This window comes from Bradyrhizobium sp. BRP23, from assembly GCF_020194135.1.
GTDB classification, from domain to species: domain Bacteria; phylum Pseudomonadota; class Alphaproteobacteria; order Rhizobiales; family Xanthobacteraceae; genus Bradyrhizobium; species Bradyrhizobium yuanmingense.
In genome coordinates this window covers 661,472-719,142 of record NZ_JADYVW010000003.1, presented here as the reverse complement: position 1 = coordinate 719,142, position 57,671 = coordinate 661,472, and the positions used below count along the sequence as shown (strand labels likewise).

Below are 57,671 nucleotides of genomic sequence, written 5' to 3'. Positions count from 1 at the left end.
CTTACGAAAGCTGGCGCAGCTCTCGTGGACATTGGCAAGATAGTTCGTGCCAAAAGTAAATTCAAGGCTGGGTCCGAGGGATCCGGAATCGGCGCCGCGGTGCATCCGATTTACACTAAAATTCAGATCGACGCTGCGGCGAGGGGCGTGCCCTCCAGGGCCTTTGCAGAAGCGCCTTGACAAGGCACGCGTCGAGGAAATATTTTATACTTAAAATAATTGGGTGAGAGCTCGGCGCAACGCGCGCAAGCGAGGGATCATGCGCATAGTCTGTATCGGCGGCGGGCCGGCCGGCCTCTATCTGGGCCTCCTGATGAAGCGTCGACATCCGGAACATGTCGTCACGGTCGTCGAGCGCAACAAGCCCTACGATACGTTTGGCTGGGGGGTGGTATTCTCCGATGCCATGATGTCTGCGATGCGTCTTGCCGACCCCGAAAGCGCGGCCGAGATCGAGGACGCCTTCAATCATTGGGACGACATCGAGCTGGTCTTCAAGGGGACGCGGCAGCGCACGACCGGCCACGGCTTCATCGGCATTGGTCGCAAGCATCTGCTCAACATTCTCCAGAGGCGCTGCGAGGCTCTGGGTGTCGAGCTCGCCTTCGAGCGTGAGGTGGAGTCCGATCTTGAATTCCCCGACGCCGACCTGATCGTGGCCACCGACGGTGTGAATTCCAGGATTCGCGCCCGCTATGCCGAACAGTTCCAGCCGGACATGGTGATCCGGCCGAACCGCTACATCTGGCTCGGCACCAAGAAGGCGTTCGACGCCTTCACGTTCGATTTCCAGAGGACCGAGCACGGCTGGTTCCAGGCACACATTTACAAGTTCGACGCGGAGACCTCGACCTTCATCGTCGAGACCACGGAAGAGACCTACAATGCTCACGGGCTGGGCGAGCTCGATCAGCAAGGGTCGATCGACTTCTGCGAGAAGATCTTCGCCGAGACGCTCGACGGTGCGAAGCTCTTGACCAACGCCCGCCATCTGCGCGGCTCGGCCTGGCTCAATTTCAGCCGCCTGATCTGCGGCAAATGGAGCGTGTTCAACGGCCGCTCCCATGTCGTGCTGATGGGGGACGCCGCGCACACCGCGCATTTCGCCATCGGGTCGGGCACCAAGCTCGCGCTCGACGACGCCATCGAGCTCGCCAACCAGTTCGATCGCCATGGTCACGGGCGCGACCGCATCCAGACCGTGCTGGAGGCCTACGAGGAAGTACGCCGCGTCGACGTGGCGCGCATCCAGAACGCCGCGCGCAATGCGATGGAATGGTTCGAGGTGGTCGGCCGGCGCTATGCTGATACGCTCGAACCGCCGCAATTCTTCTATTCGATGCTGACGCGTTCCCAGCGCATCAGCCATGAAAACCTGCGCCTGCGCGACCGTGCCTGGTTGGAAGGATTCGAGCGATGGTTTGCCGCGCGCTCGGGCATCGCCGTCGAGGACGGCGAACGGGTACCGCCGCCGATGCTGACGCCGCACCGCGTGCGCGGCCTCACGCTGGCGAACCGCATCATGGTCTCGCCGATGGCGATGTATTCGGCGAAGGACGGGCTGATCAACGACTTCCACATCGCCCACCTCGGAGCGCGCGCCATGGGCGGCGCCGCGTTGATCTTTGCCGAGATGACCTGCGTCTCACCGGATGCCAGGATTACGCCGGGCTGTCTCGGGCTCTGGAATGATGAGCAAGCGGCACAATGGCGCCGGCTGGTCGATCTGGTCCATAGCCTCGGACATGCCAAGGTCGGCATCCAGCTCGGCCATGCCGGGCGGAAGGGATCGACCCGGCTCGCCTGGGAGGGGATTGACCAACCGCTGGCTTCAGGCAATTGGCCGCTGATCTCGGCTTCCGCGCTGCCCTATCTGCCGCACAGCCAGTTGCCGCGGGAGATGAACCGCAGCGACATGGACCGCGTCCGCGACGATTTCGTCGCCGCAACGCGCCGTGCTGCCGACGCCGGTGTCGATTGGCTCGAGCTTCATTGCGCCCATGGCTATTTGCTGTCGAGCTTCCTCTCGCCGCTGACCAACCGGCGGACTGACGAATATGGCGGCAACCACGAAAATCGTGCGCGCTTTCCGCTGGAGGTCTTCAGGGCGATGCGCGCGGCGTGGCCATCCGATCGGCCGATGTCGGTGCGGCTGTCCTGCCATGACTGGACCGAAGGCGGCAACACGCCGGCCGACGCCGCGATCTTCGCTGGGATGTTCAAGGAGGCGGGAGCAGACGTGATCGATTGCTCCTCGGGACAGGTCTGGAAGGAGGAACGGCCGATCTACGGCCGCCTGTTCCAGACGCCATTCGCCGATCTGATCCGCAACGAAGTCGGCATCGAGACGATAGCAGTCGGTGCGATCTCCGAGGCCGATCACGCCAACTCGATTCTCGCGGCTGGCCGCGCGGATCTCTGCGCGATTGCGCGGCCGCATCTCGCCGACCCGGCCTGGACGCTGCACGAAGCCGCGCGCATCGGCATCACAGCGGTCAACTGGCCGAAGCAGTATCTGTCCGCCAAGGGACAATACGAAGCCAATCTGGCGCGTGCCGCTGCCGTGGCCGCGCAGTGAGCGAAGGAGGGATCGGATGAACTCCGTGGTAAAGATGATCCGGCGCGAATGGCTGGACTGGCCGTTCTTCGAGCCCCGCCATCTTGCGATCGGCGAGGCGCTCGATCGCTTCGTGCAGTCGGGAGCCCTCGACAAGATCGATCACAATGATGTGGATGGTGCCTGTCGCAAGCTTGTGCGCGCGATGGGCGCGGCGGGGTTGCTCGATTGCGCGGTCGCGGCGCCCGATGGCGATGCGACGTCGATCGATTCCCGCTCGATCTGCCTGTCGCGCGAGTCGCTGGCCTATGCCGATGGCCTCGCCGATTTTGCTTTCGCCATGCAGGGGCTTGGCTCCGGAGCGATTGCACTGGGTGGCTCGGCGGAGTTGCGCAAGGCCGTGCTGCCGAAGGTGCGTTCCGGCGAATGGCTCGCGGCCTTCGCGCTCTCCGAGAAGGGGGCGGGGTCGGACGTCGCAGCGATGTCCTGCACGGCGCGGGCCGACGGCGACAACTACGTCATCGACGGCGAGAAGACCTGGATCTCGAACGGCGGCATTGCCGACGTCTATACGCTGTTTGCGCGAACGGGCGAGGCGCCGGGCGCCCGCGGCATTTCGGCCTTCGTCGTCTTTCCGGATGATCCCGGTTTTAGCATTGCCGAGCGCATCGACGTCATCGCGCCGCACCCGCTGGCGACGTTGCGCTTTACTAATTGCCGGATTCCCGCGAGCCGTAGGCTCGGCGCGCCCGGGGGCGGGTTCAAGCTCGCGATGCAGACGTTGGATATTTTCCGCGCATCGGTCGCCGCCGCAGCCCTCGGCTTTGCCCGTCGCGCGCTCGACGAGGCATTGTCGCATGCTCGCAGCCGAAACATGTTCGGTGCGACGCTGGGGGATCTTCAACTGACCCAGGCCGCGCTCGGCGACATGGCGACCGACACCGACGCGGCGGCGCTGCTGACCTACCGCGCGGCCTGGCGCCGCGATGTCCAGAAGCTTCCGACGACGCGCGAAGCCGCCATGGCGAAGCTGACCGCCACCGAGACCGCGCAGCGCGTCATCGACCGTGCCGTCCAGATGTTCGGCGGCCGCGGCGTGCGCAAGGGAGAGGTCGTCGAAAGTCTCTACCGCGAAATCCGCGCGCTGCGCATCTACGAGGGCGCGACCGAGGTCCAGAAATTGATTGTCGCCCGCGAGCTGTTGAAGCCGCGCTGAAGGGATTGAGAACTACGCATGAGCACGATCAGCAAGCCGGAAGTCCCCGCGACGCGTGGTCTGCAACTGCTTCAGCCCAGCGGCTGGCGGCAGCCGAAGGGGTATGCGAACGGCGTCATGGCCGAAGGACGACTCGTCATGACGGGTGGTGTGGTCGGCTGGGACGTCGCCGGGCGATTTGCGGACGGCTTCGTTGCGCAGGTCCGCCAGACGCTCGAAAACATCGTCGCGATCCTGGCAGAGGGCGGCGCGCGGCCGGACCATCTCGTGCGCCTGACCTGGTACGTCGTGGACATGGACGAATATGTGTCGAACCTGAAAGCGCTCGGCAAAGTCTATCGCGAGGTCATTGGCACCCATTACCCTAGCATGGCGCTGGTGCAGGTCGTGCGTCTCGTCGAGCCATCCTCGCGTGTCGAGATCGAGGCGACGGCCGTCGTCCCGCGCTGACGAAGGCGTCGGCCGCAGGCCCGCGGCGAGACCGCGACGATGGAAAGCTCTCTACGGCGCCCGTGATGGATTGGAGCGAGAGCTCAATATTTTCAATCGGCTAAGGGGCGGCGTGTGCACCATGTGTGCACCGGGAGATGCACAAAAATCTATCGACTGCAAATTTGAGCAGACGGTCTGAGGCGTGATACTGAGCTCGGCTTCCGCGCGATCGAATTGACGAGAGCAGTGCAGCGACTACAACAGGCGTTTCGCCGCCGGTCATGAGTGAGAAAGAAGCCCAATGTTCCTGACCGAGAACGATCTGAATGAATTGGTGACATGGCGACGCCATCTTCACGCCGTGCCGGAACTGTCGGGGCAAGAGGCAAAAACCGCGGAAGCCGTGCGGGCTCGTCTTCAGGCGGCGGGTGCCGACAGGATCGTTTCGGGCCTCGGTGGTCACGGCGTGCTTGGAATCTATGATGGACGTGAGTCTGGCCCGACGATCATGCTTCGGGCCGAACTGGATGCACTGCCGATTCAAGAAAAATCAGAACTCAAGCATCGATCGCTGATAGCAGGAAAGGCCCATCTCTGCGGTCATGATGGTCATATGGCAATTCTGGCGGCCGTAGCGCAAAATCTGAGCCAGCAACGTCCAAGCCGAGGTCGCGTAGCGCTCCTGTTTCAGCCGGCCGAGGAGGACGGGTCCGGTGCGGCCGCCGTTCTGGCTGACGCGAAGTTTGAGCAGGTGCGGCCCGACTTTGTCTTCGCGCTGCATAACCTTCCCGGCCTCGGTCTTGGACAGGTCTCTCTTGCCGAAGGTTTGGTGAATTGCGCCTCGCAAGGAATGCAGATCAGATTATCAGGACGAACGACGCACGCGTCGAATCCGGCGCTCGGTATCTCCCCGAAAGACGCGCTCGCCAGGCTTCTGCTGGAGATACCCGCGCTCGGGCGCGGGACGGAGCTAGACGACGACTTCTCAATGCTGACGGTCACCCACGCAAGACTTGGGGAGCCTGCGTTCGGTATCGCGCCGGGCTTCGGCGAATTGTGGGCGACACTGAGAACATGCACCGACATGATGATGGAACGGCTCCGCCTGGAGGCGGAAGACTTGGTTCGGCGCGTGACGGCCGGCGAGGGGCTGAGCACGGAAATCGCTTATCGCGACGTCTTCAATCATTGCGCAAACGACGTCGATGCTGTTGCCCAGCTTAGAAGCGCGCTGGACGCAGAGGGGGTGCGACATTCGGCGGAGGGCCTTCCACTGCGTGGCTCCGAGGACTTCGGACGTTTTGGCTCCCGTTCGAAGTCGGCGATGTTTTTCCTGGGAGCCGGCAAAGAGCATCCCGGGCTGCATGAGTCGAACTACGACTTTCCGGATCAGTTGATAGAAATTGGTGCAAGAATATTCGTGCGCACCATACGCAACCTGCTTGGCTAAATAGAGAATTCCGGACGGAGTGACAGCGTATCGCCTGCATGCCACATGTTGGATCGGCGCTTAGAACGATTTGAAACTAGAAGCTTTCGAAAATTTGCAGTGAAGTTCGAAGCAGGAAATCGCTTCTCCGATCACGACGGTTTCGTCGTGCAACCTTAGATAATTTCTAGGTCCCAATTCCTTCTCGCAGCACCGTCGTATGTTAGGAAGCGACGGGGACGTGCTTGCAAGTGGAATTGGGGCGCAGGAATGACGCGTGAACTCTCGGCCAGGAAAATCGTGCGTACACTATCGTTGGGCGCGGTGAGTTATCTCGCACTGTCGATGGAATTTTCGGGTGACCTTCAGCGTGCGGTTGCGCAATCCAATCTGCCGCCCGTGACCGTGGATGCCTCCAAGCCGAGAGCTCGTCAGCCGGTCCAGAGATCACAGTCGACGCGCGCCTCGCGTGGACAGCGATCCGTCGCCGCGGTGGCTCCGCGCCAGGCTGCACCCGTTCCCTATGTGGTGCCTTCGACCGGTACGGTCGGCACGGTGCCGCCCGCTTACGCAGGCGGCCAAGTCGCAACCGGCGGAAGCCTCGGTCTGCTCGGCAATCGCGGCGTGATGAACACGCCGTTCAACCAGACGAGCTATACGGCGGAGCTGATACAGAACCAGCAAGCGCGCACGATCCGTGATGTCCTGGCGAATGATCCCTCGGTCAGGGTCGTTCAGGCAGCCGGTGGCGGTGCGGACAGTCTCTTTATTCGTGGCTTTTACTACGACAGCGGCGACTATGGGCTGAACGGCCTCTATGGAATCGCACCATACTATTCTTCGGGCGCAAATTTCGTGGAGCGCGTTGAAGTGCTGAAGGGCCCGAGCGCATTGCTCAATGGGATGACTGCCGGCGGTACCGGCGTTTCGAGCGGAGGTGCGGTCGGCGGAAGCGTCAATCTGATCACCAAGCATGCGCCCGACTTCGATATTACCCAGCTCACAGCAACTTACGCTTCAAGATCGCAGTTTGGCGGGATCGTTGATGTCAGTCGCCGCTATGGGGAACACAAGGAGTGGGGTGTTCGGCTGAACAGCACGTACTCGAACGGAAATACCCCTTGGAATAGACAGACGGATGAATTTGGAAACGCGGTTCTGGGCCTCGATTACCGCGGAGAACGCGTACGCGCGGCGGTCGATATCGGTTATCAGGCTGACAACCTAAATCCGCCGTTACGCTTCTTCAATGTCCCTGCCACGACGACAGTTATTCCTCCGCCACCAAAAGCCGGACTGAATTTCCAGGTTCCGTGGGCCTATTATGCGCCGACCGACTTCTTTACCACCGCCCGAGGCGAGGTGGATGTCACCGACTGGATGACCGCCTACGGAGCGTTCGGCTATCACGATAGCAACATCAACTACGCCTATCCCTCGCCGAACATCTCCAATGTCGCGCCCGGCGCATTGACATCTCCACCCGGCGTCTCCCAGTTGGGAGGTCTGTGGTCGCGGCCGTTTGCGGGCAAGGAAACGTTCGAGACGCTCGCAGGTGAGGCTGGTATCCGAGCAACGTTTGACACTGGTCCCGTAAACCATGCGCTAAACGTCAACTACTCGATCAACGACCGGACTTACAATCAGAGGGTTTTGACGCGATCCAACAATGCTCTCGCGGATCTGATTTTCTGGAACCTGTACACAGAACCGACCAACATAGCGAAACCCAATTTCTCGATAGTATCTGCCAATCAGAAGACGGGCGTGACCCTTTCGAGCGTCGGCGCCTCCGACACCATGTCGATTCTGAACAATCGCGTTCAAGTCACGCTTGGCGTTCGTCGTCAGACCGCGGGCTCGGAAGTGGCGAACTTCCTCACGCCAGCCTCGAGCCGACCACAGCAGGACACGTCGGTCTGGAGCCCGGCATACGCAGTTCTGGTGAAGCCTGTCGAGAACGTCGCGCTCTACGCAAACTACATCGAAGGTCTCCAGACGCCGGTCGTCGTTTCCGGCAACTTTAGCAACGTCGGGACCGTATTCCCGCCGGCGCAGACGAAACAGGCTGAAGTGGGCATGAAGATCGATGCAGGGCGTTTCACGACGACACTGAGCGTGTTCGACATAAGCCAACCGAGCATTATCTCAGTGGCATCGGGCGTCTCAGCGTCTCAACAACTCAACGGCAGACAGAGAAACCGCGGCGTGGAACTAAACGTGTTCGGCGAAGTCACGCCCGACATCCGTGTTCTCGGTGGTGTCGCCTTGATCGACGGGGTGCAGGAGAGAACTCAAGGCGGGCTCACCGACGGAAGGACGGCAGTTGGCGTGCCGGTCGTCAACGTCAATATGGGCGCGGAATGGGATACGCCGTTTGTTCGTGGTCTCACGTTCACGAGCAAGGTCATCTATACCGGATCGCAGTACGTTAACGCCGCGAATACGCTGACTTTGCCGGAGTGGACGCGCGTCGATATCGGGGCGCGATATACATTCACGTCGCCCTGGAACGGAAAGCCGATCGTGGTGCGCGCAAATATCGAAAACGTCGGCAACAAGGCGTACTGGGCTTCGGCCTATAGTGGGGTCATCACGCTCGGCGCGCCTCGGACCTATCTGCTTTCTACCACCTTCAATTTCTAGACCGCTTTCATGGACGAACGGAGTTGATGCCGCCGCGGTTGGTCCGCGGCGGCATTGTCTTGTCATGACCTATTCAATGCAGCTGATGACAGTGCAATGAAATTGCGCACCATCATGCCACATCGGAAAAGTTCCTCCTTGCGCAGTTAGAATTGCAGCAATCTTCGTCGCGTCCTGAAATCCCAATAGTTTCCCGCGTATTGGCGCGCAAGCGCGGAGGTTGCATTGTGTTCTCCCGTCGCCAGTTTTGAGGTCTTACAAAAAGGCGCGTCGATATTGCTTTGACCCTCGTCGGCTTCTGACCTAGTCAAACGTCTCTGCTTTCGCTTTCCGAAAAGGGGATCGCGCCATGATGGTGTTCGACAGAGACGACGTCACCTTCACCGTCGTCGTCAATCACGAAGAGCAATACTCCATCTGGCCGACGTTCAAGGAGATTCCGGCCGGCTGGAAGGCGGTGGGCAAGTCAGGCAGCAAGAAGGAATGTCTCGACCATATCGAGCAGGTGTGGACCGACATGCGCCCGCTCAGCTTGCGCAAGTTCATGGACGGCGCGCCGCCTCAGCAGACGACGTAGTCAGCGAAGTCTGGTCGTCCGATGCGGCTTCTTTGTCTGCCTTATTCCGGCGGCAGTGCCATGTTCTATGCGCGGTGGCGCAGGCTGCTGCCGTCATGGATCGACGTTCGGCCGGTCGAATGGCCCGGGCGTGGTGCGCGCATGGACGAGCCGCTGGCGACCGATCCGGGCGTGCTGGCGGCGCAGCTGGCTGGTGAACTCGCGGCGCAGCTCGACGGGCCCTATGCGTTGTTCGGGCACAGCCTCGGTGCCGTGATCGCGTTCGAGCTCGCACATGGCCTGCTCGATAGCGGAGTGCCTGCGCCGGCCATTCTCTTCGCCTCGGGTGCGGAAGCGCCGGCGGTTCGGGACGGCAGCAAGTGGCGCCATCCCCTGAGCGACCAGGCGCTGATGCAGGAGCTGCGTGATCTTCAGGGCACACCCGACGAGGCGCTGTCGAATGCCGAGTTGATGCGATCCGCGCTGCCGGTACTGCGCGCAGATTTTCTGATGTGCGGAGCCTATGCCTACCGGCCGCGGCGTCCATTGCCGTGCCCCGTACACGTTTTTGGCGGAGCGGACGACGAGACCAGCCGCGAAGCACTCGAGGCTTGGCGGCTGGAGACCTCGGCGGCATTCACGCTCGATATTCTGCCCGGGCATCACTTCTTCATTCACACACAGCAGGCCGAACTGATCGACCGGATCGGCTGGGCGCTGGTCCGGCAATCGGGGCGATCGACCGGTTTGCATCGGAGCGAGGATCATGAGCGCGTTCTCCGTCCAGCCACTCATTGAGGGCAAGGCTCTTCCCATGCTGCTTAGGGCAGGTGAGGCCGGGCAGCCGCTCGGCGAATCCCTTCCCATGCTGCGTGCAACGATCGACCGGTACCTCACCGACAGCGGCGGCATCGTGTTTCGCGATTTCGCGCTCGATGGTCCCGATGCGTTTCGAGCCTTCGCGGCCGATTTCGGCCACCCGCTGCTGACCTACGAGTTCGGGTCGACGCCGCGTTCGCAGGTGACCTCAGGCGTCTACACGTCCACGGAGTATCCGCCGCACCAGCATATCCCGCTGCACAACGAGCAGGCCTATACCCGCGATTGGCCGATGAAGATCTGGTTCTACTGCATGCAGCCGGCGCTGGAAGGCGGCGAGACGCCGATCGCCGACAGCCGCGCCATCTATCGCGACATGCCGCCGGCCATTCGCGAGCGGTTCGCCGAGAAGGGCGTGATGTATGTGCGGAACTACGGCAACGGGCTCGACGTCGATTGGCAGCAGGTGTTCGGCACCGACTCCAGATCGGAGGTGGAAGCTTACTGCGCTCGCCACGACATCGAATGCGAGTGGAAGGAAGATGGCGAACTCCGTACGCGCCAGGTCTGTCAGGGCACGGCGCAGCACCCGGTCACGAAGGAGTGGGTCTGGTTCAACCAGGCGCATCTGTTCCATGTCTCCAATCTCGAGCCGGAGGTGCGCGAGAGTCTGCTCGACGTGGTCGAGGACGAAGCCGATCTACCGCGCAACGTCTTCTATGGCGACGGTTCGACGATCGAGGACGAAACATTGTCAACGGTCCGGACCGTTCTGGAGAGGCACAAGATCAGCTTTCCCTGGCAGGCTGGGGACGTCGTGATGCTCGACAACATGCTCACCGCGCACGCGCGGGCCCCGTTCAGGGGTCCGCGCAAGGTGATCGTCGCCATGGCGGAAGCTCATCGGCAGGGGTGATCGGCAAGGGTGATCAGCGGCACGTCTCATTCGGGCGGCGGGGATTTCCGGCGCGCGGCCGGACAGGAATTTGAGAACATGGACAGATCCGACCTCGTCGAACGCTTGCGAGAGCATGCCGCCTTGCGACCGGAGAAGGTGGCGTTGCGATTCCTGGAGGGCGACGACGTTGCCGATGAGCTGACGTTTGCCGCGCTGGACGCTCGGATCAGGGCGCTTGCGGCATGGTTTCAGCAGATGGGCGGTGCGGGCGAACGGGCGGTGATTCTGCTTCCGAGCGGGATCAACTATGCCGTCGCATTCTATGCCTGCCTGTATTCGGGCGTAGTCGCCGTGCCGGCGTATCCGCCTGAGGGCGGTCCCGAGCGCTATGCAGGACGACTGAACGGTATCCTGCGGGATGCCGCGCCTCGCTTCATCCTGGTGGAGACGGGGCTGCGCGGTCTCATCGAGGCGGCATTGCCCGAGCTCGCCGACGTGGAGATCGTTGCGGTGGACACGATTTCGCCCGATCTCGCCGCGGACTGGTGCGAGACGAGGCCTGCCACCGATGGGATCGCGTTCCTCCAATACACATCCGGCTCGACCTCGCAGCCGAAGGGCGTTTGCGTCTCCCATGGCAATCTAGCGGCCAACGAGCGTGCGATCGAAGCGGTTTGTAGTGGAACGCCGGACGATGTGTTTGTGAGCTGGCTGCCGCTCTATCACGACATGGGGCTGATCGGCGGACTTCTGAACCCGCTGTTCACGGGCTTTACCGGCGTCCTGATGTCGCCACGGAACTTCCTGGAGCGGCCACGGCGCTGGCTCGAGGCCATCGACCGTCACGGCGGCACGTTGAGCGGTGGCCCCGACTTCGCGTACTCACTCTGCACCGACCGCATCTCGGAAGAGACCATCCGTCGGCTCGACCTCAGCCGGTGGAGGTTTGCGTTCTCGGGCTCGGAGTTCGTCCGCCGCACCACCTTCGAGAAATTTGGCGACCGGTTTGCGCGGGCCGGGTTCGATCGACGGGCGTTGACGGCTTGCTATGGACTTGCGGAGGCGACGCTGCTGGTCACGGCCGGCGACATCACCGCCGAGACCGTCAGCTACACGCTCGACACCGCGGAACTTGCCGCCGGCCGCATCGCGAGCGCCAGCGAAGGCACGGACCTCGTGGCATGCGGTCGAACCGCCGCTGGTCACGCCATGCGCATCATGCGTATCGACGGCTCCGCCGAGGCCGAGGCGAATGAGGTCGGCGAGATCTGGGCCTCGGGTCCCAGCGTCGCGCATGGATATTGGAACAATGCCCAGGCCACACATCAGGCCTTCGTCGAGCGGGATGGCGTGCATTGGCTGCGGACCGGCGACATCGGCTTCCTTCGCGACGGCGCACTCGTGGTGGCCGGTCGTCTCAAGGACCTGCTGATCGTTCGCGGGCAGAACGTCTATCCGACGGACGTGGAGCAGGCGGTCGAAGCCGAGGTCGAATCCGTCCGCAGCGGACGGGTTGCCGCCTTTCCCGTCGAGGTCGATGGGCGTGAGGCCATCGGAGTGGCGGCGGAGTTCAGCCGCGCCGTGCTCAAGCGCAGCAACCCGGAAGCGCTCGCACATGCGATCGGCGAAGCCGTCCTCCGGCAGGCGCAGGAATATCCGGCGGTGATCGTTCTGCTGAACCCGCAAGCGATGCCGTTGACAACGAGCGGCAAGCTGCAGCGGTCGGCCTGCGCAACGCGTCTCGCCGACAACACGCTCGACAGCTTCGCGGTGTTCGAGAGAGGGCGTCGCCGCGGCACTGCATCCCTGACGGTGCCGGCGACTGATACCGAGCGCGCCGTCGCTGCGATGTGGTGCGAGGCGCTTGGCGTCGCGGCGGTGCATCGCGAGGACGATTTCTTTGTGCTGGGCGGAAACTCGATCGCGGCTGGCCAAGTAGCCGCGGCGATCCGCGACCGCCTGAACGTGGAAGTGGAGCTGCGCACCTTCTTCGACGCGCCGGCGCTTGCGGCCTTCGCTGGCCGGATCGATGTTTTGGCGGGCACCGGCGCTGGCCGGGCGCTCCCGCCGATCCCATGGGCCGTCGCGGCCGATCGCACGATGCTGTCGCACGCACAGGAGCGGCTCTGGTTCCTCTGGAACATGGATCCTGCTGGGACAGCCTATACCGTTGCGAGCACAATCGGTCTGAAGGGACGGCTCGACCGTGCAGTGCTTTCGCGTGCTTTCGGCGAGATCGTCCGTCGTCACGAGATATTGCGCACCAGGTTCATCGCCAGAGACGGTCGTGGAACGCAGCTCATCCACGATGTCGTGAGCATCGGCGTCCGGCACGAGGATCTCCGCGCCTATTCTGTGCGGGAGCGCTCCGAGCGCGCGGAGACGGTCAGGCGATCAGAGCTCGGCAAGCCGTTCGATCTCGTGAACGGGCCATTGTTGCGCGTCGTGCTGCTTCAATTCGCGGACGATGCGTATGAACTGCTGCTGCTGGCCCATCACATCATCGTCGATGGCAGGTCGCTTGATGTGTTGCTCGAAGAGCTGGCCGCTCTCTATCGGGCCGGTACTGGTCAAGGCGCAGGCGTGCCGCCGGTTCCGGCAATTCAATATGCTGATTTTGCGGCCTGGCAGCGAAGCTGGCTTGCGGACGGCGAGGGCGATCGGCAGCTCGCCTATTGGCGCGCCAAGCTCGGCGATGTTCACCCGGTGCTGGCGCTGCCGCATGATCGGCCGCGCCCGACGATCCAGAGCCATGCCGGCGATACGATCGGTCTGGCCATCGACGCCGTGCTTGCGTCCCGGCTCCGGGAGATCGCCGGCAAGCAGCGCGTCAGCGTCTTCATGCTGCTGCTCGGCGCATATTACGCGCTGCTCCAGCGCTACACCGGGCAGAGTGATTTGCGTGTCGGCGTGCCGGTCGCCGGGCGCCGGCATACGCAGCTCGAACGACTGATCGGATGTTTCGTCAACACGCTGGTGCTGCGGGCCGAGATGACCGCCGAAGCGAGCTTCACGAGCCTGTTGCGTCAGGTCAGGGAATCGGTGGTCCAGGCACTGGCGCACCAGGATCTTCCGTTCGAAATGCTGGTCGACAGCCTCAAGCCCGAACGCAGCGGTGGGCAAAATCCCCTGTTCCAGGCGAAGTTCAACTACATGACGGCGCCGGGCGGTTTCTCCGGCGTCGAGGGGCTCACTGCCGACATCGACATTGTCGATCTCGCTGGTTCGCATTTCGATGTCGCCCTCGACGTCATCGATGGCGTCGGCATGAAGGTCACGTTCAACTACGCCACCGATCTGTTCGAGCGTCCGACTATCGCGCGATTGGCGACGCAATTCGGTTCGATGCTGCGCCAGATTGCCGACAACGCCGAGCGGCGGATATCGGACTTCGTCATCGACGACGGACACCGGCAGACCGTGCCGAGTGAGGCTGCGGCGTTCGGCTTCGCCGATGTGGTGAGCCTTCATCGCGCGGCGACAGTAGATCGACAGACCGCCATCGCCATTCGATGCGGCCGGGGGCAACTGACCTTTGCGGAGCTCGAGCAGTGGTCAAATCGTATCGCACACGCCCTCATCGCGAAGGGCGTGGCACGCGAGACACCGGTTGCGCTGTGGATCGAGCGCTCTCCGGCCTTTGTCGTCGCCTTGCTCGGTGTGCTGAAGGCGGGCGGCTCTTATGTCCCGCTCGATCCGAAATGGCCGTTGGAGCGCGTCCGCCGTATCCTGACCGACGGCGGCATCGACATCATGCTTGCGGCGGGCGACAAATTGGCGGATGCGCGCGAGCTGGGCTGCCTGGTGCTCGACGCGGAGGCGGAAGCGGCGCGCGCCGAGGTATCGAGCCTGCCGCTCGACACGACCATTCATCCAACGCAGACCGCTTACGTCATCTATACCTCCGGATCGACCGGCGCGCCTAAGGGCGTCAGCGTCTCGCACGGGGCCTTGGCCAATTATGTCCAGGCTCTGCTGCAACGTCTGAAGCCGCGCCCGTCGGCGAGCATGGCGATGGTTTCGACGGTGGCGGCCGACCTCGGCCACACTGTCCTGTTCGGTGCGCTCGCATCCGGCGGCACGCTGCATCTGCTGTCACCGGAGGCCGTATTCGACGCGGATGCGTTTGCACAAGCGATGCGCGAGGGCGAGGTCGACATTCTCAAGATCGTGCCGAGCCATCTGCGAGGGCTGCTTCAGGCCTCGCACTCGGCCGATCCGCTCCCCCGCGACGCGCTCGTCCTGGGCGGCGAGGCGTGCGATGGCGCGCTGCTGGACGACGTCCGGCGTTTGCGGCCGGAATGCCGGATCCTGAATCATTACGGGCCCACGGAAACGACCGTCGGCGCGGTGACGCATGAGTGCGCGGCAGGCCGCGGGGACGGTTCGGTTCCGATCGGTCTGCCTCTTGCCAATCTGCGCGTCCATGTCCTCGATGACGCCTTGAACGAGGTGCCGATCGGAGTCGTTGGCGAGCTCTATGTCGGCGGCGCTGGGCTGGCGCGGGGCTATCGCGGCGCGGCGGGCCTGACCGCGGAACGCTTCGTGCCGGATCCGTTCGGCGCCGCGGGCGGGCGCCTCTACCGAACCGGGGATCGTGTCCGCTGCGACCGCGAGGGCCGGCTGATATTCCTGGGTCGTTCTGATGACCAGATCAAGTTGCGCGGCTATCGCATCGAGTTGGGCGAGGTCGCGCGCGTTATCAAGGCGCTGCAGGGGATCGGTGACGCGGTGGTCGTTTCACGCGCCATCGGTGAAAGTGAGCGCCAGGAGCTGATCGCCTATTGCGTGGCTGAGAGCGGCGCCGCTCCACAGGCCGATGCGATCAAGCAACAGCTGGCTGCAATCGTGCCGGACTATATGGTTCCGTCACACATCGTCATGTTGGCGCAATTGCCGCTGACGCCCAATGGAAAGGTCGATCGTCGCGCCTTGCCCGAACCGGCCGAAGAGGGGGCGTCGGCCGGCTATGCCGCGCCTGCGGGGGATATTGAAATTGCCATCGCGGCGGTCTGGTGCGAGGTGCTCGTTCGCGAGCGCGTCGGCCGTAATGACAATTTCTTCGAACTCGGCGGCGATTCGATTCTGAGCCTGCAGATCATCGCCCGCTTGCGCAAGCGCGGCATCCGGCTCACTCCGAAGCAGATCTTCAGCCAGCAGACGATTGCCGGGTTGGCGACGGTCGCCGTGATATCGGCGGGGACGACCAAGAAGGAGAGACCGGCGGCGAAGGCGTCAGTCGGCGACACCGCATCTGGCATGCCCCATCTGATGCCGATTCAGACGCGCTTCTTCGCCGAGGACATTGCCAACCGGGATCACTGGAACCAGGCGGTTCTGCTGCTGCCCCGTATGCAGGTCGATTGGGAGACGCTGCGGCGCGCGCTTGCGGCCATCTCGGACCATCACGATGCGTTACGTTTGCGGTTCAAGCAGGTGGATGGTGCTTGGCGGGGGGAGCAGGGACCGGCGCCGGGTTCAACCGAACTGTTATGGCTTCATGCGGGCGTCGGCGGCGCGATGGAGGTCACGGCGCTCGCCCGCGCTGCGCAGGAAAGCCTCTCACTGTCTTCGGGACCGCTGCTGCGCGCGGTCGGCATGGACCTGGCGGACGGTAGCCAACGCTTGCTGCTTGCGATCCATCATCTCGTCGTCGATGGCGTGTCCTGGCGTATCCTGCTGGAAGACCTGGCGTTGGCCTATGACCAGCTGCAGCGTGGCAGTCCCGTCGCGCTGCCGCCGAAGAGCGACTCCTTTGCCTCGTGGAGCGAGCGGCTGCATGCCTATGCGGGAACGGCGGAGATCGCGGCCGAATTGCCGTATTGGCTGGATCGTGGCGCCGGCGCACGCCTGCCATGCAACGACGACCATGGCGATGTCGATCGCGTCGGTGATGGCGGCGAGGTGTCCTTGGTGTTGGATGCCGATCTGACGTCGCAGCTCCTCGAACAGGCGCCGGCTGCCTATCGGACCGGGGCCAACGATCTCCTGCTCGCCGGTCTCGTGCGCGCGGTGTCGCGCTGGAGCCAGCACGACGAGATCACCGTGGAGCTCGAAGGCCACGGCCGCGAGGAGATCTTCCCAGATGCGGATGTGTCCCGCACCGTCGGCTGGTTCACGACGGCCTTCCCGGTCCGGCTGAAAGATGCAGGCGACGAGGCGTCGCTGATCAAGGCGGTCAAGGAGACGCTTCGCGCCATTCCGAATCGCGGGATCGGCTATGGCGTGTTGCGCCATCTCGGCTCTGAACAGCAGCGCCATGCTCTGGCGCAATTGGCGGAGCCGCAGATCGTCTTCAACTATCTAGGACGCTTCGACGCCAACATAGGGACCAACCAGCACTTCTCCTTCGCAGCGGAGAGTGCAGGTCCCTCGCGTAGCGCCACGGCACCCATGCGCGGCTGGCTAAACATCACTGGCCTCGTGCGTGAAGGCCGACTGGAATTATCTATCGGATACGGACGCAAGCGCTACCGGCGCGCGACGGTCGAGCGGTTCGCCGCACATTACAAGGACGCACTGCGCGAACTGATCGCCCATTGCTGCAACGGAGCGTTCGGCCTCACGCCATCGGATGTCCCGTTGTCTGGGCTCGCTCAGGTTGATCTCGATCGGTTGGCTGCGGCCTTGGATCTTCGCGGCATTGAGGACATCTATCCGCTCTCGCCGATGCAGCAGGGCATGCTTTTTCATGCGCTGCGCGACGGTGCCAACGACGCCTATGTGAATCAGGTCGGGCTCGAACTGTTCGGCGTCGATGCGGGCAAGCTGAAAGCCGCGTGGCAGATAGTCAGCGACCGGCATGCGGCCCTGCGGACCGGGTTTGTCTGGCAGAACCTGTCGGGCGCAGCGCAGCAGATGGTGCATCGTCATGTGACGGTGCCGTTCGTCGAGGAGGACTGGCGCGGCAGCGCGCCTCCGGATCTGCAAGCCGCGCTGGCGGAGATATCCCGGCGTGAGCGCGAGATGGGCTTCGACATTTCGCAGCCGCCGCTTCAGCGTATCCGTCTGATCCGTCTCGACTACGACAGGCATTGGCTGATCTGGACCCATCATCACATCTTCGTCGATGGTTGGAGCTCGGCCCGGCTCGTGGCCGAGGTGTTGCAGCAGGCGAGCGGCCGCCCGCTGCCGGCCGTGCAGGGCGGCTATCGCGACTACATTGCATGGTTGCAGGGCCGCGATCGCGAGAGCGCCGAGAGGTTCTGGCGCGAGGCTCTGGCAGGGCTTGAGGCGCCCACATTGCTCGCGAACACACTGACGCCCCCCAAAACATCCCTCGCCGAAGGCCATGCCAGCGTCGGGCTTGCGGTGGACGCAGCGTTGACCGAGCGATTGAAGTCCTTTGCAAAGCATGAACGGGTGACGCTCAATACGCTCATCCAGGGCGCGTGGGCACAGCTGCTGCGGCGTCATTCAGGGCAGTCCGCGGTCTCTTTCGGCGTGACCATCTCGGGCCGTCCGGCCGAATTGCCCGGTTCAGAGGAGATGGTGGGCCTCTTCATCAACACGCTTCCCATCGTCGATGCGACCAGCCCGCAAGCTATCGTGGGCGATTGGCTGCGCCAGTTGCAGGAACAGAATTTGGCGCTGCGCGAGCACGGTTGGACGCCGCTCTACGACATTCAGCGCCTCGCCGGCCGTGCCGGGCAGCCGCTGTTCGACAGTATCCTGGTGTTCGAAAACTATCCGATCGACGAGGGGGTGCTACGAGGCGGGGAAGGTGGTCCGCGGCTGGGACGTGTGGCGCATGTGACGCCGACGAACTATGCGCTGGCGGTCGCGGTGTTCGCCGCCGGCGATCGGCTGAACATTGAATTCAACTATGACCGGAGCCGGTTCGACGAGGCGGCGATCCTGCGCCTTCGCGACATTCTCCACGCCCTGCTGGAACGGATTGCGGCGAATTCGGAACGTGCGCTCGGTGATCTCTCTGCGGCAGGCGAGCAGGACGCGCGACGAGCTCTCGAATGGAGTGGCGCAGCGCGGCTGACCTCCGCATCATCCTGCGCCGACGTCGTGATGCATATCGAAGCACAGGCCGCGCAGGCGCGGTCTGCCATTGCCATCGTCTGCGGCGACCAGCGCATCTCCTATGGCGAGTTGAACGCGCGTGCGAACGCGCTCGCACGACGCCTTCGCCTCTGGAACGTCGGTCCGGATCGGCTGGTCGGCATTGCCTTGAGCCGAAGCCCGGACATGATCATCGCGTTGCTCGCGGTTCTGAAGGCCGGAGGCGCCTATCTGCCGCTCGATCCGGATTATCCGGCCGAGCGGCTTGCCTACATGCTGCGTGACGGCGGCGCGGCGCTGGTCCTGACGCAAGGCGCGCTGCTCGAGCCGCTTGCACCGGTGCTGCGCGAAGCCGGGGTCGAGGCGCTCTGCATCGACCAGCCATCGCCGCGCGCCGGCGAGGACGGCGGGAACCTCGACATCGAAATCCATCCGGACAGCCTGGCCTATGTCATCTACACGTCCGGGTCGACCGGCGCGCCGAAAGGCGTGGCGGTTGCGCGCGGACCGCTGGCGATGCATTGCGAAGCCATCGGCCGGCTGTACCGCATGACCTCGCGTGACCGCGAGTTCCAGACGGCATCGATCAATTTCGACATCGCCCACGAGCGATGGCTGGTGCCGCTGATGACGGGCGGTTCGCTCGTCCTGCCTTCGAAGCCCGGTCTCCTGATTGACGATCTCGTCAGCGAGATGACCCGCAATGCGGTGACCTCGATCTTCCTGCCGCCGGCCTATGCGGATCAATTGAGCGCGGCATTGCGGCAGGGTGGGCGCAGGCTGGCGATCAGGGCCTGTATCGTCGGCGGCGAAGCCTGGTCCGATACCGGGGTCAGGGCATTTCGCGAGGCCGTCGATATCCATCTTCTGGTCAATGCCTACGGCCCGACAGAGACGGTGATCGCACCGACGGCGTGGATCGTCGACGCCGCGGCGCTGACACCTCGCCAGCCCGCACCGATCGGGCGGCCCGTCGGTGCGAGGTCGGCGCACATTCTCGATTCCGACCTCAATATCGTTCCCGTCGGTGTCACCGGCGAGCTGTTCATCGGTGGTGTTGGCCAGGCCCGCGGCTATCTGAACCGGGCTGCACTGACCGCGGAGCGGTTCGTCCCCGATCCGTTCAGCGTCGATGGCACGCGCCTCTATCGCACCGGCGATCTCGCGCGCTGGCGCGACGACGGCGTGATTGAATATGTCGGCCGCGCCGACCAGCAGGTGAAGATCCGCGGCTTCCGTATCGAGCTCGGAGAGATCGAGGCGCGTCTGCTCGAGCAGCGTGGCGTGCGTGCGGCGGCCGTTGTGGCGGGCGAAGGCCGGACCGGGCGCCAATTGTTCGCCTATGCGAGTGGCGGGCCGTCGCTCGAGGGCCGCGCCTTGCGCGATGCACTGTCCGCCGTTCTGCCTGACTACATGGTGCCGTCGTCGGTGACGGTGCTGGAGCAGTTGCCGCTCACCGCTAACGGTAAGATCGATCGCCGTGCACTGCCGGCGCCGGGCGAGGATGCGTTGATGCGTCGCACCTACGAGGCACCCGAGGACGAGATCGAGCTTGCGCTGGCTGGGATCTGGGCGGAGCTGCTCGACGTCGATCAGGTCGGACGCAACGATCACTTCTTCGAGCTCGGCGGACATTCCTTGCTCGCAGTGCGGGTGCTGAGCCGGGTGTCGCAGGAGATCGGCGTGTCAATCGCGGTCTCGGATCTGTTCGCTCATCCCGATCTTGCCTCATTTGCCCGGGTCGTGTCGATCAGGCTCATCGAGCAAGAATTCGATGCCGAAGAGCTCCAGGAACTGGTGGGAACGGAGCAGTGAGCATGGCTGACACGGCAAAGCCGAGCTTACGCGATCTGGATCCCCAGCAGATGAGAAAGCTCGTCGCGCTGGCCAGGGATCGCGGCCGGAGTGCCGACAGGAGTGGCGCCAGTGCCATTCCGGTGGTGGCGCGGAGCGGATCGTTGGAAATGTCCTTTGCGCAGCAGCGGCTCTGGCTGCTGACGCAGCTCGATGGTACGAATTCCAGCTATCACATTCGCGGAGCATTGCGGCTTACGGGCGAGCTCGATCTCGAAGCCTTGCGTCGCAGCATCGACCGTGTGTTCGCGCGCCACGAAGCCCTGCGCAGCGTCTTTCGCGTAGTGGACGAACAGCCGCGCGTGGTGCTGCTGCCCACGGATGCGCGTGTGCCGCTGCTCGAGCATGATCTGAGTAGCCGGGACGATCGCGAGCAGGAGCTGGCGCGCCTCTGCCGCGAGGAGGCCGCGACGCCGTTCGATCTCGCCGCAGGACCGTTGGTCCGCGGTCGCCTGATCCGGATGGCGGAGGGAGAGCATCTCTTCTTGCTCACCCAGCATCACATCGTCTCCGATGGCTGGTCGATCGGCGTGCTCATGCGCGAGCTCGGCGCTCTCTACCGGGCATTCGCCGCCGGCAAGGACGATCCTCTGCCGCCATTGGCAATCCAGTATCCGGACTATGCCGTCTGGCAGCGGCAATGGCTGTCGGGCGAACGCTTGCAGCGGCAGGTCGACTATTGGCGAGAAGCACTCGCGGACGCTCCTGCCGTGCTTGAATTGCCGACGGATCGGCCGCGTCCGCCAATCAGGTCGCTCGCCGGGGCGTCCCTGCCGATCGAGATCGATGTGGAGCTGGCCTCCGGCATCAGGCGACTGAGTCAGTCGCATGGCGCCAGTGCTTTCATGACGGTGCTGGCGGCCTGGGCAGTGGTGTTGTCGAGACTCTCCTCGCAGACCGATATCGTCATCGGGACTCCGACGGCCAACCGAAATAGGCCGGAGATCGAGGGCCTGATCGGATTCTTCGTCAACATGCTGGCTCTCCGCGTTGATCTCTCGGCGGAGCCCAGCGTGGCCGAACTGCTCCGCCGCGTGCGCGCGGCGGCGCTCGCGGCGCAGGATCATCAGGACCTACCGTTCGAGCAGGTCGTCGAGATCGTCCAACCGCTGCGACGGCCGGAGCAGACACCGGTCTTCCAGGCCGTGTTCGCCTGGCAAAACAACGAGAGGGGGCCTCTCGAGTTGCCCGGCCTCAAAGCCGAGGTCGCTGATATTCCGCTGCAACAGGTCAAGTTCGATCTCGAGCTCAATCTCGGCGAGATGGACGGGCGCATTGTCGGCTCCCTGAATTATGCGACGTCGCTATTCGACGAAGCGACGATCACGCGCCATCGGGGCTATCTGTTGACCGTGCTGCGGGCGATGATCTCCGATGCGGACCAGGAGGTCGACCGGATCGATATCATTGGTGCCGATGAGCGCAGGCGCGTTCTCGACACTTGGAACGAGACGGCCACGCCGTTTCCCTCCGAAAGCTGCATTCAAGATCTGTTTGCGGAGCAGGTGAGAAGGGCGCCGGACGCCATTGCGCTGGCATACGAGGACGTTCGTCTGAGCTATAGCGAGCTCGATGCGCGGGCGAACAGGCTTGCGCGGCACTTGATCACGTTGGGAGTGGTGCCGGATCAGCCCGTTGCGATCTGCCTGCCGCGGGGCATCGCAATGGTGGTGAGCCTGCTGGCCGTGCTGAAGGCGGGCGGCGCCTATCTGCCGCTCGATCCCGCTTATCCTGCGGAGCGGCTACGTCAGATTGTCGACGATGCCAGGCCGCGCCTGCTGATCGCAGACGCCACAGGACGCGCGATCATTCCAGATGGGACCTGCGAGATGGTCGACCCCGACGTAGACGCAGGGCTGGCGACGTCGGATCCGAGTGTTCTCCTCGAAGGCCTGACTGCGCGAAGCCTCGCCTACATCATCTACACGTCCGGCTCGACCGGTCGGCCGAAGGGGGTGATGGTCGAGCACCGTGGCCTGGTGAATTTGGCGTTGGCGCAGCGGGCATTGTTCAACATCAATTCGAGCAGTCGCGTCGTGCAGTTTGCCTCGCTCAGTTTCGATGCCAGCATCTGGGAAATCGTCATGGCCCTGTGCTCGGGCGCCGCGCTGTTTCTGGCCGGCACGCGCGAGCATCAGGACACCGCGGCATTGTTCGGCTATCTCGCGGACAATGCGATCACGCATGCGACCTTGCCGCCGGCGATGCTGCACGGGCGGACCGATCTCGAACGGCTCGCCTCGTTGCGGGTTCTCGTTCTTGCCGGTGAATTGCCCAGGGCCGAGCTGGTCAAGGGATTGCCTCCTGATATGGCCGTCTTCAACGGTTATGGGCCGACGGAAGCAACGGTCTGCGCCACGAGCTGGTTGCGGCATCGGGGCTTTGATGGCGACGCGGCTCCGATCGGTCGACCGCTGCCGAATGCGCGGATCTATCTCCTGGACCGGTTCGGTGCGCCCGTTCCGCTCGGTGCGGTCGGTGAAATCCATATCGGAGGGGTCGGCATCGCGCGCGGTTATCTCAATCGCGCCGATCTGACGGCGGAACGCTTCGTGCGCGATCCCTTCTGCGGCGATGCGGATGCACGCATGTACCGCACCGGCGATCTCGGCCGCTATCTCCCGGACGGCAATATTGCGTTTCTCGGCCGCAACGACCACCAGGTCAAGATCCGTGGCTTTCGTATCGAGCTCGCTGAAATCGAGTTTCGGCTCAACGAGCACGCCGACGTTGCCGATTCAATCGTGCTGGTGCAGCGCAATCATGGCGGCGACATGCGGCTGGTCGCCTATGTGGCCGCTAGGGGGGGCGTAAGGCGCGATGGCGGAGAGCTTGCCAGCGCGTTGCGCGATCACCTGCGTGCGTGTCTGCCGGACTACATGGTGCCGTCAGCGTTCGTAAGTCTCGATGCACTCCCGCTCACGCCGAATGGCAAGGTGGACCGCAAGGCGCTGCCGGCGCCGGAGAACGATGCATATGCGCGGCGCCGTTTCGAACCGCCGCGAGGCGAGGTCGAGCAGATTGTCGCAAATATCTGGGCCGAGCTCTTGGGCGTCGATCGGATCGGACGCAGTGACCACTTCTTCGAGCTCGGCGGCCACTCGCTGCTCGCAGTGCGCATGCTGGAGCGATTGCAGCGGCATGCGCTGAGGGCGGATGCGCGCATGCTGTTCGCGAAGCCGGTGCTGGCGGAATTTGCCGCCAGCCTCGATGGCGGCGTAGAGGCCGACGTTCCGGTCAATCAGATCACCCGGCAGACGACGGCGATCACACCGGAATTGTTGCCGCTGATCACGTTGACGCAATCCGACATCGACAGCATCGTGGCCGACGTTCCTGGCGGCGTCGCCAACATCCAGGATGTCTACGGCCTCTCGCCACTTCAGGATGGCATTCTCTTCCACCACCTGCTGTCGAAGGAAGGCGATCCCTATCTGCTGGTCGGCCGAATGGCATTTGCCAGCCGCAACCTGCTCGATCGCTATCTCGACGCGGTCCGGCAGGTGGTCGCCCGTCACGACATTCTGCGAACGTCTATCGTGTGGAGCGGACTGTCCACGCCGGCACAGGTGGTTTGGCGGCAGGCGTCCTTGGTCGTCGACGAGGTCGTGCTGGATGGCGAAGGCCCTGGGGATGAGCAGCTCGCGCGACGATTCGATCCGCGTTTGCATCGGATCGATCTCGGACGGCCGCCGCTTTTGCGATTTGCGGTCGCGGCCGATCCGGGTGGAGAGCGCTGGCTGCTTTTGGTCCTGCTGCATCATTTGATTGGCGACCACTCCACGCTCGAAGTGATGCACGACGAGGTCGGGAAGATCCTGTCCGGGCGGAGCCACGAATTGCCGCCGCCTTATCCGTTCCGGAATCTGGTGGCACAGGCGCGCGGATCGGCGGCGACCAAGGAGCATGAGCGCTTCTTCCGCGGCATGCTCGCCGACATCGACGAGCCCTCCACGCCGTTCGGCCTGGATCGGGTGCACGGCGATGGTGCCGGTATTGCCGAAACCCGGCTGATGCTGCCCGAGAGCTTGAACGCAAGGCTTCGTGTGCAGGCGCGGCGGTTGGGCGTCAGCCTGGCCAGCCTTTGCCATCTCGCCTGGGGGCAGGTGGTGGGGCGAACCAGTGGGCGCGAGCAGGTGGTGTTCGGGACCGTCCTGTTCGGCCGCATGCACGCCGGCGCGGGCGGCGATCGCACCATGGGCTTGTTCATCAACACCTTGCCGTTGCGGCTGGATCTTGGTGACGCTGCGGTCGAGGACAGCGTTCGTGATGCGCATCGCCGGCTGACCGAACTGATGGCACACGAGCACGCCTCCCTGGCGCTCGCGCAGCGATGCAGCGGCGTCACGGCACCTGCGCCTCTGTTCAGCGCGGTCCTGAACTATCGGCACAATGCAATGCCGGCGGATCTGGCTGCCAACAGGGAGAGCACCGGCATCGAATGGCTCGGGGGCGAGGAACGCACCAATTATCCCCTGATGCTGGCGGTCGAGGATTATGGCCAGGCGCTTGGCCTGACCGCCCAGATCGTCCATCCGTTCTCGGCCGATCGCATTTGCGCCATGATGCAGCAGGCACTCGATCAACTGGCCGATGCGCTGGATCGCGCGCCGCGTGCGCCGGTCCGGCAGCTCGACATTTTGCCCCCCGACGAGCGGCAGCTGTTGCTGGAGACGTGGAACCGGACGCAGGCGCATGATCGGCGACAGTCGTTGATCGAGCAATTTGAGGCACAGGTCCGGAAGTCACCTGAGGCGATCGCGCTGGTGTTCGGCGAGGCGGAGCTGAGCTATGCTGCGCTGAATGCACGCGCCAACCGGCTGGCGCGGCGCTTGCGCGATCGCGGCGTCGGGACCGAGATCGTGATCGCGCTGGCGCTCGAGCGCAGCGTCGAGATGCTGGTCGCGCTGTTGGCGGTGCTGAAGGCCGGCGGGGCCTATTTGCCGCTCGATCCGGATTACCCGCCGGAGCGGCTGGCGCACATGCTGGGCGACAGCGGCGCGGCGCTGGTGCTGACGCAGACGGAGTTGCGCGATCCGTTCGCCGCCGTGCTGGCGGAGACCGGCGCCGAGGCCTGGATGCTCGACGCTGCGGACGGCGAGGGCGGCGATGCCGCCAATCTCGATGTCACCGTTCACGCCGAGAGCCTCGCCTATGTGATCTACACCTCGGGCTCGACCGGCCTGCCCAAGGGCGTGATGGTCCGTCATGACGCGGTGACGAACTTCCTGGCGACCATGGCGGAGCAGCCCGGCATGACGGCCGCCGACCGGGTGCTTGGCCTGACCTCGCTGTCCTTTGACATCGCAGTGCTTGAGCTCTGGCTGCCGCTGACGATCGGCGCCTGCGTCGTGCTGGCAGATCGCGCGGCCGCGCATGATCCTGCCAAGCTCAAGGCGATCGTGGAGCGGCATGGCGTGTCCCTGATCCAGGCAACGCCGTCGACCTGGCGGATGCTGCTCGATCATGACGGCCCTGCGCTGCCGGCGAGCTGCCGGGTGCTGTGCGGCGGCGAGGCGCTGCCGCCGGATCTGGCGCGGCGGCTGGTGGCCCAGGCCGGCGAGGCCTGGAACCTGTACGGCCCGACCGAGACCACGGTGTGGTCGGCGCGCCATCGGCTCGATGCGATGGACGATCGTCCGCTGCTGGGCCGCCCGATCGGCAACACCACGCTTTACGTTCTCGACGGTGACCTCAACCTCGCGCCGGTCGGCGTCGCCGGCGAGCTCTATATCGGCGGGAGCGGGCTCGCCCGCGGCTATTGGCAGCGCGGCGGCCTGACGGCGGAGCGCTTCATCCCTGATCCGTTCGGTCCGCCGGGGGCGCGGCTGTACCGCACCGGCGACGTCGCGCGGTGGCGATCCGACGGCGTGCTCGATTATGTCGGCCGTGCCGATTACCAGGTGAAGATCCGCGGCTTCCGCATCGAGCTCGGCGAGATCGAGGCGCGGCTGCAGGCGCAGCCGGGCGTCCGCGCGGCCGTGGTCGTGGCGCGCGAGGCCGGCACCGGCCGCCAGCTGGTCGGCTATGTCAGTGGCGAAGCGCTGGATGGCGCGGCGCTCAAAACAGCGCTGTCCCCGGTGCTGCCCGACTACATGGTCCCGGCGCGGATCGTGGTGCTGGAGCGTCTGCCGCTGACGCCGAACGGCAAGATCGACCGCAAGGCCTTGCCGGCGCCGGATCAGCTCGCGGCGTCCGCCCAGCATGTGGCGCCGCGCACGCCGGCGGAGGCTGCATTGGCCGCGATCTGGGCCGATCTGCTGCGCCAGCCCAATATCGGTGTCACCGACAATTTCTTCGAGCTCGGCGGCGATTCCTTGATCGCGGTCCAGCTCGTCAGCCGCATCAAGCGCGATCTCGGCCACGACCTGCCGCTCAATCGTCTGTTTGAATTGACGACCGTTGAAACCATGGCTGCTGCGCTGGGCCTGGAGAGCGAGATCGACAAGCGAAGCGACGACATCGTAGCGATGCTCGACCTGTTGAAGGAAGTCGAACTGTCCCATGAGTGACACGGCAACCACGCAAAAGCAGCAGCTGCGCGACATTTCACGGCGCTTGATGCGTCTCGATTCCGGCAAGCAGCACGCGTTCGTGTCGCAGCTCGCGGCGAAGGGCGTCAACCTCGCCATGCTGCCGATCGTGCGCCAGGGGCGAAAGCGGGCGCCGCTGTCCTTTGCGCAAGCGCGCCTCTGGTTCCTGTGGCGGATGGATCCGTCCAGCGCGGCCTACAACATATCAGCGACGGTGCGCGCGCGCGGCCAGCTGCAACCACGCGCATTGCAACAGGCGTTCGATATGCTTGTCGCCCGCCACAGCGCGCTTCGCACCGTCTTTCGGCAGGAAGGGGAGCAGGCCGAACAAGTCATCCAGGTTCCGCAGCCGGCCGCATTGCGGCACCTGGCCCTCGATGGCGACGACCGCGAACGGCAGGCGCGCGAGCTTGCGCGGCAGGAGGCTTCGCTGCCGTTCGATCTCGAGGCCGGCCCGCTTATGCGCGCGACGCTGCTGACGCTGGACGAGGGCGATCACTTCCTCGTCGTCAGCCTGCACCATATCGTGGCCGACGGCTGGTCGATGGGCGTGCTGGTTGACGAGTTCTGGAAACTGTACGCGGCATTCGCTTGCGGTGAAGAACCGGCGCTGCCGGAGCCGGAGATTGACTATGCCGACTACGCCGAATGGCAGCGGCTCTGGATGAGTGCGGTCGATGGCGAACGGCAGGTCGGCTACTGGACCAGGCGTCTCGCCGATCCGGCGGTGCTCCAGCTGCCGATCGACCGGCCGCGCCCGGCGGTCCCGGATCTGGCGGGATCGGCACATCGCATCCCGCTCGACCCGGCGCTAGCCGATGGCTTGCGCGGGCTCGCGCGGCGGCATCGCACGACCCTGTTCGCCGTCCTGCTGGCGAGCTTCAAGCTGCTGCTCTATCGCTACACCGGGCAGTCCGACATCAACATCGGCGTGCCCGTCGCCAACAGGCATCGCGGCGAAGCGCGCGGCGTGATCGGTCTGTTCGTCAATACCCAGGTGCTTCGCACGCAGATCGACGGCCGCGCGGCGATCGCGGACTTCATTGCGGCGGTTCATGCGGCCACTGTCGAGGCACAGGAAAACCAGGACCTGCCGTTCGAACGTCTGCTCGAAATCCTTCGGCCCACGCGCAGCCTGAGTCAGAATCCACTGTTCCAGGTCCTCTACAATCACCAGCGCCGTCGGGCGTCGGCTAGTCCATCGGATCGGACCGGTCTCCAGATCGAGACGATCGATACGGAGGTCGATGCCGTCAAGTTCGACCTCGCGCTCGATACCGAGGAGGGGCTATCAGGCGAAATCCGCGCCGTCTTTACCTATGCGGCGGCGCTGTTCGAGGCGGCGACGATCGAGCGTCTTGCCGCGCATTGGACCACGACCCTGAAGGCCATGGTCGCCGACGACGCGCAAGGGATCGCCGATGTGGCGTTGCTGTCCGAACAGGAACTGGGGCAGTTGCGGCAATGGAATCGCGCCGACGAAACGGCAAGCTCATCGTTCACACCGGTGCATCGGACGGTTGCACGGCTGGCCGCCGAAACGCCCGACGCGCCGGCGCTGGTCTTCGGTGACGATGAAATCAGCTATGCCGAGCTCAACCGCCGCGCCAATCGGCTCGCGCACCACCTGATCCGCCTCGGTGTCGGGCGCGACGACCTTGTCGGTGTCTCGGCACGGCGTTCGCCAGGCCTCATTACAGCGCTGCTCGCCATCTTGAAGACGGGTGCAGCCTATCTGCCGCTCGATCCCGAACATCCGGCGAGACGCCAGATCGGCACCCTGCGCGATGCCGGCGCGCGTGTCGTGCTGGTCGACGCAGATAGTTCGGCGTTAACGCCGCCGCCAGCTGGCGTTGTGGTCGTTCCGCTCGGTGCGATCGATCTCGCCAAGGAGAGCGAAAGCGATCCCGAGATCGCGGTGGTGCCAACCAGCCTTGCCTATGTGATCTACACCTCCGGCTCCACCGGCATCCCCAAGGGCGTCGCGGTCGAACACGGTCCGTTCGCCATGCACTGCGAGGTGACGGCCGGGCTCTACGACATGGATCGGCACTCGCGCGAGCTGCACTTCCTGTCCTTCACCTTCGATGGCGCCCATGAGCGGCTCTGGACCGCACTGACCTGCGGCGCGGCGCTCGTGATGCGGGATGCGGACCTGTGGTCCGCCGAACAGACTATCGAGGTTCTGCGCCGGCAGCGCGTCACCAATGCCGGATTCCCGCCCGCCTACCTGCAACAGCTCGCTGAGTTCGCGATGTGGCGTGGCGATCCGCCGCCAGTCGAGCTGTACTCGTTCGGCGGCGAGGCGATGCCAAAGGCCGGCTTCGACAAGGTCAAGCGCGCGCTCAAGCCGCGGGCATTGATCAACGGCTACGGGCCGACCGAAACCGTGGTCACGCCGCTGGTCTGGAAGGTCGATGCGAGCGAGGAGATCGACGGCAATTATGCCCCGATCGGTCGCCCGGTGGGCCGCCGCTCGGCCTACATCCTGGACAATGATTTCAACATCGTCCCGGTCGGCGTGACCGGTGAACTGTTCATCGGCGGCGAGGGCTTGGCGCGCGGTTACTGGCAGCGCGCCGAGCTGACGGCCGACCGCTTCGTCCCTGATCCGTTTGGCGCGCCGGGCGCGCGGCTGTATCGCACCGGCGATCTGGCGCGGTGGCGCGCCGATGGCGTCATCGAATATGTGGGCCGGACCGATCATCAGGTGAAGATCCGCGGCTTCCGGATCGAGCTCGGCGAGATCGAGGCATGGCTGATGCGGCAGGCCGGCGTGCGGTCGGCCGTGGTCGTTGCCCTTGAAGCCAGCGTCAGCCGTCAGCTGGTCGGCTATGTCGCCGGCGATGGGCCGTTCGACGAAGCGGCGATGCGTGCGGCGCTCTCGGATGAGCTGCCCGACTACATGGTGCCGGCCCGCATCGTGCGATTGGACCGGCTGCCGCTCACCGCGCACGGCAAGGTCGATCGCGACGCCCTGCCGGCGCCCGAGATGCCGGCCGCAACCACCGCGCATGTCGCGCCGCGCTCCGCGGCCGAGACGGTGCTCGCTGCGATCTGGGCCGAGCTGCTCGGCCAGCCCGCCATCGGCGCCACCGACAATTTCTTCGAGCTCGGCGGCGATTCCATCATCTCGCTGCAGCTGGTCGGTCGCGCGCGCCAGGCGGGCCTGCTGATCGAGCCGCGTGACGTCTTCCGGCATCAGACCTTGCAGGATCTGGCGCGCGTGGCGCGGAGTGAAGACAAAGCGGAGATCGTCGCCGCTGAGATCGATCTCGACGGCCGCGAGCACCTGCTGCTGCCGATCCAGTTGCGGTTCCTCAGTGAGGATGCAGGGGACCGTCATCACTGGAATCAGGCCGTCCTGCTGATGCCGAAGTCGCGGCTCGACTGGAAGCTCGTCGAGCTCACGCTTGCCGCTCTTGTCGCGCATCATGCGGCCCTGCGCCTGCGCTTCGAGGAGATTGATGGCGGTTGGCGCGCGACCTACGGCGCTACACCGCCAACGTCCGAGCTGCTGTGGATTCTTGGTGACCTCCAGGATGCCGCCGCAGTCACGAAGGTCGCCTCACAAGCTCAGGCCAGCCTGTCGCTGGCCGGGCCGCTGTTGCGTGTGGTCGGCATGGATCTCGCGGACGGCAGTCAGCGGCTTCTGGTGGTGGTGCATCATCTCGTCATCGACGGCGTGTCATGGCGTGTGCTGCTCGAAGACTTTGCGACGGCGTACGATCAGCTCCGTCAGGGCGCGGCTTCAGTCGCGCTGGCGAGGAGCGACTCTTATGCATCCTGGGGCGCGCGATTGCAGACCTATGCTGCGACCGACGAGCTGGCAGCCGAGCTCGACTATTGGCTGGAGCGGGGATCGCATGCGGCGTTTCCCTGCGATGACGATCATGGCGGGGTCGACCGGGTTGCAGACGGCGAGGAGGTCCTGCTGGCGTTCGACGCCGGATTGACCACGCGGCTGCTGAAGGAAGCCCCGTCCGCCTACCGCACCCAGGTCAATGATCTCCTGCTGGCGGCACTTGCGCGAGCCGTGTCGCGCTGGGGCGGGATCGAGGACGTCGTCGTCGAGCTCGAAGGCCATGGCCGCGAGGACGTCTTTGCGGGCGCCGATGTGTCCCGCACCATCGGCTGGTTCACCACTGCTTTTCCGGTGCGGCTGTCGGGTAGCTCCGAGGAAGATGCCTCTCTCATCAAATCCATCAAGGAGGAGCTTCGGGCCGTTCCCAACCGCGGGCTGGGGTACGGCATCCTGCGCCATCTCGGCACCGAGGCGCAGCGGAGCGCCCTGGCGACACGCCCTGAGCCGCGCATCGTCTTCAACTATCTCGGCCAGTTCGATTCCAGCATGGGAGAGAGTGCCCCGTTCCGCCTCGCGCCCGAGAGCTCGGGGCCGATGCGCAGCGAAAGCGCGCCACTCGGCCGCTGGGTCAGCATCAACGGTCAGGTCGGCGAAGGACAGTTGCGCCTGTCGTTCAGCTATGGCCGCAGACGTTACCGGCGCGCAACGATCGAACGTCTCGCCGAGCATTACGCGGCTTCCTTGCGCGAACTCGTCGCGCATTGCACGGGCGGCGCCCGCGGCATCACGCCGTCGGACTTCGCCTTGTCGAACCTCAAGCAGGCTGATCTCGACGCGCTGGTCGCGACGATCGACTGCCGCGAGATCGAGGACATCTATCCGCTGTCGCCCATGCAGCAGGGCATGCTGTTCCATGCCCTTCGTGATGGCGAGAGCGGCAATTACGTCAACCAGATCGGCCTGGAGGTCCGTGGTCTCGAGGCCGGCAGGCTGCGCGCAGCCTGGCACGAGATCAGCTCGCGCCACGCCGTGTTGCGAACCGGATTTGCGTGGCGCGAGCTGTCGGGGGCCGCGCAGCAGGTGGTCTATCGCTCTGCGCCTTTGCCATTCGAGGAAGAAGACTGGCGCTCGCGGGCGGCCGCCATGGAAGAGGAGGAGCTCCGGGTTGCGCTCGCGGGTATTGCGCAAGCCGAACGCGCCAGGGCATTCGACCTGTCGCAAGCGCCATTGCAGCGGGTCCGGCTGATCCGGCTCGACGAGGCACGCCACTGGCTGATCTGGACCCACCACCATATCCTGCTCGACGGCTGGAGCGCCGCGCGTCTCATGGCTGAGATCCTGCAGCACGAACGCGGTGCGCGACTATCGGCCGTGAAGGGCCGCTACCGCGACTACATCGCGTGGCTGCAAAGGCAGGACCGCGACGCGTCCGCGTCGTTCTGGCGATCGGCCTTGGCCGAATTGGACGAGCCCAGCTTCCTAGCGGACACGCTGGGAGGACCTGCGGCCAACGGTGCTTCCGGCCATGGCTCGTCGGACCTGCTGCTCACGGCCGACCTGACGGCAAGCCTGCAAGCCTTTGCGCGGCGCGAGCGCGTCACGCTGAACACGCTGGTGCAAGGCGCTTGGGCGCAGCTGTTGCGCCGCCACACCGGTCAGCGCGCGGTCTGTTTCGGTGCGACGGTCTCGGGCCGGCCGGCGGAGATCAGCGGGGCCGAGGAGATGGTCGGCCTGTTCATCAACACGCTGCCCGTCGTCGATCAGGCAAGCCCGCAAACCGAGATCGGAGCGTGGCTGCGCGATCTCCAGGCGCGCAACACGGATCTGCGCGATCACGGCTGGATGCCGCTGTACGAAATCCAGCGTCTTGCCGGCCGTTCCGGACGCGCGTTGTTCGACAACATCCTCGTGTTCGAGAACTATCCGGTCGATCAGGCGCTGCGGGGCGAGAGCGAAAGCGGACGCCGGTTCGGCCGGGTCGAGCAGGTCTCGATCACCAACTATGCGCTGACGGTGGCGGTCTTCGCCAAGCCCGACGGCATCAATCTGGGCTTTCGCTACGATCGCAGCCGCCTCGACCACGATCATATCAGATATCTGCAAGCCTCGCTGTCGCAACTGCTGGCCAGGATCGTGGCGGACGCCTCGCGGCCGCTGGGCGCGCTGGACAGCCTCGATGCCGATGAGGAGCAGAGATTGCTCGGCTGGGGCGGCAGCGCCGAGCGGGCACCGAAGCTTGGCGACACTATCGTCGCGCAGATCGAAGCCCGGGCCGCGGCTTCGCCATCGTCGATCGCGTTGATCTTCAGTGAACGGCAGATCAGCTATGGCGAGCTGAACGCGCGTGCCAATCGCCTGGCATGGCGGTTGCGGGAGCACGGGATCAGTCGCGACCGGCTGGCCGGCTTGGCGCTCGAGCGCAGCATCGAGCTGATCGTCGGCGTCCTGGCCGTGCTGAAGGCCGGAGGCGCCTATCTGCCGCTCGATCCCGACTACCCGTCCGATCGCCTGCTCCACATGCTGCGTGATAGCGGAACGGCGCTGGTGCTGACCCAGGAGCGGCTGCTTCCGCATCTGGCGTCTGTGATCACGGATGCGGACGTCGAGGCCTGGACAATCGACGGCGAGGCTGAAGCTCGGATCGAAGCCCATGCCGGCAATCCCGGTGCGGCGCTTCATCCGGACAGCCTGGCTTATGTGATGCACACATCAGGCTCGACCGGCGTGCCCAAGGGCGTGGCCTGCTCGCATCGCGCGCTGGCGGCGCGGCTTGACTGGATGCAGGCGGAGTATCGTCTCGATCCTGCCGAGACCTTGCTGCACAAGACCCCGTTCAGCTTCGACGTCTCGGTTTGGGAGATATTGTGGCCGCTCGCAACCGGCGCGCGGCTCGTGATCGCGGCTCCAGGCGCGCATCGCGAGCCGCGACTCCTGGTGGACGCCGTCATCGCCCATGACGTGACGACGCTGCACTTCGTGCCGCAGATGCTCGAGCATTTCGTGGCCGAGCCCGGCGCGGCGCGCTGCACCTCGATCAAGCGCCTGTTTGCTGGCGGCGAGGCGCTGTCGCTCGATCTCATGACGCGTGTACGTGCGGCGTTCCCCCACGTGCGATTCGACAATCGCTACGGTCCGACCGAGGCTCTCATCAACGCCACGTATTGGACTTGTCGCGACGAGGATGGGACGAGCGTGCCGATCGGCCAGCCCATTCCCGGCGTGACGATCCGCATCCTCGACGCCGATCTGAACATGGTTCCGGCAGGCGTGACTGGCGAGTTGTTCATCGGCGGGGCCGGTTTGGCGAGGGGCTATTGGCGGCGCGAGAAGCTGACGGCGGAGCGCTTCATTCCCGATCCCTTCGGGGAGCAAGGCGAGCGGCTCTATCGGTCGGGAGACCTGGCGCGCTGGCGCGCCGATGGCGCGATCGACTATGTCGGACGCGCGGATCACCAGGTCAAGATCCGCGGCTTCCGCATCGAGCTCGGCGAGATCGAGGCGCGGCTGCTCGAGCAGCCCGGCGTTCGCTCCGCCGTGGTGGTGGCGCGAGAGGTCGGCGCCGGCCGGCAGCTCGTTGGCTACGTTAGCGGCACGGCGGAGTTGGAAGAGGCTGCGCTGCGGACAGCGCTGTCGGCCGTCCTGCCGGATTACATGGTGCCGCCGAGAATTGCCGTGCTGGAGCGGCTGCCCTTGATGCCGAGCGGCAAGGTTGATCGCCAGGCGCTGCCGGCGCCCGACATGGCCCATGGCCATGCGGATCATCAGGCGCCACGCACGCCTGCGGAGATGGCTTTTGCGGCGATCTGGGCCGAGCTGCTCGGCCGGCCGGCCGTCGGCCTCACCGACAATTTCTTCGAGCTCGGGGGCGATTCCATCATCTCGCTCCAGATGGTGAGCCGCGCCCGGCGCGCCGGATACCTGATCGAACCGCGTGACGTGTTTCAGCACCAGACCTTGGAGGCTTTGGCGCTTGCAGCGCGTTCGCAACAGCGCGCGGGCACGCTCGCCGACCAAGGGCAGGTCACCGGCCCGCATCCGCTCTTGCCGATTCAATCCCGCTTCTTTGCGGAGGACATGGAGAACCGGGATCATTGGAACCAGGCGGTGCTGTTGCAGCCGAGAGAGCGTCTCGACTGGAACGTGATGCGGCGCGCACTCGCCGCCGTGGTCGATCATCATGATGCACTGCGCCTCCACTTCGAGGAGAGGCAAGGGAACTGGTGTGCCGAGCACGGCGCTGCTGTGGGCGCGGAGGACCTGCTCTGGGTCCGGCAGGCGGCCGGCCGCGATGCCGTGACGGCGCTGGCATCGTCGGCGCAGGCGAGCCTGTCCATCTCCGAGGGCAGGCTTTTGCGAGCGATCGGCATCGATGTCGCCGACGGCAGCCAGCGTTTCCTGATCGTGATCCACCATCTCGTGGTCGACGGGATGTCATGGCGCATTCTGCTGGAGGACGTCGCGTCCGCTTACAGGCAGCTTGCGAAGGGTGACGCCGCGGCCGCGCTTCCGCCCAAGACTCATGCTCACGCGCTGTGGGGTCAGCGCTTGCGGGCTTACGCGACCTCGCCAGAACTGGCGACGGAGTTACCCTACTGGACCAGCCGCTGTGCAAATGCGGACGTTCCCTGCGACGAGGACCACGCGGGCAACGATCGCATCGCCGATGCCGATGAGGTCCTGCTGTCATTCGAAAGTGAATGGACGCGGCGCCTGCTGACGGATGCGCCGTCGGCTTATCGTACGCAGATCAATGATCTCCTTCTTGCCGGCCTTGCACGCGCCGTCTGGCAGTGGAGTGGGCAGGACGACGTTCTCGTCGAGCTGGAGGGGCATGGCCGCGAGCCTCTCGCTGGCGATCTCGATCTCTCGCGCACGGTCGGCTGGTTTACGACGGCCTTTCCCGTGCGGTTGGCCGGTGGCTCGGAAGTTCCTTCGTCATTGATCAAGACCGTGAAGGAGGAGCTTCGCGGCGTTCCCGGCCGCGGACTGGGCTACGGCGTATTGCGCTATCTTGGCTCCGAAGAACAACGTTTGGCGCTATCGCATGCCGGCGAGCCGAAGATTGCGTTCAACTATCTCGGCCAGATCGACGGAGGCGATGAGGCGGCGCTGTTCAAGATGGCAGCGGAAAGCGCGGGCCGATCGCGGGATGCATCGAGCCCGCTGCGACGCTGGCTGACCGTGAACGGCACGGTGCGCGATGGTCGGTTGTTTCTATCGTTCGGGTTCGGCCGCAAGCGCTATCGGCGCGAGACGGTCGAGCGGTTGGCTGCGTTGTACGAGGCTGCGTTGCGCGAGCTGGTCGATCACTGCACCGGCGGCGCTTGCGGTCTGACACCATCGGACGTGGCGTTGTCGGGGCTGGGTCAGACCGAACTCGACAGGCTTGCGCTTGATTGGCGCGAGATCGAGGACATCTATCCATTGTCGCCGATGCAGCAAGGCATGTTGTTCCATGCGATGCATGACGGCGAGAGCGGGCTCTACGTCAACCAGGTCGCGGCGGAGATCCGTGGGCTGGACGCCGGAAAGCTGCGCCGCGCCTGGCAGGCAGCCAGCGATCGTCACGCGGTGCTGCGGACGGGATTTATTTGGCGTGACCTGTCCGGCGCGCCGCAACAGGTCGTCTATCGACGGGCCGAAGTGCCCTTTATCGAGGATGACTGGCGAGCACGGAGTGCGACCTGGGACCAGGCGCAACTGGATGCGGCGCTGGCCGACGTTTCGCGGCAGGAGCAGGCCGCCGGCTTTGACCTGTCGCGGCCGCCCTTGCAGCGCGTTCGGTTGATCCGGCTCGGCAACGACAGGCATTGGCTGATCTGGACGCATCACCACATCCTGCTCGACGGATGGAGCTCGGCGCGTCTGATCGCCGAGGTGATGCAGCATAATGGCGAGGGACGTCTGCCGGCGCTGCATCACCGTTATCGCGACTACATCGCGTGGCTGAAGGCTCGCGACAGCCACGCCTCGGCGGCGTTCTGGCGCAATGCGACGGCAGAACTTGACGAGCCGGGTTTCCTGGCTGACCGGTCGGGCGCGCAATCGTCAGGCCACGGCACCCTCGCGCTGGAGCTGGATGCGGCTCTGACCGGACGCTTGCAGGAATTCGCGGCGCGCGAGCGGATCACGATGAACACGCTGGTGCAGGCGGCATGGGCGCAGTTGCTGCGACAGCATACCGGGCAGGGCACGGTCTGCTTCGGTGTCACCGTGTCGGGCAGACCGCCGGAGCTCGCCGGCGCCGAAGAGATGGTCGGCCTGTTCATCAACACATTGCCGGTCATCGACGGTGTCAGCCCGCAGCAGACCGTTGGATCATGGCTGCACGAGTTGCAGGATCGCAATCTGGCCCTGCGCGAATTCGGCGCGACGCCGCTCTATGAAATCCAGCGGCTGGCAGGGCGCCCCGGACGGCCGCTATTCGACAGCATCCTGGTGTTCGAGAATTACCCGGTCGACCGCGCGCTAATCGGACAGAACCGGCAGATCCAGGTCGGCGAAACCCGGATCGTCGAGACCAGCAATTATCCTTTGTTCGCCAGCATCGGCGTCGATGAGCGCCTGCGCCTCGTCTTCAACTATCAGCGCAAATATTTCGACGAGGCCCAGATCGCACGGCTGCAGCGAACCTTTGTGCGGCTGATCGAGGCGCTGGCCATCGATGCCGATCGACCGGTCGGCATGATCGCAGCCCGCGACGCCGCGGATGACGTCCTGCTTGCACGGGCGAACGATACGCGCCGGGATGAACCGCGCGAGGGGATCATTGCGCAGTTCGAGGCACAGGTCCGGAAGTCGCCGCAGGCGATCGCGCTGGTGTTCGGCGAGGCGGAGCTGAGCTATGCCGCGCTGAATGCACGCGCCAACCGGCTGGCGCGGCGATTGCGCGATCGCGGCGTCGGGACCGAGATCGTGGTCGGGCTGGCGCTCGAGCGCAGCGTCGAGATGCTGGTCGCGCTGTTGGCGGTGCTGAAGGCCGGCGGGGCCTATTTGCCGCTCGATCCGGATTACCCACCGGAGCGGCTGGCGCACATGCTGGGCGACAGCGGCGCGGCGCTGGTGCTGACGCAACAGGGATTGCACGATCAGTTCGCAGACATACTGGCGGAGACCGGCGCAGAAGCCTGGCTCGTTGATGGACAGGACGGCGAGGGCAGCGATGCCGCCAATCTCGATGTCGCCGTTCACGGTGAGAGCCTCGCCTATGTGATCTACACTTCGGGCTCGACCGGTCTGCCCAAGGGCGTGATGGTTCGCCATGATGCCGTGACCAATTTCCTGGCGACCATGGCGGAGCAGCCCGGCATGACGGCCGCCGACCGGGTGCTTGGCCTGACCTCGCTGTCCTTTGACATCGCAGTGCTTGAGCTCTGGCTGCCGCTGACGATCGGCGCCTGCGTGGTGCTGGCGGATCGCGCGGCCGCGCATGATCCTGCCAAGCTCAAGGCGATCGTGGAGCGGCATGGCGTCTCCCTGATCCAGGCAACGCCGTCGACCTGGCGCATGCTGCTCGATCATGATGGCCCTGCGCTGCCGGCGAGCTGCCGGGTGCTGTGCGGCGGCGAGGCGCTGCCGCCGGATCTGGCGCGGCGGCTGGTGGCGCAAGCCGGCGAAGTCTGGAACCTGTACGGTCCGACCGAGACCACGGTGTGGTCGGCGCGCCATCGGCTCGATGCGATGGACGCTCGTCCGCTGCTCGGCCGCCCGATCGGCAACACCACGCTTTACGTTCTCGACGGTGACCTCAACCTCGCGCCAGTCGGCGTCGCCGGCGAGCTCTATATCGGCGGGAGCGGGCTCGCCCGCGGCTATTGGCAGCGCGGCGGCCTGACGGCGGAGCGCTTCATCCCCGATCCGTTCGGTCCGCCGGGCGCACGGCTGTACCGCACCGGCGACGTGGCGCGGTGGCGGTCCGACGGCGTGCTCGATTATGTCGGCCGTGCCGATTACCAGGTGAAGATCCGCGGCTTCCGCATCGAGCTCGGCGAGATCGAGGCACGGCTGCAGGCGCAGCCGGGCGTTCGCGCCGCCGTCGTGGTGGCGCGCGAGGCCGGCACCGGCCGCCAGCTGGTCGGCTATGTCAGCGGCGAAGCGCTGGATGGGGCGGCGCTCAAAACGGCGCTGTCCCCGGTGCTGCCCGACTACATGGTCCCGGCGCGGATCGTGGTGCTGGAGCGTCTGCCGCTGACGCCGAACGGCAAGATCGACCGCAAGGCATTGCCGGCGCCGGATCAGCTCGCGCCGTCCGCCCAGCATGTGGCGCCGCGCTCGCCGGTGGAGGTCACATTGGCCGCGATCTGGGCCGATCTGCTGCGCCAGCCCAACATCGGCGTCACTGATAATTTTTTCGAGCTCGGTGGTGATTCCATCATCTCGCTGCAGATGGTGAGCCGCGCGCGGCGCGAAGGCGTGCTCATCGAGCCGCGCGACGTGTTCCGGCATCAAACCATCGAGGCGCTGATTGCGTCGTCCCGAGATGTCGAGCCCGATAAGGAAGACCCCGCATCGGAGCGTGGCTCGCTGGCGGGACTCTCCAGTGAGCAGCTCGAACGGCTCGGTCTGGACTGGAGCCGCGTCGAGGACGTCTATCCGCTGTCGCCGATGCAGCAGGGCATGCTGTTTCACAGCCTGCGCGATGCCGGCAGCGGCGTTTATGTCAACCAGGTCAGTGTCGAGATCCGGGGCCTCGACCCGGAACGGCTTGGCACAGCGTGGCGTGAGGTGAGCGCGCGTCATCAGATGCTGCGGACCGGTTTTCTCTGGCGCGAGCTCTCCGGCTCTCCGCTGCAAGCCGTCTATCGCGACGCCATCGTGCCGTTCGCACAGGAGGACTGGCGAGGGCAGGCGATCAGTGAAGAAAGAATTGCGGCGGCCCTTGCCGATGAGCGCGCCGCCGAGTTCGATCTCCAGAGGCCGCCGCTCCAGCGGGTGCGGCTGTTGCGCCTCCAGGACGACCTGTATCGGCTGATCTGGACCTATCATCACATCCTGATGGACGGCTGGAGCTCGGCAAGGTTCGTCGGAGAAGTCCTGGAGTGTTACTACGGCGGCAGGCCTGCGGCGAATGCGACGCGCTACCGCGACTATATCGCCTGGCTGCAGGCGCAGGACGCCAAGGCTGCCGAAGCCTTCTGGCGCGAGCAACTCCGGAGTTTCGATCAGCCGACGCAGCTCGCCGATGCCTTCGGCGCGCGCCGCCATCAGGCGTCCGGCCACGATCGTTGTTACACGCGTCTCGGAGAGGCCGCGACCGCCGAGCTGAAGGCGTTCGCGCGCCGCGAACGGATCACGCTGAACACGATCGTCCAGGGCGTGTGGGCGCTGCTGCTGCAACGCTATACGGGCCAGAACACCGTGACGTTCGGCGTAACGGTGGCCGGTCGTCCGGCCGGTCTCGACGGATCGCAGCAGATGCTCGGGCTCTTCATCAACACGCTGCCCGTGATTGAAACGCTTCCGCCTGCTGGCGCCATCGGAGAATGGCTCCGCGCACTGCAGGACCGCAATTCGGCGATCCGGGACTTCGAGCACACGCCGCTCTATGACATCCAGGGCTGGGCCGGCCGCGCCGGTCAGACCATGTTCGACAGCATCATCGTCTTCGAGAACTATCCGATCGAACGCAGCATGCACCACGGTGCAGGCGCGTTGCAGTTTAGCGGTCTGAAGAATGTCGACGTGACGAACTATCCGATGGACCTCTCGGTGCTGGTCGAAGACACGCTCCAGGTCGAATACACCTATATGCCGAGTCATTTCACCGCAGGGCAGGCGGCGCAGATCAAGGTGCAGTTCGAGCACTTGCTGGCGGAGCTGACGCGGGATGCCACGGTTCCGCTCGGCAGCATCGATCCCATGACGGAGCTCGACACCGTCCTTGCGGATCGTTGCAATCGGCATGCGACGCCGAGCGCTCCTTTGCCGCTGGTGCATGAGGCGATCAGCAGCCATGCGCGGCGTCATCCGGAGCGCACGGCGCTGACCATCGGCGGCTCGGTGCTCACGTTCGGAGACCTCGAGCGCAGGGCCAACCGTCTGGCGCATCACCTGATCGCCCGGGGGCTCAAGCCCGAGCAGCGCGTCGGCGTGGTGGTCGAGCGAACCGGCGTCACGATGATCGCGCTGCTGGCCGTGCTCAAAGCGGGCGGAGCCTACGTTCCACTCGATCCCGAGCTGCCATCCGAACGGCGCGCGTTCGTCATGAGTGATGCCGCGATCGCGTTCCTGTTGGCGGGACGGCTCGATTTCGATGGCAGCCCGGATGGCGTTGAAACAATCTCGCTGCTCACGTTCGAGTTCGACGCGGGACCGGACCATCCGCCGCAGCCCGAACTGCATCCGGAAAACCTTGCCTATTTGATCTACACCTCGGGCTCGACGGGGACGCCAAAGGGCGTCGCTGTCGCCCACGGACCGCTGGCGATGCACTGTCGCGTCACGGGCAGCCTCTACGAGATCGACGAAAGCTCCTGCGAGCTGCATTTCCTATCGCTGGCCTTCGACGGCGCTCATGAGCGCTGGCTCACAGTTCTGTCGCATGGCGCACGGCTGTTGATGCGTGACGCCGAATTGTGGACGCCGGAACAGACCGTCGAGAACCTGCACGCCCATCGCGTCAGCCATATCGGATTGCCGCCGGCCTACCTCCAGCAGGTCGCCGATTGCGTCGAGCAGAGCGGCAATCCACCGCCGGTCAAGCTCTACTCGTTCGGCGGCGAGGCGATGCCGAAGGCGGGCTTCGACAAGGTCAGGCGCGTTCTCAAGCCACGCATTCTGATCAATGGTTATGGTCCGACCGAAACCGTCGTCACGCCGCTGGTCTGGAAAGTCGATGGCGCGTCGGAATGCGACACGCCCTACGCGCCGATCGGCGTGCCGGTCGGAGATCGCCGTGCCTACATTCTCGATGCCGCGCTCGACATTATTCCCGCCGGCGTCGCCGGCGAGCTTTATCTCGGCGGCTTTGGGCTGGCACGGTGCTATCACGGCAAGGCCGGTATGACCGCAGAGCGCTTCGTGCCTGACCCATTCTCGTCGGCCCCGGGAGCGCGGCTGTACCGCACCGGCGATCTGGCGCGGTGGCGCGAGGACGGCACCGTCGAATATCTCGGCCGCAGCGATGACCAGGTCAAGGTCAACGGTTTCCGGATCGAGCTCGGAGAGATCCAGACCTCACTGCTCCGTCACGAGGCAATCGCGCAGGCCGCGGTGGTGGCGTTGCCGGGTGCAGCCGGAAATCAGCTCATTGCCTATGTCGCGCCGAAGGCGGCAGATGACGCCGCGCCTGATGCGGCCGAGACGCTGGTCGAGCGCTTGACCGGTTTCCTGAAGCTCGTCCTGCCGGCCTATATGGTGCCGGCTCGGATCGTGGTGCTGGAGCGGTTGCCGACATTGTCGAGCGGCAAGATCGACCGGCGTGCATTGCCGGCTCCCGATGCGTCGATGCGGAGCTTCGTCCCCCCGCGAACCCCGGCAGAGATTGCAATGGCGCGCCTGTGGTCCGAGATCCTGGAGGTGCCGCAGGTCGGCGTCACCGACAATTTCTTCGAGCTTGGCGGCAATTCAATCCTGTGCCTCAAGGTCGTGGCGCGGGTCCGTCAGGACAAGACGTTCGGGATCGAGATCAAGCTGCGCGATCTGCTTCAGAAGCCGACGATCCGCGCCTTGCTCGCCGGCAGCGCCACCGCGGCGTCCGCCGTCGCACCCGCGCCATCGGCGCTGCTGCCGCTGAATGCCGCGGTTCGCGGCGTGAACCCGGTCTTCGCTGTGCATGGGGGCTTCGGCACAGTGTTCGACTACGGGCCGCTGGCGCGCCGCCTCGAAGGGCACCGGCAGCTGATCGGGCTGCAATCGAGAATGCTGGTCGATCCCTCGTGGACCGACGCCTCCCTCGAAGCCATGGCCGTGGACTACGCGGCCGAGATCAGGCGGATGCAGCCGCGCGGTCCCTATAGCCTGGTCGGCTGGTCCTTGGGAGGACTGCTGGTCGGTCTCGTCGCGGCCGAGCTCGAACGCGGCGGTGAGCGCGTCGATCGTCTCGCGCTGGTCGACAGCTTCGTGCCGCGGCAGCCGGACGGACCGAACCGGCAGGAGTCGATGGCACACTGGGCCGACGATCTCGCAGGATTGCTGTCCGCGGTTCTTCCGAGCGCTGCGGCCTCTCGCATCAAGGCGCAGGTCGAGGCAGCGAAACGCGCTGATTTGCCGGAGACGCCGGAGCGCATCCGCGATCTGGTCGCCTCTGTTGTGGAGCAGAGCAGGAGCGTGAGAGCGAACGACGCCTCGCTCGGCGCCGATGATTTGTCCGCTGCATTCGCAGTCGGACGGCACCTCAACAGGCTGGCGCAGAACACAGCGCTGCCGCGGGGCCTCGAAGCCACGCCGCTCTGCTGGTGGACGTCGACCCGTCTGGCACAGCGTGATCGGCTGGAATTGCAGTTCCCGAAAGCGGTCGATCGCGGCTTCGTCGGCGACAACCATTTCACGATCCTGAGGGATGCCGGCCTGCTCGGTGAGATCTGCGGTCTGCTCGTGCCGGCGGAGGCGTCGACGATCGCGCAGGATACGGTCCCGGAGCCAGCGGAGTAAGTCTTTGAGTCTTGATCCAGATATCGCGGCATTGCTCGAGATGGTGCAGGCCGGCACCGAAAGCGGCGCGCGCGTTCCGTTTCCGCAATTGACTGCTGCGCAGGCGCGGGCCGATTTCGATGCGTCCTCTCCGCTGCTCGACGTCGATCCGCCGGCGCTTGCCTACGAGCGGCGTTTGTCGCTGCCGGTGCGGGATGGCGCGATCATCGAGGCGCGGCTCTATGCGAGCCCGCAACCGAGCGAACGCACTCCCATTCCGGTTCTTCTTTACATGCACGGCGGCGGCTTCGTCGTCGGCAGCCTCGATTCGCATCAGCCATTGTGCCGCGGCCTCGCCAAGGACAGCGGTGCGGCCGTGCTCTCGGTCGGCTACAGGCTCGCACCGGAGCACAAGTTTCCGACCGCTTTCGAGGATGCGGTCGACGCGCTAGCCTGGATTGGCCTCGAGGGCCGCGCGATCGGCCTCGATCCGCGCCGGGTCGCCGTCGGCGGCGACAGCGCCGGCGGAACGCTTGCCGCCGCGCTCGCGATCGAGGCGAGGACAAACAGGGGCCTTCCGCAGCCGGTGCTTCAGATTCTCGCTTATCCTGGTCTCAGCTCTCGACAGACCTCCGCATCCTACCAGCGCTACGGTACCGGCCATCTCCTGGAGCGTAGCACCGTCGATTGGTTCTTCCGGCAATATCTCCGCGACGAGTCGGATCGCGACGATTGGCGTTTCGCGCCGCTCGCAGCGGATGATTTGTCGGGCCTCGCTCCCGCATGCATCGTCCTCGCCGAGTTCGATCCGCTGGTGGACGAGGGGCGCGATTATGCAGCACGCTTGGCGGTGGCCGGTGTTCCCGTCGATCTGCACGTTTATCCTGGCATGATCCATGAATTCCTGCGCATGGGGAATGTCGTGGCCGATGCCTTGCAGGCGAGGGCGACGATCGGGCGGGCGCTGGCCAAGGCCTTTCTCGCCGCTGGCGAAAAGGCGGCCTGATATGGCAATGCAGCGTGAACGAGAGTATGTCATGATCATCGTCTCTCGCGCTTCTGTGCGAGAGGCGCCTGAACGGATCCCATGAGCACGACTATTCCAGACCATAGGCTGTCCCGCCGTGCGCTCCTCGGCGTGGGCGCAGCGATCGGAGGCACGGCCATTGCGGGCCCATGGCCAATGGCATTTGCCCAAACCAGTGGACCGCAATCTGGGCTCCGAATTGCCGCGCTCGGCTGGGCCTGTGCCCAGACGATCCTGGCGCTCGGCGTTGTGCCGCTGGTGATTCCGGAGATCGAGCGCTATGGCCGGCTCGTCGTCGAGCCGCCCGTTCCGTCCGCGGTTCAGGAAATTGGTCTGCGTTCGGAGCCAAATCTCGAACTGCTGCAGAGCTTCGCGCCCGACATCATCGTCATCGACCCCAGCATTGCGGCCGCCGTCCCCCGGCTCAAGCTGATCGCGCCGGTCGAAACGTTTACGATCTTCAGACCCGGCGGGCATCCTCTCGACACGGCGCGCCATTCGACGCTGGAGCTTGCCAAACGTCTCGGAGTGCAGTCGGCGTGCGAAGCCTATTTCGCCCGTTTCGACGTCGCCATGGCCGGCTATCGTGAGCGGCTCCGGGGTCGCGGCGGCAAGCCGCTCTATCTCGTCAGCGAGATCGCGCGCAACCGCGCGCTCGTGTTCGGTCCGAACAGCCTCTATCAGGAGGTGCTCGATCAGTGCGGATTGAGGAATGCCTGGACGGGACAGAGCGGCCCATGGGGCCATACCAGTGTTGGGCTCGAAGTGCTCGCCGCGGTTCCGGACGCGCGGCTGGTGTTGATGACCTCGCGGGTCGCCGATGTCGAAGCGCTGCTGAAGGCAAGCCCTGTGCTTCAAACCCTGCCGTCTCTTCGGTCGCATCGGCTGACGGTCCTGGGTAACCAGTTCTTCTATGGCGGCGTGCCGGCGGCCGGACGTTTCGCCCGCCTTCTCGCCGAACGTCTGCCGCGGGAAAGCCATGAGCAAGGTTGAGGCACTGCCGGCCCGGTCCGGCTTGGAGATGCATCCGGCGGTGCTGATCGGCTTGCTGCTGGCAGCCGCGGCCGCGCTGACCTGGCGGAACCTGTCCGGATATCTGCCCGCAGGCGCCTGGCTGCCGGTGTTGTGGCGGCCCGAGGTCACCGATCCCCAGCAGATGCTGGTGCACTACACCGTGTTTCCGCGCATCGCAGTGGCGCTGCTGGCCGGCGCAGCCCTCGGTCTTGCCGGCACGGTCTCTCAGCAGGTGTTGCGCAATCCGCTTGCGGAGCCGAGCACCATCGGCGTCCTGAACGGCGCCTATCTTGCGCTGGCCGTGACGACCCTGTGGGCACCGTCGCTGCTGGCCTTCGGCCGCGAGTGGATTGCGCTGTGCGGCGGGTTCGCTGCGTTCCTGTGCGTGTTCGGGCTGACCTGGAAGCGTGCGCTGTCGCCCGTCGTCCTGGTGCTCGCTGGATTGATCGTCAGCTACTACTGCGCGGTGACCACCCAGGCGCTGGTGCTGCTCAACCACGAATATCTGATCGGTCTGTTCATCTGGGGCGCCGGCTTCCTCAATCAGCAGGATTGGAGCAACGTCACCTTCCTGGCGCCGCGGCTGCTGATTTCGATCGTGCTGATCGCGGCGATGGTTCGTCCGCTGACCCTGCTCGGCTTCGACGACGAGACCGCGCGCAATCTCGGCCTCGGATTGACGAGGGCCCGGGTCTTCGCGCTCGTCATCGCGATCGCGCTCAGTGCGTCAGTCGTCAGCGTGGTCGGCGTCATGGGATTTGTCGGTTTGTCCGCGCCGGCCATCGTCATGCTGTCAGGCGCGCGCCGCTTTCGCGACCGGCTGATCTGGGCGCCACTTTGCGGCGCCCTGCTGCTGTGGCTGACGGATCAGCTCGTGCTTCTGATCCCGCCCGGCTATCGCGAAATGCCGGCCGGTGCGGTGACGGCCCTGATCGGCGCGCCAATGTTGCTCGTGCTGCTGCCGCGGCTGCGGGCCGCCATGCCGATGGGAAACCTCACGCCATCCGTTCCGGCGCGGCTCGATCATCCCTGGCGCGTGATCCTGTTCGCGTTCGTCTTGCTGCTGCTTGCCGTCTGGATCGCACTCGGCCTCGGGGTCGGCTCCGACGGCTGGCGCTGGAGCGGCCTGTCGGGCTTGCAGGAATTCTGGCCGTGGCGCTGGCCGCGCGTGGTGTCGGCGCTGGCAGCTGGCGCGACGCTGGCGGTCGCCGGCACGCTGCTGCAGCGGATGACCGGAAACCCGATGGCCGCGCCGGAGGTCATGGGCATCAGCTATGGCGCCGCGATGGGCGTGATCGTTCTGCTCTATCTCTTTCCCGCCCACACCAGGCTGGAGCAGATTGCAGCGGCCGGGATCGGCGCCTTCATCGTGCTGGCGCTGGTGCTGCTGTTCAGCCGGCGGTCCGAGTTCAGTCCGGAGCGCGTGCTGCTGGCAGGCGTCGCCATGAGCGCGGCATTCGGCGCGATCATTGCCATGGCGCTGGCGACAGGCGATCCCCGCATCGGCACGCTGCTGTCGCTGCTGACAGGCTCGCTCTACCAGATCGGCCCGGCCGAGGCCGCAATCCTCGCCGCCGCGGCGCTCGTTCTGCTGATCATGGTGCCAATGCTGTCCCGCTGGCTTGATATCCTGCCGCTGGGATCTGCGACCTCGCGTTCGATCGGCATCTCGCTGACGCGGAGCCGCGTCATCATCATGCTGCTGACGGCGTTGCTGACGGCGACGGCCACGCTGATGGTTGGTCTTCTGAGCCTGGTCGGCTTCATCGCGCCACATATGGCACGGATGATGGGGGCGCAGCGCGCGCTGCATCAGGCGGCGCTGGCCGCGTTGATCGGGGCGATCCTGATGGTCACGGCGGATTGGGCCGGACGCATGGTGATCTTCCCGTTCCAGATGCCCGCCGGCATCTTCGCCATGATGCTTGCTGGACCCTATCTCATCTGGCTGCTGCGCCCGCAGCGCGGTTGACGGCGCTCACCGCGCGAAGCTGATGAGATGGCCATGGTCCGGCGACGGCATCACGCCCATGGGGATGCCGTAGATGGTTTCGAGCTCGGCCGGCGTCATGATCTTGTCCGGTGTGCCGCGCGCGATCAGCTTCCCGGAATGCAGCGCGATGATCTCGTCGCAGAAGCGGGCGGCCATGTTGACGTCGTGGAGCACCACGACCACGCCGAGATTGCGCTCGCGGGCGAGCTGCCTGACCAGCGACAGCACTTCGATCTGATGAGCGATGTCGAGCGCCGAGGTCGGCTCGTCGAGCAGCAGGCACTCGGCATCCTGCGCAACCAGCATGGCGATCCACGCCCGCTGGCGCTCGCCGCCGGACAACGTATCGACCAGGCGATCCGCAAAGGGTTCGATATGCGTCAACGCCATGGCGTTTGCGACCTTCTCGCGGTCGATGTCACCGAACCGTCCGAGCGCGCCGTGCCAGGGATAGCGGCCGAGTGCGACCAGCTCCTTGACCAGCATGCCGGCGGCGGGCGGCGTCTGCTGCGGCAGGTAGGCGACCTTGCGGGCATAGTCCCGATCGCTCCAGGCGCGCAGTGCGCGGCCTTCGAAACGAATCGTTCCTGACGAGCTCGGCTGCTGGCGCGACAACAATTTCAGCAAGGTCGATTTGCCGGAGCCATTATGGCCGATCAGCCCGACGACGCTGCGTGCGGGAAGGGATAGCGTCAGCGGTTCGAGCAGCGCGCGCTCGGCCACGGCGAAGCCGACCTGGTCGAGCTGGAACAAGGGGGCGGGCGCTTCCAGTGAGGCCTGCGTGACGTCGGGCAAGGCGAGCGTCGTTTCGCTCGTCTGCGCGTGTTGGATCGTCATGGTTGGCGTAGGCTCCAATAGGCGACGGCCAGAAGCTGGTCACGGGAAAGCTTTCGCTCATCGCGCAGATGGTTGCGCAGGGTCTTCAGCGCCTGCGCCTCACACGCGATCCAGGCGAAGACGTCCCGATGGTCCGGCCATCGCACTGCCTTGATGGCGTCGACCAGGAGCTGCGTCGTCCCGGCTGGACGGCCCTCGCGATGCAACCAGCGGATTGCTACCCCGGCCGGGGCGACCAGCGGAACTTCCTCGCGCCGATCCGCGACCTCGATAAAGGCCTCACCCGTCGCCGTCGCCGGCAGCGTCTCCAGAATTCGCGCGATGGCGGGCAGGGCGGTTTCGTCGCCCGCCAGCAGCACCCAGCGCGCCGGACGAATGCCCCGGCCGAGCGGGCCGGCCATGCCGCAGATGGCACCGGCCGTCGCGTTCACCGCGAACGCCGAGCCCGGCCCGGCATGATCATGGACCACGAAATCGATGTCGATCTCGCGGCTCTGCAAGTCGATGCGGCGGATCGTGTAATAACGGGTGACGGGCCTGCGGTCGGGCTCGGGCCACAGGATGCGTCCGTCGGGCGCGGGCCACGGCCATTCGGGCTTGGCGAGGCCCTCGGGCGGGAAGTACAGCCGCACGTGCAGATCGTCGTCATTCGCGAAACGGGCGAGATCGTCGCCCGTGAAGGTCAGCCGCCGCATGTGCGGCGTCAGGGTGATCGCGGCCTTCAGCCGCACTTCACGGAAATTGGCCAGCGTGCCGCCGTTGGATTCGTGACCTGACCAAATGATGGTTGGGGCAATGTCGCCCGCGAACTCGATCACATGCGAGGCGACGACCGAGCGCAGCATTTCCAGATTGCCCTTGTCGTTGGCCTCGACGCGGATCTTGAGCGCTTCGGCCTCGACGGCGAGGAAACTGGTGCCGAACGGCAGTTTCGCCACCATGAGACCGTCCCGGTCCTCGAAGGCGATGTCATGCTCGGCCAGATGATCGATCATCCGCGCGGCGAGGCCGGCGGCGTCGGGAAGCGCGATGCGGGTTTCGGAGATCAGCAAGTCCAAACTCATTCTCCACCGGCCTGTCCGATGCCAGCCTGCAAGCGCTTCAAATGTCCGGATGTCGCGGCCTGGCACGGCTCTCGATCAAAAATCCTGCTCGCTCGCCGGCTGCGATGCAAAAGCGATACTACCCGCATCATATTAAAGGCATTGCCGATCCCAAATTAGAATCCATCGAAAGAGCAGCAAAAATAACCGCTGGAGTTGCGGTGCTGCCATCATGTATTCGCATCACTTCGGCACGGCTTGTCCGGGCCATATAGGTTCGCTTCAGGTCTCCTCCAGCGCGGCTCTCATCATGAACTCACGAAGCGGCCTGACGACGCAGATCCTGCAGCTCCTGCGGCCTTACTGGCCACTCGTGCTCGGCGGCAGCGTTCTGGGAGTGGTCGGCGGTGCCTCCGTCGCGGCGTTGCTCGCGGTCGTGAATCATGGGCTTTATGCCACGCAGGCCGACGTGGTAACGCTGTTTTTCGCCTTCGCTGGCCTGTGCCTTCTGATCCTGATCGGTTCCATTGGCGCCGACATCAGCGCCAATTATGTCGGACAGCGGATCATCGCCGAGCTTCGTAAGTCGCTCGCCGCCAAAATCCTGGCTGCGCCGATCGATCAGCTCGAAATCTACCGGACGCATCGCCTGATCCCGGTTCTCACGCAGGACGTCGACACGATCAGCGATTTCGCGTTCTTCTTTTCGTCCTTTTTCGTGTCGCTCGTGATCGCGCTCGGCTGCATGGTTTACCTGGCGGTGCTGTCTTGGCAGCTTTTCCTGATCACGGGAGTCGTCATCGTGCTGGGATCGCTGGCGCATGGATATGCGAGGACGCGCGGCGTTCGCGGCTTCAGCACCGCGCGAGAGGCCGAAGATCAGCTGCACAAGCAATATCGCGCGATCGCCGAAGGTGCCAAGGAGTTGCGCCTCAATCGGGTGCGCCGTCGGCGCGTCTATGTCGAGCAGCTCCAGCAGACCGTCGACCGGATCAGCTCGGTGCAGATCAGGTCGATCAATCTGTTCGTGACGGCGCGGGCGTTCGGGACGATGCTGTTCTTCGTGGTGATCGGCGTGGCGCTGACCTTGCGACCGTTCCTGTGGCCCGACAGTCCCGCTGCGGTGTCCAGCGGGTTCGTGCTGGTGCTGCTCTTTATGCGCGGGCCCATTGACCAGGTCATCGGCATCCTGCCGGCGCTCGGTCGCGCCCAGGTCGCGATGCGCCGCATTGCGGAGCTTTCGGGGCAGTTCTCGAGCCCCGAGCACGATCTGCTGGCCAGTGCGCCCGCTGCACCCGGCAAGACCGCCATCGAATCCATCGAGCTCCGCGGCGTAACCTATGCTTTTCGCGCCGTGCCGGGCAGCGATCCCTTTGTCCTCGGGCCGGTTGATCTGTTCGTTCGGCAAGGCGACATCGTCTTCATCGTGGGGCAGAACGGCAGTGGAAAGACGACCCTGATCAAGTTGTTGCTGGGCCTTTATGCTCCGCATGGCGGCGCCGTGCTGCGCGACGGTTCGCCGGTCCTGACGGAGACACGCGACGATTACCGCCAGCTCTTCACGACCATCTTCTCCGACTATTATCTGTTTGAGGATCTCATTCGTGGAGAGGGCGTGGTTCCTGATGTGGCGGAACGCTATCTCCAGCGGCTGGAGGTCGCGCACAAGGTCTCGGTCGAGAACGGCGTGTTCACGACGACGGACCTGTCGACCGGACAGCGCAAGCGATTGGCGCTGATGAATGCATGGCTGGAGGAAAGACCCGTGCTCGTGTTTGACGAATGGGCCGCGGATCAGGATCCGGCGTTCCGGCACATCTTCTATACGGAGCTGCTGCCCGATCTGAAGCGTCTCGGAAAGACCATCATCGTGATTTCACACGATGATCGCTATTTCGGGATTGCGGATCATCTGGTGCGGCTGCGCGACGGCAAGATCGTCGCATGCGAGGCAAGGGCCAGCAACGTCGCTGGGCCTTCCGCAGTTCCAACCGATGCGCCGCTTTAGACACAATGTAGCGAGCCGCTGGCGCCATCTGTCGCACAAATGACGGCATACGATCCCGTTTTGCGACAGGCCGTCAGATTTGTAGAGAATCTAATCTGCGTGTGCGCGCATTCCTTGTCAGCCTGTAGGCGAGTGATCTACACCACGCCTCAGCGATGATCGAGATGCGAGGGCCGGATGAACAAGGCTTCGGATTCCGGGACCGGACCTCGTGCGTTCCCGGTCGGCCCATATTCCGCTCAGACCGTTTTCCAGGAGGGCGATCGCCTTCGCGTCGTCGCCGCCGATGTGACCGCGTTGGAACTGCGTCTGCGCGAGCGCGTCGATCACCTCGATATCCTGAATGCCTCGGACGACCGCGAGGTTGCGGCACGGGCGGTGTCGGCGTCCGCCGAGGCGCTGTTTGCCTGGCGACCTGGCGCCGATCGGCTTGTTCTGGACTTCGCTGGGAGAGCGCCGCTTGCACGAGAGCTGACCGAGAGTGGTCTTGCCATCATGTCCGAGGGGCGACTGGTGCTGCTGCCCGAACTGGTGATGCAGCGGCGGGACAACTGGCTGGTCAACCCCGGGCGACCGCCATTGCCGCAACTCCACGTCATGACGGACGACAAGCGTCATCCGCGCCGCGCCGCAAAGCCGGCGGGAAAGGTGTACGGTCGTTTCATTCCCTGGCTGTCGGAGGTCATCTCGTTTCGCGTGGCCGATCTCGAGAATGACCTCCATTTGTTGCACCGCTGGATGAACGATCCTCGCGTCGATGCATTCTGGAACGAGGCGGGCGATCTCGACAAGCATCGGCGATATCTGGCCGGCATTCTGGCCGATCCTCATATGCTGCCGTTGATCGGCTGCTTCGGCGAGCAGCCGTTCGGCTATTTCGAGCTCTATTGGGCCAAGGAAAATCGCATTGCGCCGTTCTATGATGCCGACGACTATGACCGGGGATGGCACGTGGTCGTGGGCGAGGACGCTTTTCGCGGCGCTCGTTACATCAGCGCGTGGCTGCCGTCTCTGATGCACTACATGTTCCTCGACGATTGCCGCACGCAGCGGATCGTCGGGGAGCCGGCGGCGGCGCATACGCAGCAGCTTCGCAATCTCGAGCGCTCGGGATTCGCAAAGATCAAGAACTTCAACTTTCCCCATAAGCGCGCGACCCTGGTCATGCTGTTGCGCGAGCGCTTCTTCGGCGATCGGCTTTGGCTTCCGGCAGCCGCCGGCCCAACGGTCTCGTCTTAAAGCGCAAGCGGAGCGCGGCTTCATGTCCCATCAACTTGCGATCGAGCACGACGTCATTGGCGTCGGATTCGGGCCTTCCAATCTCGCGCTCGCCATCGCATTGGACGAATGCGCGAAGCGATCACGGCTGAAATGCACGCCGCTGTTCGTGGAGAAGCAGCCGCACTTCACCTGGCATGGCGGCATGCTGCTTCCGGGCAGCGACATGCAGATATCGTTTCTCAAAGATCTGGTCTCCTTGCGCGATCCGACCAGTCCCTTCACCTTCGTGAACTACCTGCATAAGCGCGGCCGCCTACTGGATTTCATCAACTGCCGGACGTTCTATCCGAGCAGGGTCGAGTTCAACGATTACCTGCAGTGGGTGGCGAGCCATTTTAAGTCGCAGGCCGCTTACGGCGAGACCATCGTCGCCGTCGAGCCGGTGACGGCCGGGCAGACGGTGACGTCGTTGCGGGTGCATTCGCGCTCGCTCGCCGGCGGGGAGACCGTGCGGCTGGCGCGAAATCTCGTGGTCGCGGTTGGAGGCCAGCCCTATGTTCCGCAGGTGTTTGCCAAGGCTACCGACGATCGCAGGCTGCTGCATTCCAGCCGCTATCTCGACCTGATCGAGCGCGTTGTCCCGCGCGGCCGGTCCGTGCGTGTGGCCGTCGTCGGTGGCGGACAGAGCGCGACCGAGGTAACGGTCGATCTTCATGGCCGATGTCCCGAAGCGCATATCGATCTGATCTTCCGCGGCCATGCTCTCAAGCCGTCCGACAGCAGTCCCTTCGTCAACGAGATCTTCAACCCCGACTATACGGACTTCGTCTACGCGCAGCCTGCCGAGCGGCGGGATGCGATCGTCCGCAACTTCCGGAACACCAACTACGCCGTCGTCGATGCCGACCTGCTGGACCAGCTTTATCGGCTGCTCTACCAGCAGCGCGTCGGTGGCGACACAAGGGTCATGTTGCGTCCCCGCAGCGAGATTTCCAATGTGGATGCGGGACCGGACGGCATCGAGATCGGCGTGATTGACAAGTTCCGCGGCGAAAACCGTCGTTCGACTTATGACGTGGTCGTGCTGGCGACGGGATACGACAGGGAGACGCCGCACGGGTTTCTCGAACCGATCCGTCGCTACATTCGCGATGCAGCGCTGGATCGCAACTACCGGCTCGTGATCAATCCGGCGTTCCGGCCGCAGATCCACCTCCAGGGCTATTCGGAATCCTCTCACGGTCTGAGCGACACGCTGCTTTCGGTGATTGCCGTGCGGTCGCAGGAGATTGCGGAGTCTCTGCTCTCGACAATCTCGCGCCGGGAACTCATCGCCTAGAACACGATCCGGGAGAGATCGCAGCTCCAAAAGCCTTGCGCGGATGGAGATTGAAACGCATCACGAATCGTCCCGTTCTCATTACACAATAGCCGGCGTTCTCGCGGTCACCCTGCAGGCGTGCTCCGCTGTCGCTTTGGGGTTCCCCGATCTAGAACCTGTCTAATCGAGATCAACCGCAGCGTGTACGTGTGAGACAACGCCGATTGGCTTTGCTAGAGGAGTTCTTAGAACGATCTTGGAATTTCTGAAAGTCTAGCTGGAATTGACCGTGAGGAAAGCTCTCGTTCCCAAGCAGGGGCAAAGCCTTCTCCCTGAGCGAATTGCAGGCATTCTGGTTCACAGTCCGCTTGCGGCGTTGGTTGGCAGAGAGCCCGTGACGCGCATGCACTACCTCCTCGAGATTGCGTCGCTTCACACCAAGGCCGAGCTCCTGGCGCAGCCGGGCTTGGGACGTTCAGGCATGCGTCGCATCGAGAACTGGATGGCCTTTCACGGACACCGCATGCGCGACGTGAATGAGAGTCTCGATAGCGTCATCTGCCGCTTTGCGTTCCGACGTTCTTCCGTTCGGAAAGGAAACGTTCGTTCTCTCCCCTTATCGGCGTTGCCCTCGCGTTTCACGCGGGCGGCTGGTGGCTAAGGCGGTACATGCGTGGGCGCAAAGCAGGTCGATTGTTTTCAGACGCTGTCTCACGAGCTTGTGCATTGGACCGGCGCTCCCTGTCGAAGCCAGCGAGCTCGCCCGAGTGCTCGGGCGAGCTGCTGCTTGAGCTTGGTGTAGCGCCGCGGCGTACGCCAATCCTCGCGGCCCGCTACAAGCAAGGTAACGACGGCCGAGTGGCGAAGCCTGATCTGATCAGGCGCAACCACGCTGCACAGATTTGCTGCATGGCGACGTGATTGGAGCAGCCTGCGCTGCAATAGCGCGCTTGATTCCGCTTTCGATCTCTCATGTTGGTTAGGGGGCGTGTCCACGACATGTGCACCGGGAGATCAAGGCAAATCTTCCGACGGCCCACGTGAGTGAGCATGCTCTTCGCGCGCTACTCGCTGGCAGCGGACTGGTCGCGTTCGACGTGTACGCGTTCGAGCGCGGCGCCGCGCCGTGCTGCCGCGAACCGCTTGCCGTCTGGTCTGGCGCCGGCTTTCCCCGCGCCGATTGGCTCGCAGAGCGTGCCATCGGGCCCGGCACGGTCATGAAATCCGCTATTCCCGTCGGGGGCTCGAAAGTCTATATGATCCATATGTTGTCTCATCGCTTTTCCGTGGCCCCCATGATGGATTGGACCGACCGGCATTGCCGGGTGTTCCACCGTCACCTGACGCGGCGGGGATTGCTCTATACCGAGATGCTGACGACCGGCGCGATCATTCACGGCGACCGGGTGCGGCTGCTTGGGTTCGACGCGGTCGAGCACCCCGTGGCGCTTCAGCTCGGCGGATCGGATCCGCGCGAGCTCGCGGCGGCGGCACGGATCGGCGAGGACTTCGGTTATGACGAGATCAATCTCAATGTCGGCTGCCCGTCCGATCGTGTGAAGGATGGCCGTTTCGGCGCCTGTCTAATGGCCGAGCCGGAGCTGGTGGCGAGGTGCGTCGACGCGATGAAGCGCGTGGTCGCCGTTCCCGTCACGGTGAAGTGCCGCATCGGCATCGATGATCAGGATCCGGAGGTCGCGCTCGATGCGCTCGCGCGTGCGGTGGTCGCCGCGGGCAGCGATGCGTTGATCGTGCACGCCCGCAAGGCCTGGCTCAACGGCCTGTCGCCGAAGGAGAACCGCGATATCCCGCCGCTCGACTATGATCGCGTCTACCGGCTCAAGCGCGCGATGCCCGATGTGCCCGTCATCATCAACGGCGGCGTTCGGAGCATCGACGAGGCAAAGGCGCATCTTGCCCATGTCGACGGCGTGATGCTCGGCCGCGCCGCCTATCAGGAGCCGTGGCGGCTGCTCGCGGTCGACCACGAAATCTTTGGAGGGCCGGCGCCGCACGCCACCATGCAGGACGCGCTCGAGGCGATGATGCCCTACATCGAAGAGCAGCTCGCGCACGGCACGCGGCTGCACGCGATCACGCGGCATTTCGTCGGCGCATTTCATGCTGTGCCCGGCGCGCGTGCGTTCCGCCGGCATCTGGCCGAGCAGGGTGTGAAGCGCGGCGCCGGTCTCGACGTGCTGCGCGAGGCGATTACGTGTGTCGGGGCCCGCGCGCCGGCTGAGGCGGCCTGAATGAGCGGGAGCATGATCCGGAAAAGTGCGCAGCGGTTTTCCGAAAAGATCATGTTCAAACAACAGCCTAAAGCGCGAGACGATTCATCCTAATCGCATCGCGCTTTAGTCGACCGCCGTACGCGCGCGGCGGGGACTGCGCTGCTGCTCCGGATACCCTGTCAGCATCAGCGTGTCGGCGCGCACGCCCCAGCTTTCCAGCCGGTCGAGGAAGCTCATGCCGAGCAGATTGGTCTTCATCTGGCCGCGCTGCACGACGAGGGCCGGCACCGACTTCTCGACCAGCTTGCCGACGGCGAGACGGTCGAGCGTGAGCCGCGCTGCCTTGGTGTGGCCGCCTGCGGTCTCGAGATCGACGTCGTATTCAAGCATCTCGAGCGGCAGCCCGATCGCCCTTGCGGTTTCCCAGGTCAGCACCACCGACGTCGCGCCGGTATCGATCACCATCGGCGCAGTGACGCCGTTGATCTTCGCGCGCAGCGTGAATTCGCCGCCCTGGCCACGCGGGATCTGCACGGCCGGCGCCGGGGAGGCGGCTTGTGCGCGAAAAATATGCGAGACCTTGTGGCTGGCGCGCGCGATCTGGTCGGGATCGCCATAGGCGACGACGGCACCTGCCGTGCCGGCGAGCATGATCAGGACGAGCAGGAAGCGGATCATCGCGCGCCTCCAAGGGCACGCAGGCGGATCAGACGTGCTTTGGGGATCCAGCGATCGGCACTAGTCCGGCTTCCGTCATGCGCTCCGGCAAGAGGGCCATGATCGCGCGCCGGTCCGCGCTCTCCATGGCGTGCCAGCGTGCGATCTCCGGCAAGGTGCGGCCGCAGCCGAAGCACAGCTTGGTCTTGGGATCGATCATGCACACGGCGACGCACGGCGTTTCTTTGCTCATACGGACATAGTGAGGGATGATCGGGCATGTCTGCAAGCATCTCGTTAAGAGCCTGTGCCGGCACTCATGATCGGCTTGTGCCGCGGCCGACGTTTCTCGTCCGGCACGACGGAGCTCTCCGGCTGGAGCGGTGGAGAATCGTCCGAGAGTGGGGCAAGCGCGCTCATCACGCGCTCCGGCGGGAATGTGACGATCACCTCGGTGCCGATGCGCAGCTTCGATTTCAACGTGAACGTGCCACCGTGCAGGTCGATCAGGTTCTTGGCGATCGGCAGGCCGAGGCCGGCGCCCTGTTCAGCCGACTTGATCGAATTGGAGCCCTGGCCGAACGAGGCGAGCACGACCGGGATCTCGTCCTCGGGTATGCCGGAGCCGGAATCCCTCACCGAGAGATATTGTCCGCCGGAGGCGGTCCAGCCGGCCTTGAGCCAGATCTCGCCGCCCTGCGGGGTGAACTTGATCGAGTTGGAGAGCAGGTTGAGCACGACCTGGCGGATCGCGCGCTCGTCGGCCCAGAGCCGCGGCATCGCCTGCTCGAACACTTCGTGGATGGTGATGCCGCGGCTCGAGGCACGCAGCTTCATCAGATGATGGCAATCGGCGACGATGCCGACCAGGGACACCGCCTCCTCGTTGAGCTCGTAACGGCCGGCTTCGATCCGTGACAGATCGAGGATCTCGTTGATCAGGTTGAGCAGGTGCACGCCGGAATTATGGATGTCGGCGGAATATTCC

The 57,671-nt window shown here is 64.8% G+C and carries 23 protein-coding genes and 1 pseudogene (1 of these 24 cut by a window edge); 19 read left to right on the top strand and 5 right to left on the bottom strand.

The genetic code is table 11. The features are described 5' to 3' along the window. Positions 1-259 precede the first annotated feature (259 nt). The 15 genes and pseudogenes from I6F24_RS11425 (at position 260) to fhuB (ending at position 47,341) form a co-directional block, all read left to right on the top strand. Positions 260-2,578 carry a bifunctional salicylyl-CoA 5-hydroxylase/oxidoreductase gene (locus tag I6F24_RS11425; RefSeq protein ID WP_225149423.1) on the top strand — a complete coding sequence of 773 codons (2,319 nt, stop codon included), beginning with the start codon at positions 260-262 and terminating at the stop codon, positions 2,576-2,578. Between the two features lie 16 nt (positions 2,579-2,594). Beyond that, positions 2,595-3,773 (top strand): acyl-CoA dehydrogenase family protein, encoded by a 1,179-nt coding sequence (locus I6F24_RS11420; RefSeq protein WP_225149424.1) that lies wholly within the window; start codon positions 2,595-2,597, stop codon positions 3,771-3,773. An 18-nt stretch (positions 3,774-3,791) separates the two neighbouring features. Next, positions 3,792-4,223, top strand: a complete 432-nt coding sequence (locus I6F24_RS11415; protein WP_225149425.1) for a RidA family protein — start codon at positions 3,792-3,794, stop codon at positions 4,221-4,223. A 283-nt stretch (positions 4,224-4,506) separates the two neighbouring features. Then, positions 4,507-5,655 (top strand): amidohydrolase, encoded by a 1,149-nt coding sequence (locus tag I6F24_RS11410; protein ID WP_036023850.1) that lies wholly within the window; start codon positions 4,507-4,509, stop codon positions 5,653-5,655. A gap of 249 nt (positions 5,656-5,904) precedes the next feature. Then, positions 5,905-8,280 carry a TonB-dependent receptor gene (locus I6F24_RS11405; RefSeq protein ID WP_225149426.1) on the top strand — a complete coding sequence of 792 codons (2,376 nt, stop codon included), beginning with the start codon at positions 5,905-5,907 and terminating at the stop codon, positions 8,278-8,280. 349 nt (positions 8,281-8,629) lie between these two features. Next, positions 8,630-8,857 carry an MbtH family protein gene (locus tag I6F24_RS11400; RefSeq protein ID WP_225149427.1) on the top strand — a complete coding sequence of 76 codons (228 nt, stop codon included), beginning with the start codon at positions 8,630-8,632 and terminating at the stop codon, positions 8,855-8,857. 21 nt (positions 8,858-8,878) lie between these two features. After that, a complete protein-coding gene (locus I6F24_RS11395; protein WP_225149428.1) occupies positions 8,879-9,634 on the top strand; it encodes an alpha/beta fold hydrolase in 756 nt (251 codons plus the stop codon). Continuing rightward, positions 9,603-10,571, top strand: coding sequence for a TauD/TfdA family dioxygenase (locus I6F24_RS11390; protein WP_036023852.1), 969 nt, complete (start codon positions 9,603-9,605; stop codon positions 10,569-10,571). The genes I6F24_RS11395 and I6F24_RS11390 overlap by 32 nt, the downstream gene beginning before the upstream one ends. Before the next feature lie 78 nt (positions 10,572-10,649). Then, a pseudogene (locus I6F24_RS37455) lies at positions 10,650-13,886 on the top strand (condensation domain-containing protein); the annotation flags it as partial. A 12-nt stretch (positions 13,887-13,898) separates the two neighbouring features. Continuing rightward, positions 13,899-20,381: a non-ribosomal peptide synthetase gene (locus I6F24_RS11385; protein WP_244429322.1), complete on the top strand. Its 6,483-nt coding sequence runs from the start codon at positions 13,899-13,901 to the stop codon at positions 20,379-20,381. Between the two features lie 2 nt (positions 20,382-20,383). Continuing rightward, on the top strand, positions 20,384-26,932 hold the full coding sequence (locus I6F24_RS11380) for a non-ribosomal peptide synthetase (protein WP_225149429.1): 6,549 nt from the start codon (positions 20,384-20,386) through the stop codon (positions 26,930-26,932). Then, a complete protein-coding gene (locus tag I6F24_RS11375; RefSeq protein WP_225149430.1) occupies positions 26,925-43,349 on the top strand; it encodes a non-ribosomal peptide synthase/polyketide synthase in 16,425 nt (5,474 codons plus the stop codon). The genes I6F24_RS11380 and I6F24_RS11375 overlap by 8 nt, the downstream gene beginning before the upstream one ends. A gap of 4 nt (positions 43,350-43,353) precedes the next feature. Then, positions 43,354-44,334, top strand: coding sequence for an alpha/beta hydrolase (locus I6F24_RS11370; protein WP_225149431.1), 981 nt, complete (start codon positions 43,354-43,356; stop codon positions 44,332-44,334). A 132-nt stretch (positions 44,335-44,466) separates the two neighbouring features. Beyond that, positions 44,467-45,348, top strand: a complete 882-nt coding sequence (locus tag I6F24_RS11365) for an ABC transporter substrate-binding protein (RefSeq protein WP_225149432.1) — start codon at positions 44,467-44,469, stop codon at positions 45,346-45,348. Further along, complete coding sequence (gene fhuB, locus I6F24_RS11360) at positions 45,335-47,341, top strand: Fe(3+)-hydroxamate ABC transporter permease FhuB (protein ID WP_225149433.1); 2,007 nt, start codon at positions 45,335-45,337, stop codon at positions 47,339-47,341. Before I6F24_RS11365 ends, fhuB begins: the two co-directional genes overlap by 14 nt. Positions 47,342-47,347: 6 nt before the next feature. Here the strand turns inward: fhuB and I6F24_RS11355 are convergent, their stop codons facing one another. Then, positions 47,348-48,199: an ATP-binding cassette domain-containing protein gene (locus I6F24_RS11355; RefSeq protein ID WP_225149434.1), complete on the bottom strand. Its 852-nt coding sequence runs from the start codon at positions 48,197-48,199 to the stop codon at positions 47,348-47,350. Further along, positions 48,196-49,257: a siderophore-interacting protein gene (locus tag I6F24_RS11350; RefSeq protein ID WP_225149435.1), complete on the bottom strand. Its 1,062-nt coding sequence runs from the start codon at positions 49,255-49,257 to the stop codon at positions 48,196-48,198. The genes I6F24_RS11355 and I6F24_RS11350 overlap by 4 nt, the downstream gene beginning before the upstream one ends. A 295-nt stretch (positions 49,258-49,552) precedes the next feature. Between I6F24_RS11350 and I6F24_RS11345 the strand changes: the two genes are divergently transcribed. From I6F24_RS11345 to dusA, 4 genes are all read left to right on the top strand, one after another. Next, the gene (locus tag I6F24_RS11345; RefSeq protein WP_225149436.1) at positions 49,553-51,250 is read left to right on the top strand and encodes a cyclic peptide export ABC transporter; all 1,698 of its coding nucleotides are present in this window, start codon (positions 49,553-49,555) and stop codon (positions 51,248-51,250) included. Positions 51,251-51,427: 177 nt separating this feature from the next. Continuing rightward, complete coding sequence (locus I6F24_RS11340; protein ID WP_036022212.1) at positions 51,428-52,489, top strand: GNAT family N-acetyltransferase; 1,062 nt, start codon at positions 51,428-51,430, stop codon at positions 52,487-52,489. A 22-nt stretch (positions 52,490-52,511) separates the two neighbouring features. Beyond that, a complete protein-coding gene (locus I6F24_RS11335) occupies positions 52,512-53,810 on the top strand; it encodes a lysine N(6)-hydroxylase/L-ornithine N(5)-oxygenase family protein (RefSeq protein ID WP_036001610.1) in 1,299 nt (432 codons plus the stop codon). Between the two features lie 1,247 nt (positions 53,811-55,057). Continuing rightward, on the top strand, positions 55,058-56,044 hold the full coding sequence (gene dusA, locus I6F24_RS11330) for a tRNA dihydrouridine(20/20a) synthase DusA (protein WP_225149729.1): 987 nt from the start codon (positions 55,058-55,060) through the stop codon (positions 56,042-56,044). A 105-nt stretch (positions 56,045-56,149) separates the two neighbouring features. Here the strand turns inward: dusA and I6F24_RS11325 are convergent, their stop codons facing one another. The 3 genes in view from I6F24_RS11325 to I6F24_RS11315 are tightly spaced (at most 44 nt apart) and all read right to left on the bottom strand, a layout consistent with a single transcriptional unit that may run on beyond the window. After that, the gene (locus I6F24_RS11325; RefSeq protein ID WP_036001607.1) at positions 56,150-56,704 is read right to left on the bottom strand and encodes a TIGR02281 family clan AA aspartic protease; all 555 of its coding nucleotides are present in this window, start codon (positions 56,702-56,704) and stop codon (positions 56,150-56,152) included. A 28-nt stretch (positions 56,705-56,732) separates the two neighbouring features. Then, positions 56,733-56,936, bottom strand: a complete 204-nt coding sequence (locus I6F24_RS11320) for a DUF1289 domain-containing protein (protein WP_036022214.1) — start codon at positions 56,934-56,936, stop codon at positions 56,733-56,735. Between the two features lie 44 nt (positions 56,937-56,980). Further along, on the bottom strand, positions 56,981-57,671 hold the 3' portion of the coding sequence (locus tag I6F24_RS11315) for a HAMP domain-containing sensor histidine kinase (RefSeq protein ID WP_036001601.1). 905 nt of this gene lie beyond the right edge of the window; 691 of the gene's 1,596 nt are visible here — the last part of the coding sequence; its start codon lies beyond the right edge, outside the window; the stop codon is at positions 56,981-56,983.

Bases quoted from the DNA above. Each gene is read 5' to 3' on its own strand.
- I6F24_RS11385 (WP_244429322.1), top strand. From the start codon at position 13,899: ATGCTGCGCCAGATTGCCGACAACGCCGAGCGGCGGATATCGGACTTC.
- I6F24_RS11390 (WP_036023852.1), top strand. From the start codon at position 9,603: ATGAGCGCGTTCTCCGTCCAGCCACTCATTGAGGGCAAGGCTCTTCCC.
- I6F24_RS11325 (WP_036001607.1), bottom strand. From the start codon at position 56,704: ATGATCCGCTTCCTGCTCGTCCTGATCATGCTCGCCGGCACGGCAGGT.
- I6F24_RS11395 (WP_225149428.1), top strand. From the start codon at position 8,879: ATGCGGCTTCTTTGTCTGCCTTATTCCGGCGGCAGTGCCATGTTCTAT.
- I6F24_RS11405 (WP_225149426.1), top strand. From the start codon at position 5,905: ATGACGCGTGAACTCTCGGCCAGGAAAATCGTGCGTACACTATCGTTG.
- dusA (WP_225149729.1), top strand. From the start codon at position 55,058: ATGTTGTCTCATCGCTTTTCCGTGGCCCCCATGATGGATTGGACCGAC.
- I6F24_RS11380 (WP_225149429.1), top strand. From the start codon at position 20,384: ATGGCTGACACGGCAAAGCCGAGCTTACGCGATCTGGATCCCCAGCAG.
- I6F24_RS11425 (WP_225149423.1), top strand. From the start codon at position 260: ATGCGCATAGTCTGTATCGGCGGCGGGCCGGCCGGCCTCTATCTGGGC.
- I6F24_RS11355 (WP_225149434.1), bottom strand. From the start codon at position 48,199: ATGACGATCCAACACGCGCAGACGAGCGAAACGACGCTCGCCTTGCCC.
- I6F24_RS11420 (WP_225149424.1), top strand. From the start codon at position 2,595: ATGAACTCCGTGGTAAAGATGATCCGGCGCGAATGGCTGGACTGGCCG.
- I6F24_RS11400 (WP_225149427.1), top strand. From the start codon at position 8,630: ATGATGGTGTTCGACAGAGACGACGTCACCTTCACCGTCGTCGTCAAT.
- I6F24_RS11375 (WP_225149430.1), top strand. From the start codon at position 26,925: ATGAGTGACACGGCAACCACGCAAAAGCAGCAGCTGCGCGACATTTCA.
- I6F24_RS11335 (WP_036001610.1), top strand. From the start codon at position 52,512: ATGTCCCATCAACTTGCGATCGAGCACGACGTCATTGGCGTCGGATTC.
- I6F24_RS11340 (WP_036022212.1), top strand. From the start codon at position 51,428: ATGAACAAGGCTTCGGATTCCGGGACCGGACCTCGTGCGTTCCCGGTC.
- I6F24_RS11410 (WP_036023850.1), top strand. From the start codon at position 4,507: ATGTTCCTGACCGAGAACGATCTGAATGAATTGGTGACATGGCGACGC.
- I6F24_RS11320 (WP_036022214.1), bottom strand. From the start codon at position 56,936: ATGAGCAAAGAAACGCCGTGCGTCGCCGTGTGCATGATCGATCCCAAG.
- I6F24_RS11415 (WP_225149425.1), top strand. From the start codon at position 3,792: ATGAGCACGATCAGCAAGCCGGAAGTCCCCGCGACGCGTGGTCTGCAA.
- fhuB (WP_225149433.1), top strand. From the start codon at position 45,335: ATGAGCAAGGTTGAGGCACTGCCGGCCCGGTCCGGCTTGGAGATGCAT.
- I6F24_RS11345 (WP_225149436.1), top strand. From the start codon at position 49,553: ATGAACTCACGAAGCGGCCTGACGACGCAGATCCTGCAGCTCCTGCGG.